Below are 56645 nucleotides of genomic sequence, written 5' to 3'. Positions count from 1 at the left end.
ACGCGTTCGTGAAGGACACGATGGCCTCGCGGCCCTTGACCTTGCGGGCCAGCTTCAGCGCGGACTCCACCGCGTTGGTGCCCGTCGGACCCGGGAACATGACCTTGTAGGGGAGGTCGCGCGGGCGCAGGATCAGGTTCTGGAAGGACTCCAGGAAGGCGCGCTTGGCGGTCGTCGACATGTCGAGACCGTGGGTGACGCCGTCGCGCTCCAGGTAGTCGATGAGGGCGCGTTTGAGCACCGGGTTGTTGTGGCCGTAGTTGAGCGACCCGGCACCCGCGAAGAAGTCGAGGTACTCGTGGCCGTCCTCGTCGTACATGCGGCTGCCGAGGGCCCGGTCGAAGACGGTGGGCCAGCCGCGGCAGTAGCTGCGGACCTCCGACTCCACGGTTTCGAAGACGCTCAGGTCGGGCTGGGTGATGGTCACAGCGAATCTCCTCCTGGGAGATGAAGTCGTGGGGGGATGCGGGAGAGGGAAGGCCGGATCAGAGGGACAGCGGTCCGATGCGGTGCAGCACCTCGGGGTCGTGCGGCCCGTCGGGGAACTGCCCCGTGCCGAACAGGACCTCGCGCTCCAGGGCCGCGCCGTGCCGTGCGGCGAACGAGGCGAACAGGCGCTCGGAGGCGGCGTTGCCCGGCGTGACGGTGGTCTCGACGAAGGCCGGCTTCCGCTCGCTCTCCTTCGCCGTTCGCGCCATCAGTCCGTCGAGCAGGGCGGCGGCGAGCCCGCGTCCGCGGTAGTCGCTGTCGACGGCCACCTGCCACACGAACAGCGTGTCCGGCTGCTCGGGGCGGACATAGCCGGTGACGAAACCGACGGGCTTCCCCTCCGTGTCCCGGGCCACCGCCGACGTACCGGCGAAGTCACGGCACCACAGGAGGTAGCTGTAGGAGGAGTTCAGGTCGAGGTTTCCGGAGTCCTTGGCGATGCGCCAGAGCGCGGCCCCGTCGGCCACCTCCGGACGGTCGATCCGGAGGCCCTCGGGCATTCCCAGGAATTCCGCTTGCAGGTCTGCTTGTGCGGCGGTCATGCCGATTGAATTTACCCAGGGAAAGTTGAAATTGCATCGTCGGTCGGGGTTACGTACGCGCCACTCGTGTGTTATCACGCGTGCGTGAGCGATCATGGCTGACCGGTAAGTTATGCGATGTCTTGCCCGGATATTGGGGGAGGAAACGGGCGCTCTGTGGAGTGCGTCACAGCCGTGTAACCCCGGCGGGACGTGCCCGAATTGCATCGGTCGGCGTTCGCAAAATCTTTGCGTTTAGCCGCAGGGAAAGCGGGCAGAAGAAGACGGGAAGCTACGCTGGATAATGCTAAGTGAATTAGTAGGGGAAAGCGCGTTGAATTCTTGCGGAAGCGGACTCTTTTGACATCCGCAAAAGGTGATCCGCCCCACGCGCGCGGCGTACCCGGAGTGCATGAGCCGCCTCACGCGCGCCCGGTGGCCGGGCATCCCCCGCGGCCTCACGCCCGGAAGCCGCAGCCGCATCCGCAGTCGGGACCGCACCCCCGGCGGCGGCAGCCGCAGTCGGCCGGCGGGCGCGGGCAGCACGGAGCTCCCCGACCGCCGAGGGCGGGCGGGGAGCAGGGTCCGGCCGGGCGGCCGGATCGGGTCACTCGTCCCGGGGTGTCCGCGGACGCGGGCCGCCGAGCGGGGCCGGGCTCACGCCCAGGCGTCCTCCACCGCGCGGCCCGCCGCCTCCGTGTCCGCCGCGCCGCCCAGCTCGCCCAGGGCGGAGCCCAGCGCGGTCAGGCACGCCCGCACGGCCTCGCGGGTCGCGTCCGGGCCGTAGTGGTTGACCCGGATCATCTCCTTGGCGAGAGCGCCCCCTCCCGCGGCCAGCGGAAGCGCCGGACCGGCGGCCAGGGCGCGCGCGACCAGTTCGGAGGCGTCCACTCCCGACGGTGCGCGCAGCGTGGTCGCCACGGGAGCCGCGTCCCGCACCTCGTACACGTACGGCTCGATCCCGCCACCCAGTGCGAGCGCCCCCGCCCGGGTGGCGGCCGCGGCCGAGGCGTGGCGGGCCATCACCGCGGACGCCCCCTCGGCCTCGATGCGCTCGACGCACGCCTCCAGTGCCAGCATCTCCAGCTGCGCCGGCGCGTGCAGGAGGGCCTTGCGGCCGCCGTCGATCCACCGCTGCTTCCAGTCCAGCAGGGAGAGGTAGGACCGGCGCGGGGCCGCGGGGTTCGCCGCCATCCGCGCCCAGGCGCGCTCGCTCACGGACACCGCCGACACGCCCGCGGGGCCGCCCATCGCCTTCTGCGCGCCGATCACGCACAGGTCCACGCCCCACGCGTCCGGCAGCACCGGCTCGGCGCCGATCGAGGCGACGGCGTCCAGGTAGAACAGCGCGCCGTGCTCCCGCACCACCTCGCCGATCTCCCCGACCGGGTTGCTGTTGCCGGTGGCCGCCTCGGCGTGCACCAGGGAGACGAAGTCGATCTCCGGGTGCTCGGCGAACGCCGCGCGGACCTGCTCGGCCCGGACCGCGGCGTGGAACGGCACCGCGAGGTCGATCACCGTCGCCCCGCAGTCCCGCAGCCAGTCGCCGAAGGTCTGTCCGTAGGGCCCGGTGATGATGTTGAGAGCGGTCGTCCCCGGTGCCGCCGTGGCGCGGATGGCGCCCTCCAGCGGGAGCAGCGCCTCGCCCTGCATGATCACGACGTCCTGCTCGGTGGAGAGCAGCCGCGCCACGCGGTCCTCGATCGACGCGAAGCGCGCCGCGCTCAAGGGGGGCAGGTCAAGGAAGGGGTGGGTCACGGCGACGCTCTCTTCACTCACGGGTTCCCGTACGCGGATTCCAGTACGCGGATACGCGCTACGAGCGTAACCGGCACCTCCGCGGGACCCCCGCGGAGGTGCCGACGGCCGGAAGCGGTGGTGTCCGGCACCCGGTCGAGGGTCAAGATCTGAGGCCGGACGGCCCAGCGACCATCGGATTGATTTGAGCAACCCAAACCTTTCCTTATAATCGGAACCCTCAGTTCCCCCACAGGAGGTCCTCGTGAACTCGGTCCCCGGACGCCGGACCCGCATTCTGGCCGCCACCACCGCGACGGCCGGGCTGCTGCTCGTGGCAGGCTGCTCCTCGGACGACGGCGGGAGCAAGAAGACCGCGGGCGGGGTCACCGTGGTCAAGAGCGGTCAGCTCACCACCTGCACCCACCTCCCGTACCCGCCCTTCCAGTCGGAGATCGACGGCAAGGTGCAGGGCTTCGACGTCTCCCTGATCGACCTGGTCGCCAAGGACCTCGGCGTGAAGCAGGACATCGTCGACACGCCGTTCGAGAACTTCAAGACCGGCGCCTTCCTCAACTCCGGCCAGTGCGACCTCGCCGCGGCCGGCATGACCATCACCGACGAGCGCAAGAAGAACGTCGACTTCTCCGACCCGTACTTCGACGCGACGCAGGCCGTCCTCGTCGACAAGAAGAGCGGCGTCAACTCCCTGGCGGACGTGAAGTCCAAGGGCAAGAAGCTCGGCGCCCAGGCGCAGACGACGGGCGAGGACTACGCGAAGAAGCAGGGCTTCGACCCGGTCTCCTTCGAGTCCTCCGACGCGGTCCTCAACGGTCTGCGCACCGGCCAGGTCCAGGCCGTCATCATCGACTACCCCGTCGTCCAGGGCTGGCTCAAGGACAAGGCCAACGCCGACGCCTTCAAGGTGGTGGACAACCTCAACACCGGTGAGCAGTACGGCTTCACGGTGAAGAAGGGCAACACCGAGCTGGTCGCCGCGATCAACAAGGCGATCAAGGACGCCAAGGCCGACGGCACGTACAAGAAGCTGTACGAGAAGTGGATCGGCCCGTACGACGAGTCCGCGGCGACCGCCTCCCCGTCCGCCTCATGAGTGAGGCCGACACAACCGTCCAGCCCCGCAGGTCCGGCCTGACCCGGCGGCAGAAGCGCGCGATCTCGCGCGGGGTCCAGTACGTCGTGTTCGTCGCCGCCGTGATCGCCTTCGCGCTCACGGCGGACTGGGGCCGGCTGAAGAACCAGTTCGCGCAGTGGGACCTGGTCCAGCAGATGTTCCCGGACGTCATCACGCTGGCCCTGAAGAACACCGTGCTGTACACGATGTCGGGCTTCGTCTTCGGCCTGGTGCTCGGCATGGTCGTCGCCCTGATGCGGCTGTCGCCGGTCGGGCCCTACCGCTGGCTCGCCGGCATCTACATCGAGGTCTTCCGCGGCCTGCCGGCCCTGCTGATCTTCGTCTTCGTGGGCGTCGCCGTACCGCTGGCCTTCCCCGGCACGGAGATCCCCGGCGGCACCTACGGCAAGGTGGCCCTCGCGCTCGGCCTGGTCTCCGCCGCCTACATGGCGGAGACGATCCGCGCCGGCATCCAGGCGGTGCCCAAGGGGCAGATGGAGGCGGCCCGTTCGCTGGGCTTCTCGCACGCCCGGGCCATGGTCTCCATCGTCATCCCGCAGGCGTTCCGCATCGTGATCCCGCCGCTCACCAACGAACTCGTCCTGCTCTTCAAGGACTCCTCGCTGGTGCTGTTCCTCGGCGTCACGCTGGAGGAGCGCGAACTCACCAAGTTCGGCCGCGACCTGGCGAGCCAGACCGCCAACTCCACGCCGATCCTGGTGGCGGGCCTGTGCTACCTGCTCGTGACCGTGCCGCTCGGCTTCGTCGTGCGGCGCCTGGAGGCCAAGGCCGGGGAGGCCACCAAGTGAGCACGTCCAAGACGCCGGAGATCAAGGTCGAGGGGCTGCACAAGTCCTTCGGCGACAACGAGGTGCTGCGCGGCATCGACCTGGAGATCGGCTCCGGCGAGGTCGTCTGCGTGATCGGCCCGTCCGGCTCCGGCAAGTCGACCCTGCTGCGCTGCGTGAACCTCCTGGAGGAGCCCACCAGGGGACAGGTCTTCGTCGGCGGCACCGAGGTCACGCACCCCGATGTCGACATCGACGCCGTCCGCCGCCGCATCGGCATGGTCTTCCAGCAGTTCAACCTCTTCCCGCACCTGACGGTGACCGAGAACCTGGCGCTCCCGCAGCGCCGGGTCCTTCGTCGCGACAAGGCGCAGGCGGCCCGGGTGGCCGCCGAGAACCTGCGGTGGGTGGGCCTGTCCGAGAAGGCCGACGCGTACCCGGCCTCGCTCTCCGGCGGCCAGCAGCAGCGCGTGGCGATCGCCCGGGCGCTGGCGATGGGCCCCGAGGTGATGCTCTTCGACGAGCCGACCTCGGCCCTCGACCCCGAGCTGGTCGGGGACGTGCTCGCCGTCATGCGGATGCTGGCCGACGAGGGCATGACCATGATGGTCGTCACCCATGAGATGAGCTTCGCGCGCGAGGTGGCCGACCGGGTCGTCTTCATGGACGGCGGAGTGGTCGTCGAGGAGGGCGCCCCCGCGCAGGTCATCGGCAACCCGGGCCACGAGCGCACCCGGCACTTCCTGTCCCGGCTGCTCGACCCCGCCATGGCGGACGTGGAGGAGGGCACCGCCGAGCCGGACGGTACGGGAAAGAGCCTCTAGCCAGGGCACCCGGGCCAGGAACTAGGGTGCGGGCATGAGCGATCGCACGGTGCTGCACGTGAAGGGGCGGGTGCTCGTCGGGCCCGACGACGTCCGGGACGACCTCTGGGTCGTCGGCGGGAGGATCTCGTACGAGCGCCCCGCCGGTGCCCGTGACGTCCGCACCGTGCAGGGCTGGGCGCTGCCCGGTCTGGTCGACGCGCACTGCCACGTCGGACTCGGCGCCCACGGGCCGGTGCCCGAGGACGTCGCGGAGAAGCAGGCGCTGACCGACCGGGAGGCCGGCACCCTGCTGATCCGGGACGCCGGCTCGCCCTCCGACACCCGCTGGATCGACGACCGCGAGGACCTCCCGAAGATCATCCGCGCGGGCCGGCACATCGCCCGCACGCGCCGTTACATGCGCGGCTTCGCCCACGAGATCGAACCCGGGGACCTCGTCGCGTACGTGGCCCGGGAGGCCCGCCGCGGCGACGGCTGGGTGAAGCTGGTGGGCGACTGGATCGACCGCGGGACGGGCGACCTGAGCGCCTGCTGGCCGCGGGAGGCCGTCGAGGCGGCGATCGCCGAGGCCCACCGGCTCGGCGCCCGTGTCACCGCCCACTGCTTCGCCGAGGACTCGCTGCGGGACCTGGTCGAGGCGGGCATCGACTGCATCGAGCACGCGACCGGCCTCACCGAGGACACCATCCCGCTCTTCGCGGAGCGGGGCGTCGCCATCGTCCCCACCCTCGTGAACATCGCGACCTTCCCGCAGCTCGCGGCGGGCGGCGAGGCCAAGTACCCCGACTGGTCCGCGCACATGCGACGGCTGCACGAACGGCGCTACGACACGGTGCGCGCCGCGTACGACGCGGGAATCCCGGTCTTCGTCGGCACCGACGCGGGCGGCTCGCTCGCCCACGGTCTGGTCGCGGGCGAGGTGGCCGAACTCGTGACCGCCGGCCTCCCCCCGGTGCAGGCGCTGTCCGCCACCACGTGGGGTGCCCGACGCTGGCTCGGGCGGCCGGGGCTCGACGAGGGAGCGCCCGCCGACCTGGTGGTCTACGACGAGGACCCCCGCGCGGACGTCCGCGTGCTCGCCGCCCCGCGCCGGGTGGTTCTGAACGGCCGGGTGGTCGGCTGACCCCGCACGCGGTGCCCGGTTGACGCGGCGTGACCCTCGCGCCGGCCGGCTCGTTGTGCACCCGTTTCGCACTCCGGAGGACAACCGGCGCACTCGTACACGGGCCGGTGTGCGGGGGACTGCTGGGAACAACCGTGCCGGGAGATTCGAAAAGGCGCACGGAAACCCCACGATGGAGTGAAGTGACGCCAGGTCGCTGACTGTTCACTCTCGGTGCGTAATTCTTGCCGGGTCCCAAGTCTGTTCTCCCCTGGGGGTCCCACCACCTTGAACGGCAACCAGTTCCGCATGCCCGCACGCCGTCTCGCCGCGACCGCGGCGGCCACCGCCCTGGCCGCGGGACCCGCGGTCCTCGCCGGGGCGGGCTCCGCCCACGCCACCGCCGAGCACGGCCGCGCGAGCGCCGTCGTGCTCCGCACCGGGCTCGACGTCTCCCTGCTCGACAAGTCCGTGAACCTCCCGCTCGCGGTCTCCCTGAACGAGGTCCGTGCGCCGCACAGCGCGCAGAAGACCGCGCTCACCGCCCGGTTGGACGGCGTCCAGGGCGGACGCCCGTTCAGCGTGCTGCGCGCGGACGTCGCCACGGCGGAGGCGACCGTGTCCGCCACGAAGGCCGAGGGCCGCACGAACCTCGCGCACGCCCGGCTCCACGTCCCGGGTCTGCCGCTGCTCTCCCTCATCGAGGTCGAACAGGTCACCTCCAGAGCCACCTGCGAGGCCGGCAGGAAGCCCGTGGCCACCGCGAACCTGCTCGGCGCGGTCACCGTCCTCGGCAAGAAGGTGACGCTGTCGACCGGCGGCCCCACGGAGGTCAAGGTGCCCGGCGTCGGGGAGGTCCGCCTCGACCTGTCCAGGACGCGGACCACGTCCCGTACGGCCGCCGCCTCCGCCCTCGAACTCAAGGTCTCCGTCAACCCGTTGAAGCTGAACGTCGCCGCGGTCGAGGGCACGCTGACCCTGGCGGGCGCCACCTGCGAGGCGCCGGCCGCGCCGGAGGAGGCGGCCCCGGCCCCCGACCCGGTGTCCGACGTGAAGCCGCAGGGAGCGCCGGCGGAGGCCAACCTGGCCGAGACGGGAGGCAGTTCGGTCACCCCGTACCTCGCGGGCGGCGCCGCGGTGCTGCTGGCGGCCGGGGGCGGAGGCGTGCTCCTGGCCCGGCGCGGGCGGCGCTGATGCCCGCCGGTCCCGGCCGGCGGGCGGCCCCTCACCCCCCGGCCAGCGTCACCGCCCGGTCCAGCGCCTGAAGGAAACGATTCACCGTCGCCCGGTCCCGCACCGCGAGCCGCAGCCACTCCTCGCCCAGTCCCGGGAAGGTGTCGCCGCGGCGCACGGCGAAGCCCAGGTCCCGCAGGTGACGGCGTACGGCCTCCGCCCGGGGCAGCCGCACGAGCACGAAGGAACCCTCCGCGGGCTCCACCACCCGCAGGCCGTCGGACGCGAACTCCCTGAGGCCGGCGACCAGATGGGCCCGGTCCGCGGCGATGCGATGCGCCGCGTGACCGGCCTCCGCGAGGGCCTGGGCGGACACGCACGCCTCCGCCGCCGCGAGGGCGGGTGTGGAGACCGGCCACAGCGGCTGGGCCCGCTCGAGGTCCGCGATCGTCTCCGGACCGGACAGCACGTACCCGATGCGCAGCCCCGCCAGGCCCCACGTCTTGGTGAGGCTGCGCAGCACCACGAGCCCGGGCACGTCCGTCCGCCCGGCGAGGGCCTCGCGCTCGCCGGGCACCGCGTCCATGAACGCCTCGTCGACGACCAGGGTCCGCCCCGGACGGGCCAGCCCGGCGAGGAGAGCGGCCGGATGCAGCACGGACGTCGGGTTGGTCGGATTGCCGATCACGACGAGGTCCGCGCTGTGCGGGACGGCCTCCGGATCCAGCCGGAAGCCGTCCCGCTCGCGCAGCAGGACCCGCTCGACCGTGTGCCCGGCGTCCCGGAGTGCCGCCTCCGGCTCGGTGAACTGCGGGTGCACCACCACCGGGTGACGCACTTTCAGGGCACGCGCGAGCAGCACGAAGGCCTCCGCCGCCCCGGCGGTGAGCAGCACGTGCTCGACGGGGACCCCGTGCCGCGCGGCCACCGCGGCCCGCGCGGCCCGCCCGTCCGGATAGGCGGCGAGCCCGCTGAGGGACGCGGCGATCCGCTCCCGCAGCCACCCCGGCGGGGTGTCCGCACGGACGTTCACGGCGAGATCGGTGAGGGCGGAGCCGTCGTCACGGACCTCGGCGTCCCCGTGATGGCGCAGGTCGTGCCCCGCCCCCGCCGAAGGGGCGGCACCGGGCCCGGACGCGTCCTCAGTGGGCATGGGAGTGCGAGTGCGCGTGGTCTCCGTGGTGATGGTGACCGTCGTCGTCCGGGTGGAAGTGCGGCTGCTGCGCCATGCCGACCTTGTCCTCGAAGCCGGGCAGGGCGATGCGGTAGACGCAGGAGTCGCAGTTCATCCGCAGGTCGCCCTGCACCGCCTCCCGGTAGCGCTCCATGACCAGGTCGAGCAGCTCCGGCTCGGGGCCGATGACGTCCGCCGAGCGGACCTCGACCTCGGGGTGCGCGGCCGCCCAGCCCTCGGTCTGCTGCCGCACCCGGTCCGGGAGGATCCCCGTGAACAGGAAGTACGGCAGCACGACGATCCGGCGCGCGCCCAGCTTCGCGCAGCGGTCCAGCCCGGACGGCACGTCGGGCGCCGCGAGCGACACGAACGCCGTCTCCACCCCGGCGTACCCGCGGCCCTCCCAGAGCAGCCGCGCCGCCTTGTGCACCTCCGCGTTGGCGTCCGGATCGGTCGAGCCGCGCCCGACGAGCAGCACCGTCACGTCGGCCCGGTCCTCGGGCGTACGCGTCGAGCCGTCGCCCAGCGCCTCGTCGAGCCGCCGCTCCAGCACGGCCAGCAGCGAGGGGTGCGGCCCGAGCGGCCGCCCGTACGTGTACGAGATCCCGGGGTGCCGCTCCTTCTCGCGGTTCAGGGCCGCCGGGATGTCGCCCTTGGCGTGCCCGGCGGACACCAGCATCAGCGGGACGGCGGCGAAACGGCGTACCCCTTGCTCCACGAGCTCGCCCACCGCCTCCGTGAGCGGGGGCGGCGACAGCTCGATGAAGCCGCCGGCGACGGGCAGTTCGGGATGGCGGCGCCCCAGCTCCCGCACGAAGGCACGGAAGGCCTCGGCGCCGGCCGCGTCCCGGGTGCCGTGTCCGGCGATGAGCAGGGCGGGGGGAGGGGTGGTCACGATGTCTCCTTAGCGGCCTGGACGGCCTCGGCGGTCCGAGCGGCCTCGGCGGCCGGTGGAACGGGGTGGTACAGCAGGGCGTTCAGGGCGGCCGCGGCGACCGCGGAACCGCCCTTCTCGGACACGTTGCTGACAGCGGGCAGCCCGCTCTCGCGCAACGCGGCCTTGGACTCGGCGGCGCCGACGAAACCGACGGGCAGACCGATGACGAGCGCGGGATCGGCGGGCAGCGTGAGCAGCTCCTCCAGGGCGGTCGGCGCACAGCCGACGACCCAGATCGCGCCGGGGCCGACCTCCTCCAGGGCGAGGCGTATCGCATGCGCCGAACGGGTCAGCCCGGGACCGGACGTGGCGTCCTTCAGCCGGCACACGGTGTCGCGCCGGGTGATCCCCGCCGCGACCATCTCCACGTCCACGACGACGGGGGCACCGGCGTGCAGCGCCGCGTGCGCCCTCCGCAGGACGTGCTCGTCCATGACGAGATCGTCCGCGTAGTCGAGGTCGGCCGCGGAGTGGATCACGCGCTCCACGACCGCGCGCGTCAGCGGCGGGAAGCCCGAGGTGTCCAGCCGGGCGCGCAGCCGCCGGAAGGACTCCTGCTCGATGGGGTGGACCACCCGGCTCGCGGGCGGCACCTGGCCGTTCCGGCTCACTTGGGCTCCTCCTGCCAGCGGTAGCCGCGCGGTGTCACCATGCGCCCGGCGATCTCACGCGTCGCCGTGTTGCCCACGGTCACCACGGTCATCATGTCCACCACGGCCGGGTCGAGTTCCGCGAGCGTGGTCAGACGGCTGCTCCCGTCCGGGCGTGAGGCGTTCCGTACGACACCCACCGGCGTCGACGGGTCCCGGTGCTCCGCCAGGATCGCGAGCGCCTTCGGCAACTGCCAGTCCCGGCCCCGGCTGCGGGGGTTGTAGAAGGTCACCACGATGTCGGCCTCGGCGGCGGCGCGTACCCGGCGCTCGATGACCTCCCACGGCGTGTGCAGGTCGGACAGGCTGATCGACACGTGGTCGTGCCCGAGGGGCGCGCCCAGGATCGCGGCGGCCGCGAGCGCGGCGGTCACGCCGGGCACCCCGACCACGTCGATGTCGTCGGACGCCTCGGCCAGCGCGGGCGACGCCATCGCGTACACCCCCGCGTCCCCGCTGCCGATCAGGGCGACGGTCTGCCCGCGGCGGGCCTCCGCCACCGCGGTGCGCGCCCGCTCCTCCTCGGCGCCGAGTCCCGACTCCAGGATCCGGGTGCCGGGCCGCAGCAGGTCCCGGATCTGGTCGACGTACTGGTCGAGCCCCACGAGCACGGCGGCGCCGCGCAGTTCCTCCTTCGCCCGCGGGGTGAGCAGGTCGCGCGCGCCCGGGCCGAGCCCCACCACGGCGAGACGGCCGCGTGCCACCCGGCGGGCCACGGCGCAGGTCGCCATCGCGGGCCGGCCGTCCGCCCGGACCGACTTCCGCTTGGGCACCAGGAGTTCACCCCCGCCCAGCAGGGCCGCGGCCTCCGCGACGGACGGCGTGCCGACGGCGGCGAGCGGCGCGTCGGACGGGTTCGGCACCTCGACCCCGGCCAACTCCCCGGCGTCGTACGTCACCACGGGCACCCCGAGCCGTGCGGCGGCGCCCACGATGCCGGGCTCCTCGGCCTTGGCGTCGACGGTGGCGATCTCCGCGACGGACTGCACGGACAGCCCGGCCTCGCGCAGGGTGTCCTCGACCAGGGCGAGCACCTCGTCCACGGGGGCGCCCCGGGAGGCGCCGACGCCGACGACCAGCGAAGGCGGGCGCAGGATCACCTCGTGCTCGGCGGGCCCGGCGGCGCGGTCGGTGACGCGGACCGTGTACGCGCCGTGCGTCCCCACCGGCAGCGGCGGGAGCGGCCAGGCGACCTCCGCCTCCAGCGCGACGGGCTCCCCGTCGAGCAGGGCCCGCGACACCGCCGCCACGTCGCCCTCCACCGGGAAGCCGAGCGTGTCGAGGCCGGGCAGGCCCACGGCGTCCGTCGCGGTGGTCACCACCGGTTCCGCACCCAGCAACTCGCCCACCTCGCGGGCGAGTTCGTTGGCGCCTCCGCCGTGGCCGCCGACGAGGGACACGGCGAACCGGCCCGCCTCGTCGACGCACACGATCCCCGGGTCGGACGCCTTGTCGCCCAGCAGCGGCGCGACGAGCCGCACCACCGCGCCCGTGGCCAGGAAGCACACCAGCCGGTCGCACTCCGCGAAGGCCAGCCGCACGGCGTCCCCGACGGAGCCGCCGGACCCGTCGTAGACCCGGGTACGGCCGGGCCAGGCCGCGGCGAGCCGGTCACGGGCAGCCGCCCCCGCCGCCGTCGCGGAAATCAGGCCGATCACTGAGGGACTCCTTCGGTACGGGCCGGAGGCCTGACGCCCCACAGCAGAAATACGGGATTGGTCGCGGCGAGCCGGGTGACGTCCCCGGGCAGCGGCGCGAGCCGGGAGGACTGCAGCAGGACGCCCTCGCAGTCGAACCCGGCCGCGGTGAGCGCGGCACGGACCGCCGGCACCCGGTCGAGCGCGGCCACGGCGACCACGACCGCCCGCCGGGCCCGCCGCGCGCACGCGGTGACGATGGCGGGCAGTTCGCGGCCGCCGCCCCCGACGAAGACGGCGTCCGGGTCCTCCAGGTCGGACAGCACCGTGGGCGCGGCCCCGTGCACGACCTGCACGTCCACGCCGTGCGCCGCCGCGTTGGCGCGGATGCGTTCCACCCCGTCCCGCGTCTTCTCTATCGCGGTGACGGCGGCACCGAACCGCGCGCACTCGACGGCGACCGAGCCGGACCCGGACCCCACGTCCCAGACGAGGTCGCCCAGCCGGGGGCCGAGCCGGGCCAGCGCCAGGGCCCGCACCTCGAACTTGGTGATCATCGAGTCGCGGTGCGCGAAGTCGCCCTCGGCCAGGGCCCACCCGTCGGGTCCGGCGGGCGGGCCCGCCACCGTGCGGACGGGGGCCGGGGCACGCGACTCGTCCAGGCACACGACGACGCTCACCACCGTGCCCCAGTCGCGGGCCGCGGCCTCGGCCGGCGTGACCCGCTCCACCCGCTCGTGCTCGGGATCGCCGAGACTGCTCGCCACGACCAGGACGCGCTCGCCCGAGCGGTAGGCCAGCGCGGCGCCCAGCTCGGCGGGGCCCGCGCCGGGCCCGGTCAGCACCGCCACCTTGGGCTGCGCGCGGCAGACGTTGACGGCGGTGCGCAGGTCACGCCCGTGGGCGCTCACCACCACCGCGTCGTCCCAGGTCAGCCCGAGCCGCGCGAAGGCGGTGGCGACGGACGAGACGCCCGGACCGACCGCCAGGTTCGCCGGCCCGAACCGCTCGGCCAGGACCCGCACGATCCCGAAGAACCCCGGGTCGCCCGAGGCGAGCACCACCACGGGCTGCTCGTCCCCGTACTTGTCCAGGTGCCGCTCGATCGCGTCCAGGGCGGGCGCCAGGGGCCCGAGCACGATCTGTTCCGCCGTGGCGGGCGGCCGGGCGGCCGCCAGATGCCGGCGGGCGCCCACCACGAGCCCCGCCCCGGCGAGGGCCGCCCCGGCGTCCGCGGAGAGGGCCGCTCCCGTCCCCGTACCGACGACGGTGATCACGTCGTCGCACCTCGCGCGCGCAGCGCCCGACGGGCCTCCGGGTCGGCCTTGCGGAAGCCGTGGAAGTGCCCCGGGTGGTACAGGTGCGAGCGGGTGCCGCTCGCGTCGAGCGCCGGCCCGACCAGGAAGAGCGTGTGCTTCCAGAGCTTGTGCTCCTTGACGGTCTCCTCCAGCGTGCCGATCGTGCACTTCACGACGAGCTCCTCCGGCCACGTCGCCTGGTACGCGACGACCACCGGGGTCGACGTCGGATAGCCGCCCTCCAGCAGCTCCCTCACCAGCTGCCCGCTGCGGGCGGCCGACAGGAACAGCGCCATCGTGGTCCCGTGCCGCGCGAACTCCCGCACCTCCTCGCCGGGCGGCATCGGCGTCTTGCCGCCGCCGAGCCGGGTGAGGATCACGGACTGCGCGACCTCGGGGATCGTCAGCTCACGCTGCGCGAGCGCGGCGACGGCGGAGAACGAGGAGACGCCCGGGACGATCTCCGTCTCGACCCCCAGCTCCGCGCACCGGTCCACCTGCTCCTGCGTCCCGCCCCACAGCGCCGGGTCGCCGGAGTGGATCCGCGCCACCCTCAGGCCCTCGCGGACGGCCCGCTCGTACACCGCGACGACGTCCTCCAGGGACATCGTCGCCGAGTCGAGGATCTCGGCGCCGTCGCGTGCGTGGTCGAGGACCTCCGCCTGCACCAGGCTGGCCGCCCAGATCACGATGTCCGCGTCCGCGATGGCGCGTGCGGCACGGAACGTCAACAGGTCGGCGGCGCCGGGGCCGGCACCGACGAAGGTCACCTTGCCGGTGGGGGCATCGGCCATGGGAATCGGTCCTCTCCTACAGGTGCGAGTGCTGCCGGTCTACTGCGAAAGCGGGGACGGGGGCAGCCGTCGGATGTGCGTGAACGGGGGTTGATCGGATAGCAAGGGCGTATGGCGGTCTTCGTCGCGCTCGGCGCGTTCCTGATGACGCTGGCCGGCGGCTGGACGGCACAGCGCGTGACCGACCGCCGTCACCTGGTGCTGGGCCTGGCCGGCGGCCTGATGCTCGGGGTCGTCGGCCTGGACCTGCTGCCCGAGGCGCTGGAGGCGGCGGGCGACGAGGTGTTCGGCGTGCCGGCCGCGCTGCTGCTGTTCGTGGCCGGGTTCCTGCTGGCCCATCTGGGGGAACGGCTGCTCGCGACCCGCCGGGCCGCGCACGGCGGCGAGGAACGCGACCCCCGGGCGCCCGAGGTCGGACTGACCGCGGCGGCGGCGATGGTCGCGCACAGCGCCATGGACGGCGTGGCGATCGGCGCCGCGTTCCAGGTGGGCGGCGGGATGGGGCTCGCGGTGGCGCTGGCCGTCATCGCCCACGACTTCGCGGACGGCTTCAACACGTACACGATCACGAGCTTGTACGGGAACGCCCGCCGCAAGGCGATCGCCATGCTCGTCGCGGACGCGGTGGCTCCCGTGGTCGGGGCCGCCTCGACGCTGTTCCTGACCATCCCGGAACGGGCGCTCGGCTGCTATCTCGGCCTCTTCGGCGGTGTCCTGCTCTATCTCGCCGCCGCCGAGATCCTGCCCGAGGCGCACCACGAGCATCCGGCCCGCTCGACCCTGCTGTGCACGGTGGCGGGCGCGGCCTTCATCTGGCTCGTGGTGGGCATCGCCGACTGACGGCTCGGGACGGGCCGGCCGGACCTGCCGAGGTCTCTCGCCGCGCTTCACAGCTTCCCGCCCCGTCCGCCCTCGCGCCGGGCGGGCGCGATCAGCGTGGAGAGGTACGGCAGGGCTCCGCCGTCGAGTTCGGCGGCCGGCCGGATGGACTCCTCGGGCAGCCCGAGCGCCGACCCCCACACCGCGTCGTCGAGGCGCCCGGTCTCGCGCAGCGCCGCCATGACCTCCTGAGCCTGCCGCCCGAACTTGTACGCCACGACCGTGCCGGGCCCGTGCAGCGCGTCCTTGAGGACGGCCGCCCCCGCGGTCACCGGGACCAGGGTCAGCGGCTCGGTGCCCTCGGTGAGGACGGCTCCCGAGCGGGCGGCGAGGTCCTGCATGGCGGTGATGCCGGGCACGGTCTCGACGGCCGTCCCCGGCAGCGCCTGAACGATGGTCTGCGCGAGATAGGTGAAGGTCGAGTACACGTTGGGGTCGCCGATGGTGGCGAAGGCGACGGTGCCGTGCCGCTCCAGCAACCCCGCGACCCGCTCGCCCGCCGCGTCCCAGGCGGCCTCGCGGCGTCCCCGGTCGGTCCGCTCGTTCAGCGCGAAGACGACCCGGACGACCTTCTCCTCGGGCACGTAGTGCAGGACGGTCGCCTCGGCGCGCCCCCGCTCGCCGGTGTCGAGCACGGGCACGACGACGACCTCCGCCGTCCGCAGCGCGTTGACGCCCTTGACGGTCACCAGTTCCGGGTCGCCGGGACCGACCCCGACCCCGATCAGCTTGCTGCTCATGACGCCAGGCACCTCTCCACGAACCGACGGGCGACACCGGGCTCGGACGCCCAGTGCGTGTGCAGATAACTCGCGTGCACACCTCGTTGTACGAAACCTTCGACCCGCCGTGCGGGGGCGTGCACGCCCCATGCGGGAGCCGTGCCGGCGCCGGGCTCGACGACGGTCCGGTGGAACTCGTGCCCGCGCATCCGGGTGCCGGCCGCGGCGAGCACGCTGTCGGACAGGGCGACGGCGTCCCGGTAGCCCAGGGTGAGCCGCTCGCTCATCCGGGCCGTGGCGTCCAGCACCCCGCACATGGGCTGCCCGTCCAGCTCACGGCAGAGGTACAGCAGCCCGGCGCACTCGGCGGCGACCGGCGCCCCGGCGAGCGCCAGCTCCGCGACGGCCTTGCGCAGCGGCTCGTTGGCGGACAGCTCCGGCGCGAACACCTCGGGGAAGCCCCCGCCTATCACCAACCCGCCCGTTCCCTCGGGCAGTTGCTCGTCCCGCAGCGGGTCGAAGACGACGACCTCGGCACCGGCGGCGGCCAGCAGCTCGGCGTGCTCGGCATAGGAGAAGGTGAAGGCGGGCCCACCGGCGACGGCGACCGTGCTCCTCAACCCCGGCCGGGCCGGGTCCAGTTCGTCGGGCGTTCGAGGACGAGGCCGTCCAGGAAGCGGGGGTGCGGGGGCGGCGGCATCGGTGGACGGAACGGGAAGGGGCGGAGGGGGCGAGGCAGCGAGGGCCTCGGCCGCATTCCAAGCCACCCCGGTCAACGTGGGCGCACTGCGCGCCAGCGCGAACAGGGCATCCAGGTCGCAGCCCCGGCGCACCTGCGCGGCCATCGCGGCGACCGCCTCCACCGCCCCCTCCCGCCGCTCGGCGACGGGTACCAGCCCCAGGTGCCGCGACGGCGTGTCCACCTGCGGCGTCCGCCGCAGCACCCCGAGCACGGGCACCCCGGACTCCTCCAGGGCCTCCCGGAGCAGCGCCTCGTGCCGGTCGGACCCCACCTTGTTGAGGATCACCCCGGCCAACCGGACCTCGGGATCCCAGGAGGCGAACCCGTGCACCAGCGCGGCCACCGAACGCGACTGCGACGACGCGTCGACGACCAGGACGACCGGCGCCCGCAGCAGCTTCGCGACATGGGCGGTGGACGCCAGTTCACCCTGGCCCGCCGCCCCGTCGTACAGCCCCATCACTCCCTCGACGACGGCGAGATCACAGCCGCGCGCACCGTGCGCGAAGAGCGGCGCGACCAGCTCAGCCCCGCACAGATACGCGTCGAGGTTCCGCCCCACGCGCCCGGTGGCGAGCGCGTGGTACCCGGGGTCGATGTAGTCGGGCCCCACCTTGTGCGGGGACACGGCGAGCCCCCGCGAGGCGAAGGCCGCCATCAGCCCCGTGGCCACGGTGGTCTTGCCGCTGCCCGAGGCGGGCGCGGCGACGACCAGCCGGGGGACGGACGTCACCACTCGATGCCCCTCTGACCCTTCTGGCCGGCGTCCATCGGATGCTTGACCTTGGACATGTCGGTCACGAGGTCGGCGACCTCCACCAGCTTCTCCGGGGCGTTGCGCCCGGTGATCACCACGTGCTGGGTGCCCGGCCGGTCCCGCAGCACGGAGACGACCTCGTCGGTGTCGATCCAGCCCCAGTGCATCGGGTACGCGAACTCGTCGAGGACGTACAGCCGGTAGGTCTCGGCGGCCAGGTCCCGCTTGACCTGCTCCCAGCCCTCGCGGGCCTTGTCCTCGTTGTCCATCTGAGCGTCGCGCTGGACCCAGGACCAGCCCTCGCCCATCTTGTGCCAGGCGACCGTGCCGCCCTCGCCGCTGGCGCCCAGCACCCGCAGCGCGTTCTCCTCGCCGACCTTCCACTTCGCCGACTTCACGAACTGGAACACCCCGATCGGCCAGCCCTGGTTCCAGGCCCGCAGCGCGAGCCCGAAGGCGGCCGTGGACTTGCCCTTGCCGATCCCGGTGTGCACCACGACCAGCGGACGGTTCCGTCGCTGACGGGTCGTCAGTCCGTCGTCCGGCACGACGCTCGGCTGTCCCTGCGGCATTACGCGGCCCTCCTGTTGCTTCCCTGCACGTCCCGTACGAGCCCGGCGATCGAGTCGGCCCTCAACTCGTCCAACGTCACGGCGGTGCCCTCCAGTTCACGCGCGAGCTGCCCCGCGAGTCCGAGCCGCACCGGCCCCGTCTCGCAGTCGACGACCACGCTGGCGACGGCGTCGGCCGCGAACAGCCGGGCGGCCCGCCCGGCCAGCGCCACCGGCTCGGGACCACCGGTCGCCCGGCCGTCCGTCACCACCACGACCAGCGGGCGGCGCGCCGCGTCCCGCAGCCGCTCGACCCGCAGCACGTCGTGCGCCTTGAGCAGACCGGCCGCCAGCGGTGTCCGGCCCCCCGTGGGGAGCGACTCAAGCCGCGCCGCCGCCGCGTCCACCGAGGAGGTGGGCGGCAGCGCCACGTCGGCCGCCGAACCGCGGAAGGTCACCAGCCCCACCTTGTCCCGGCGCTGGTAGGCGTCGAGCAGCAGTGACAGCACCGCGCCCTTCACGGCGCTCATCCGCTGCCGCGCCGCCATCGACCCGGAGGCGTCCACCACGAACAGGACGAGGTTGCCCTCGCGCCCCTCGCGGGTGGCCTGGCGCAGATCGTCCCGCCGTACGACGAGACCGCGCCCCGAGCGGCCGCGCGCCTTCTGGTGCGGCGCCGCCGCCTGCACGGTCGCCGCCAGATGCAGCTTGGTCAGCGTCCCCCGGGGCCGCCGCGACCCGGTCGTCCGGCCGTGCTCGGTCCGCGCCCGGGACCGCCGCCCGGCGGCGCCCTCGCCCAGCCCCGGCACGCTCAGCACCTTGGTGCGGAACGGCTCCGCGGCCCGTACGGGCTGCTGCTCCCCGGCACCGGAGGACCCCGGCTGCCCGCTCTCGCCCGCCTCCGGACGCGCGGCCCCGTCACCGCCGGCCTCCGGGCTGTCGGCCCCGTCCCGCGCCTCGTCCGGCCCGTTCTGAGGGCCGTCCTGCGGTCCGTCCTGCGGCGGACGCCCGCCGCCGGGCCCGTCCGGATCCGGATCGTCGTCGCCGTCCGTGCCGTCCCCGCCGCCGAACTCCTCCAGCGTCTCGTCGAGCTTGTCCTCGTCGAGGCCGGGGGCGTCGAACGGATTGCGCCGGCGCCGGTGCGGCAGCGCGAGCAGCGCCGCCTGCCGCACGTCCTCGGCGAGCACCTCGGTCCGGCCGGCCCACGCCGCGAGTGCGGTCGCCGTCCGCGCCATCACGATGTCGGCCCGCATCCCGTCGACCTCGAAGGCCGCGCAGGTCGCCGCGATCTGCCGCAGCGCCCCGTCACCGAGCCGGACGGACGGCAGCAGGTCACGGGCGGCCACGATCCGGGTCCGGACGGCCGACTCCTCCGCGGCCCAGCGCGCGGCGAACCCCTCGGGATCGTCGTCGTAGGCCAGCCGCCTGCGCACGACCTCCACCCGCTGGTCCGGCTCACGGGACGCGGCGACCTCGACGGTCAGCCCGAACCGGTCGAGCAACTGGGGCCGCAGTTCGCCCTCTTCGGGGTTCATGGTGCCGACGAGCAGGAAGCGGGCGGCGTGCCGCACCGAGACGCCCTCGCGCTCCACGTACGAGGCGCCCATCGCCGCCGCGTCCAGCAACAGGTCGACCAGGTGGTCGTGCAGGAGGTTGACCTCGTCGACGTACAGGATGCCTCGGTGCGCGTCGGCGAGCAGACCTGGCTCGAAGGCCTTCACGCCCTCGGACAGGGCACGCTCGATGTCCAGCGCGCCCACCAGCCGGTCCTCGGAGGCCCCGACGGGCAGTTCGACCATGCGGGCCGGCCGCGACACCCCGGGGCCCACCTCGTGCGGTCCGTCCGGGCAGGCCGGGTCGGGCGCGCCGGGCGCACACGAGAAACGGCACCCGGCGACGACGTCGACCTCCGGCATCAGGGCCGAAAGGGCGCGCACGGCGGTCGACTTGGCGGTGCCCTTCTCGCCGCGCACCAGCACGCCGCCCACCGCCGGCGAGACGGCGTTCAGCAGCAGCGCGAGCCGCAGGTCGTCCTGACCGACGACGGCCGTGAACGGGAACGGGGTACTCACTGGTCGTCGCCCTCCAGATCGCCTTCGAGCTCCAGGTAGGTGGCGCGCAGCCGCTCCAGCGTCTCCGCGTCCGGTTCGGCCCACAGGCCGCGCTCGGCCGCCTCCAGCAGCCGCTCCGTGATCCCGCGCAGGGCCCACGGGTTGGACTTCTTCATGAAGTCGCGGTTCTCCGCGTCGAAGACGTACTCCGCGCTGAGCTTCTCGTACATCCAGTCGTCGACCACCCCGGCCGTCGCGTCGTACCCGAAGAGGTAGTCGACGGTCGCCGCCATCTCGAAGGCGCCCTTGTAGCCGTGCCGCCGCATCGCCGCCATCCAGCGCGGGTTGACCACCCGGGCGCGGAACACCCGGTGCGTCTCCTCGCCGAGGGTGCGCGTCTTCACCTGGTCCGGGGTGGCGGAGTCGCCGACGTACGCCTCGGGGCTGGTCCCCGTCAGATGGCGCACCATGGCGACCATCCCGCCGTGGTACTGGAAGTAGTCGTCGGCGTCCACGAGGTCGTGCTCGCGGGTGTCGACGTTCTTCGCCGCCACGGCGATGCGCCGGAACGCGGTCTCCATGTCGCCGCGCGCCGCCCGCCCGTCCAGCCCGCGCCCGTACGCGTAGCCGCCCCACACCGCGTACACCTCGGCGAGGTCCGCGTCGGAGCGCCAGTTGCGGGCGTCGATGAGCGGCAGCAGCCCGGCACCGTACGCGCCCGGCTTGGAGCCGAAGATACGGGCCGTGGCGCGCCGCCGGTCCCCGTGCTCGGCGGTGTCCTCGTCGGCGTGCCTGCGCACGTAGTTGGCGTCCCCGGGCTCGTCCAGCTCGGCCACCGCCCGCACCGCGTCGTCGAGGAGACCGACCACGTGCGGGAACGCGTCCCGGAAGAAGCCGGAGATCCGGACGGTGACGTCGATGCGCGGCCGGCCCAGCTCGGCGAGCGGGACGATCTCGAAGCCGGTCACCCGGCGGGAGGCGTCGTCCCAGACCGGACGGCAGCCGAGCAGCGCGAGGATCTCCGCGATGTCGTCGCCCTGGGTGCGCATCGCGGACGTGCCCCAGACGGTCAGCCCGACGGACGTCGGGTACGCGCCGGTGTCCTGCAGATAGCGGGCCACCAGCGAGTCGGCGAGCGCCTGCCCGACCTCCCAGGAGAGCCGGGACGGAATCGCCTTGGGGTCGACGGAGTAGAAGTTGCGGCCGGTCGGCAGGACGTTCACCAGGCCGCGGGTCGGCGAACCCGACGGGCCCGCCGGGACGTAACCGCCGCGCAGCGCCTTGAGGATGTGCGTGATCTCGTCCGTCGTCCGGGCCAGCCGCGGCACGACCTCACGGCAGGCGAACTCCACCACCGCGACGGCGTCCGGGAGTTCGGCGCCCAGGACCTCCCGCACGAGAGGGGCGGCCTCGGACGTCACCCAGCCGCGCTCCTCCATGCCCAGCGCGATCCGGCGGCACAGCTGCTCCAGCAGGTCGACCGCGTCGGCGCCGGTCCGCGCCGGCCCCTCGACCAGGTCGGTGAGCTCGACCGGCACCTTCACCGGCGCCCCCGGTTCGGCCAGCAACTCCTTCTCGGACAGCCCGAAATGGTCCGCGAGGGACGCCCGCAGGCCCGGCAGGGCGTTGGCCTGGCCGCCCCACACCTGCGAGGCGCGCAGCACGGCGAGCACGAGGTTGACCCGCGGCTCGGCCTCCGGCCCGCCGCCCAGGATGTGCAGTCCGTCGCGGATCTGCACGTCCTTGATCTCGCACAGATAGCCGTCGATGTGCATGACGAACTCGTCGAAGGTCTCGTCGTCCGGCTGCTCGTCGACGTGCAGGTCGTGATGGAGCTCGGCGGCCTTGACCAGGGTCCAGATCTGGGCGCGCACCGCGGGCGCCTTCGTCGGGTCCAGATCGGACACCAGGGCGTACTCGTCGAGGAGTTGCTCCAGCTTCGCCAGGTCGCCGTAGGTGTCCGCGCGGGCCATCGGCGGCACCAGGTGGTCGACCACGGTGGCGTGCCCGCGCCGCTTGGCCTGCGTGCCCTCACCGGGGTCGTTGACGATGAACGGGTAGACCAGCGGGAGTTCGCCGAGCACGGCGTCGGGCGCGCAGCCGCCACTGAGCCCGAGTCCCTTGCCCGGCAGCCACTCCATCGTGCCGTGCTTGCCCATGTGCACGACCGCGTCGGCGCCGAAGGAGTTCTCCAGCCACCGGTAGGCCGCCATGTAGTGGTGCGAGGGCGGCATGTCGGGGTCGTGGTAGATCGCGATCGGGTTCTCGCCGAAGCCGCGCGGCGGCTGGATCATCACGACGACGTTCCCGAACTGCAGGCAGGCCAGCACGATGTCGTCCCCGTCGACGTACAGCGACCCCGGCGGCTCGCCCCACGCCTCCAGCATGCCCTCCCGCAGGGCGGGGTCGAGCGTGTCGAACCACGCCCGGTAGTCGGCGAGCGGCACTCGGGCGGGCGCGGCCGCCAGCTGCTCCTCGGTCAGCCACTCGACGTCGTGACCGCCGGCCTCGATGAGCCGGTGGATCAACTCGTCGCCGTTGTCCGGGTATTCGGTCAGCGCGTAACCGGCGTCCCGCAGCGCGTCGAGGACGCGGACGGCGGAGGCGGGGGTGTCGAGACCGACCGCGTTGCCGACCCGGGAGTGCTTGGTCGGGTAGGCGGTGAAGACCAGCGCGAGCTTCTTCTCCGCGTTCGGCTTGTGCTTCAGCAGCGCGTGCCGTACGGCGATCCCGGCCACCCGCGCGGCCCGCTCGGGGTCGGCGACGTACACCGGCACGTCGTCCGGGCCCTGTTCCTTGAACGAGAACGGCACGGTGATGAGCCGCCCGTCGAACTCCGGGATCGCGACCTGCATCGCCGCGTCCATGGGGGACAGGGCGGCGTCCGACGCGTCCCAGGCGGCGTGCGAGGAGGTGAGGCAGAGCCCCTGGAGCACCGGGATGTCGAGGTCGGCGAGCGCCCCGATGTCCCAGGCCTCCTCGTCACCGCCCGCCGAGGCCTCGGAGGCGTGCGCGCCGCCCGCCGCCAGCACGGTCGCGACCAGCGCGTCGGCCTTCCCGAGGATCTCGTACAGCCCCGGGTCCGCACCGCGCAGCGAACCGCAGAACACCGGAAGGGCGTTGGCGCCACGCGCCTCGATCGCGTCGCAGAGGGTGTCGACGAAGGCCGTGTTCCCGGACAGCTCGTGCGCCCGGTAGAAGAGCACACCCACCGTGGGGCGGCCGTCGGTGAGCTCCCGCTCGCCGTGCACGCCGTACTCGGCCGTCTTCCGCGGCTCCTCGAACCCCTCACCCGTGAGCAGCACGGTGTCGGAGAGGAACCGGGTGAGTTCGGTCAGGTTCTCCGGGCCGCCCTCGACGAGATAGCGCAGCGCCTCCGCGACGACACCGGCCGGCACGGACGACTCGGCCATCAACTCCGCGTCGGGCACGCTCTCCCCGCCGAGCAGCACGGTCGGGATGCCCGACGCCCGCAGCGCGGCGAGCCCCTCCTCCCAGGCCCGCTTGCCGCCCAGCAGGCGTACGACGGCGATGTCCGCGCCCGCGACGAGCACGGGCAGCTCCTCGGCGACGTCGACCCGGTTCGGATTGCCGATCCGGTACGAAGCACCGGAGGCGCGCGCCGCCAGCAGATCCGTGTCGGCGGTCGACAACAACAACACTGTGCTCATGCGGGTGCTCCCGGTGGGATGAAAGGCAGTCCTGTCGGAGCGCCCGACTCGATGAGCCGCCACAGCGCGTCCGTGTCCGCGTGTTCTTCGATCAGATCGCCGAGCAGGTCCAGCTGCTCCTCGCGCAGCGTGGCGAACGACGTGTCGTCGGCCGGCACGAAGCGGCGGCCCGCGGCGGCCGCCACCTCCCGCAGGAAGGCCCGCCGGAACCCGTCCGACTCCAGGGAGCCGTGCCAGTGCGTGCCCCAGACGGAGCCGACCCGGCAGCCGTCCAGGAAGGGGTCGCCGCCGGTGACCTCGGCGACGCCGTGGTGGATCTCGTAGCCCTCGACGGGTTCGCCGAGCGCTTCGCCGACGGGCCGCGTCAGGGTCTTCTCGCGCGCGAACCGCACGCGTACGGGCAGCAGTCCGAGCCCGTCGACATGACCGGCCCGCGACTCGACGTCGTCCTCGATGTGCTCCCCGAGCACCTGGAAACCGCCGCAGATCCCCAGCACGGGCCGGCCCTCGGCGGCCCGCCGGGCGATCGCGTCCGCCAGCCCCCGCTCCCGCAGCCACTCCAGGGCCTTCACCGTGCCCCGGGTGCCCGGTACGACGACCAGGTCCGCGTCGGCGAGCTCCTCGGCCCGGTCCACGAACCGCACGACGACCCCCGGTTCGGCGGCGAGGGCGTCGACGTCCGTGAAGTTGGACATCAGCGGGACGGCGCACACGGCCACCCGCAGGACGTCCTCGCCGACCGGCGGCGCCACCGCGGACTCCCTGACGGTCCCGCGCAGGGAGACCCGCAGCCCGTCCTCCTCGTCGATGCCGAGGCCGTGCCGGAAGGGCAGGACGCCGTACGAGGGCCGGCCGGTGAGGCCGTGCAGCATGTCGAGCCCCGGCTCCAGCAGGGAGACGTCGCCGCGGAACTTGTTCACCAGGAAGCCGGCGACGAGTTCCTGGTCCTCGGGCGACAGCAGGGCCACCGTTCCGAAGAAGGAGGCGAACACGCCCCCGCGGTCGATGTCGCCGACGACCAGCACCGGGAGCCGGGCGTTCCTGGCGATGCCCATGTTCACGATGTCGGTGCGCCGCAGATTGATCTCGGCAGGACTGCCGGCCCCCTCACAGATCACCGCGTCATACGTGCCCCGCAATGCGGCCAGGCACTCCAGCACGGTCCCGAGCAGCGACTCCTGACGGCCCCCGTGGTAGCCGCGCGCACTCATCTCGCCCACCGGCTTCCCCATGAGCACGACCTGACTGCTGCGGTCGCTGCCGGGCTTGAGCAGCACCGGGTTCATGAGCGCGGTCGGCTCGACGCGGGCCGCCTGCGCCTGCATGGCCTGCGCCCGCCCGATCTCGGCTCCCTCGCGCGTGACGAACGAATTGAGGGACATGTTCTGCGCCTTGAACGGCGCGACCTTCACACCCTGGCGCACCAGCCACCGGCAGATCCCGGCGGTCACGACGCTCTTGCCCGCGTCGGAGGTGGTGCCCGCGATCAGCAGTCCGCCACTCATGCCCCGGCCCCCCTTGTCCCGGCCTTCCCGATGAGCAGCCGCCCGGCGACGCAGACGCCCAGCGCGAGCCCGCTCACGCGTCGCGACAGCCGTACGGCCCGTTCGATGTCGTGGACCCGGACGGCGCGCCCCGCGCCGTTCAGCACGGGCCGGTGCTCGACCCTGCCGCCGTACGAGAGCGTGCCGCCCAGCCGGACCCCCAGAGCCCCCGCGAACGAGGCCTCCACGGGACCGGCGTTGGGGCTCGGGTGCCGGCCGGCGTCGGCGCGCCAGGCCCGTACCGCACCGCGCGGGTCACCCCCGGCGACGGCCGCGAGCGCGGCGGTCAGCCGGGCCCCCGGCCAGCCCGCGACGTCGTCGAGCCGGGCCGAGGCCCACCCGTAGCGGCGGTGGCGGGCGGACTTGTGCCCGACCATGGCGTCCAGCGTGTTCACGGCCCGGAACGCGACGAGGCCGGGCACGCCGCCGACGGCGCCCCAGACGAGGGCGCCCACGACGGCGTCGGAGGTGTTCTCGGCGACGGACTCGACCACGGCCCGGGCGATCCCGTCGGCGTCCAGCGCCTGCGGGTCCCGCCCGCACAGGTGGGGCAGCCGCTCGCGGGCGACGTCGACGTCCCCGGCCGCCAGCGCACCGCCGACGGCCCGGGCCTCCCGGCCCAGGGAGGTGCCCCCGACGACGGCCCAGGTGGCCGCGGCGGTCAGGGCGACGGAGGCGGTGGGGGAGGAGCGCACGCGGCGGCTCGCCAGCGCGGCGAGTCCGGCGGCACCGCCCGCGCAGACGGCGGTGTGCAGCGCGCCCCACCCGCGGTGGTCCCGCCACAGCACGCGTTCCACGGCGCCCGCGGCCCGGCCGAACGCGGCGACCGGGTGCCCGCGGCGGGGGTCGCCGAGGAGCAGGTCGCCGAGGAGGCCGGCGGCGGCGCCGTACGCGAAGACGCGATCGGCACGCACGGGGTCAGCCCGCCGTGGAGTGAAGTAGAACCCTCGTACCCAACAGGACCCGCAACGGGCAGCCGCGCATGGCGATATGTCCTCACTCAGGGTGTCCGCGCCCTGGTTCGAAGAGACCGGCGGTGAGAGTTCCTGGCTCCCGGGGACTTCCTTCCCCGGTCACAGTGGCGGGACCGCGCCGGATTCGCACCGGCTTCCTCTCCTTGCCGCCGTACTTGGCTCCGGCAGTCCACCACGGCCTCAGAACAGCCGTCAACTTGCTGTTGACCTGCGGAGGGAGAGTGTGCGAAGGCCCACACACGCGTGGGGTGCGGGACGGTGATCCGTCCCGCACCCCACGTGAAGTGATGCCGTGTTGTTCGGTGTTTGCCGGTTCTGTCCGACCGTCAGGCGACGATCAGGTAGATCCCGTACGCCACCGCCGCTGCGCAGGCGGCGAAGCAGGCGTACGCGCCGGTGACCGCCAGGGCGGCGGAACCGCCCTGCGCCGTTGCCGACTCGCGCTTGGAGAGGCCGACGATGCCCAGGGTGAAGAGGCCGACGAGGGCCACGGTGACCACGAGGCTGACTCCGAAGACGGAGCCGAGGGCTGCCCAGTCGATGTGCATGCTGTTCGTTCCTTAGACCGTGGCCGGGCGGGTGGGCTCGGTGGAGGGGCCGGGGTCCGGGGCCGGGATGGTGGCCGCCAGAGCGAGGTCGGCCGTGGCGACCGGACCGGCCGGCGGCGGGGTGACCGCGGCGATCGCGGTGGTCACGACGCCCGCGGGCTCGGCGTCGGCCTCGTTCACGTTGTCCATGGTGACCGGCTGGCGGCGGGAGAGCGTCCAGATGACACCCGCGCCGGCGACGAGCAGCACGCCCGTCGCGACGATGCCCCAGGTGCCCTGCTGGGTGAGGAACTCGGCGCCGGCGCCGACGAGGCCGGCGGCCGGCAGGGTCAGGCCCCAGGCGACGAACATCCGGGTCGCGGTCGACCAGCGGACGACTCCGCCCTTGCGGCCGAGGCCCGAGCCCATGACCGCGCCGGAGCAGGACTGGGTGGTGGAGAGCGAGAAGCCCAGGTGCGAGGAGGCCAGGATGACCGTGGCGGCGCTGGTCTGGGCGGCGAAGCCCTGCGGCGGCGCGAGGTCGGTGAGGCCCTTGCCCATGGTGCGGATGATGCGCCAGCCGCCCAGGTAGGTGCCGAGCGCGATGGCCATGCCGGCCGACACGATGACCCAGGTGGGAGGGTTGGAACCCGGCGCGAGCACGCCGCCGGTGACCAGGGCGAGGGTGATGATGCCCATCGTCTTCTGCGCGTCGTTCGTGCCGTGGGCGAGCGAGACCAGGCCAGCCGAGGCGATCTGGCCGGCGCGGTAGCCCTTGGCCGTCGCCTTCTCGTCGGCGCGGTTGCCGATCTTGTACGTCAGGCGGGTCGCCAGCATCGCGGCGAGACCGGCCACGATCGGCGCGGCGACCGCGGGGATGAGGACCTTGGTGACGACGGTCGAGCCGTTCACCGACGACCAGCCGGCCGACATGACCGCGGCGCCGATGAGGCCGCCGAAGAGTGCGTGGGAGGAGCTGGAGGGCAGACCCAGGAGCCAGGTCAGCAGATTCCACAGGATGGCGCCGACGAGCGCCGCGAATATGACCTCGGTGCGGATGCCCTCTTCGTTGATGATGCCGCCGGAGATCGTCTTGGCGACCTCCACCGAGAGGAAGGCGCCGACGAGGTTCAGCGCGGCGGACATCGCCACCGCCGTCTTGGGCTTCAGAGCGCCGGTCGAGATGGTCGTCGCCATCGCGTTGGCAGTGTCGTGGAAACCGTTCGTGAAATCGAACACGAGAGCGGTAACGATCACGATCCCGAGGAGAAGCGTGATGTGTTCCATTTACCCAGGCTTCTGTTGGACGTCAGTGGCAAGTGGAAGGTAGGCAACCAGGGTGAACGGAAGATGAACTGGGGCGGGCGGAGCGGTGACCCGATCGGCGTGCCGCCCTTCCGCTTGTGTGGAAGTGGCGTGCGCGAGGCCGGAACGGAGGCGGAATCCCGGGCTTCGCTAGCCCCTCGCGAACGCCCGCAGACCGCCCGGGGAGCCGTTGAAGAGATTCTGGTCACCCGGCAGCCCGCCGCCGTTGTCGTACTGCCAGAACATCCAGTGGCGCCAGCCGGCCGGCAGCGGGCCCGGGTCCGCCGCGTCGTAGCGCGCGATCCACAGCGGGTGATCGGCGGCGAAGGCCGCGCTGGACCCGGTGCAGTGGTTCCACCAGTGGGTGGTCGTGTAGATCACCGGTCGGCGCCCGGTCTCCCGCCGAACCGTGTCGCTGAACGCCCTGAGCCACGTCACCATCCCGGACGGGCTCAGGCCGTAGCACCGCTGCCCGTACGGGTTGTACTCGATGTCGAGCGCGGGCGGCAGCGTCCGGCCGTCCGCGCGCCAGGCGCCGCCGCTGCGCACGAAGAACGCCGCCTGCTGCGCTCCGGAGGACCTGTCCGGCAGCGCGAAGTGGTAGGCGCCGCGGAGCAGTCCCGCGGCCCGCGAGCCGTTGTACTGGCTGCCGAAGTACGGGTTCCGGTACGTGGTCGACTCCGTCGCCTTCACGTAGACGAACCTGGCGCCCTCGGTCCGCGCGGCCGGCCAGTCGACGTTCTTCTGGTGCGAGGAGACGTCGTGCCCCCGTGGCCGGGCCGCGGCCGAGACCGGCGCCCCGGCGGCCAGGGCCGCGGCGACGGCGAGCGCCGCCACGGACACCGCGACGGCGCGTGCGCGGCGACCGTGCGGCGGGCGAACACGGGCCATGCTTCTCCCGAGCGGCTGCGCACACGACAAATCTCCGAGAGGCTACTGCAATTTCACCGCCGCTTTGACCACTCGTGTCCGGTTCGCGACAGTGCGTGATGCGCGCAGGCCCGCCCGCCTGCTTCCGACGCGGGCCGCGTCGGGCCCCGGACCGCCGCCGCCCGTTGCGCCGCCGAGAGCGCCCCGCCTGGCAGGATCACGCCATGGCTGAGCAGCGGTGGGACACAGCGGACGACCGGTCGGGACGCGACGAGGGGACGGGCGCGGAACTGGGGGAGGCCTGGAGCGAGCTCGTGGCGACGGCCCGACGCACCGTGGCCGACGGCCTGGTGGTCGGCACGTCGGGCAACGTGTCGGTGCGCGTCGGAGACATCGTCCTCGTCACTCCCACGGGGGTGCCTTACGAGAGGCTGACGCCCGCCGACCTCGTCGGTGTCGATCTCGACGGGCGCCGGGTGCGCGGGGCGCTGCGGCCGACGAGCGAGCTGCCGATGCATCTCGCGATCTACCGCACCACCGACGCGCGCGCCGTCGTGCACACCCACGCGGTGCACGCGACGGCCGTCTCGACGCTCGTCCGAGAACTGCCGCTGATCCACTACATGTCCGGCGCGCTCGGCGGACCCGTCCGGGTCGCCCCGTACGCCACGTACGGCACCGAGGATCTGGCCCGGAACATGCTCCACGCCCTCGCCGACCGCTCGGCCTGCCTCCTGCAGAACCACGGCACGGTCGCGTACGGCGCCGATCTCGCCCAGGCCTACGACCGCACCGCCCAGCTGGAGTGGATGTGCCGCGTCTGGCTCACGGCGTCCTCCGTCCCCGGCCGCACCCCCACGCTCCTCACCCCCGCCCAGGCCGCCGAAGCCACCACCCGCCTCTCCCACTACGGCCAACCCCACTGAGCCCCCCCGGGGGGCCACGCCTCACCCGAGGTGCCGAACCGCCCTCCGCCGGGCCGGGGCAGCAGGCGCGGCCCCGGTGCGGCGGGGTCTCCCTCGTCCGCCGCACAGGGCCTGTGCGGCGGGGTCTTCTTTTCCGCCGCAGCGGCGCCTGGCCGAAGCGAACCCACCCGGCGGTGCCGAACCGCCCTCCGGTGGAGGTCCCATCCAGGGCGGCAAACACCCCCCGGCGCGGCGGGGTTTTCCTTTCCGCCGCAGCGGCGCCCGGCCGAGGCGAACCCACCCGGCGGTGCCGAACCGCCCTCCGGCAGAGGTCCCGTCCAGGGCGGCAAACACCCCCCGGCGCGGCGGGGTCTTCTTTTCCGCCGCAGCGGCGCCCGGCCGAGGCGAACCTTCCCGGCGGTGCCGAACCGCCCTCCGGCGGGGCCCCGTGCCGGGACTGTCCGCCCGGGCAGGGCGGCAGGGCAGACCCCGTGCGGCGGGGTCTTGTTTTCCGCCGCAGCGGCGCCCGGCCGAGGCGAACCTTCCCGGCGGTGCCGAACCGCCCCCGGGGCGGACGCTCAGCCCCGAGGAGCGGGAACCTTCCGCCCCGGGGAACGGGACCCTCCGGCCGCGCAGCACGGCACGTGCCCCCGACGGCGACGGGAAACGCCGCCCCCGCCCGCTGGCCGAGAGCGGGCTCCCCCGGGAGACTGGACCGGTGCGCACTGTCAAAGCGACGGCCGCCGCCGTCACCGTTGCCCTCGCCGCCGGCGCGGCCTCCGTCGCCGCCGGCCGGTTCGCCAGCGATGCCGCGCTGAAGGCCCCGCCGGGCCGGCCCCTGCCCTCCGAACCCCGCCTCACCGTGCACTCCACGGCCGCGGGCCAGATCGCCCTCACCCGGGCCTTCGCCTCGCTGCGGCCGGGCACGTACGGGCTCAGCGGCGACGGCTCCCACGCGGTCGTCGGCCCCGTCCTGGACTCCGCCCCGCACCCCGCCGACACGGTCGTACGCCGGCTGGAACGCGTCACCCACGGCTCCCTGGAGCCCGGCGACAAGGTGTGGCTGACCCCGAACATCCACGTGGGCGACCCGGGCGGCGCGCTCGGCCTGGAGCTCGCCGACGTCGACATCCCCGGCGAGCTCGGCGCACTGCCCGCCTGGTTCCTGCCCGGCGCCCGCGAGACATGGGTGATCACCGTCCACGGCCTGGGCACCACCCGCGAACACCCGATGAACGTCATGCCGTTCCTGCAGCGCCAGCTCTTCCCGGTGCTCGACCTCGCCTACCGCGGCGACCTCGGCGCACCCCGGCCGCAGGACGGGCTGAACCACCTCGGCGAGACCGAGTGGCGCGATCTGGACGCCGCGATCCGCTACGCCGTGCGCTACGGGGCCGAACACGTCGTCCTGTACGGCTGGTCGACGGGTGCCACCATGGCCCTGCACGCGGCAGCGCACTCCGCGCTGCGCGACCGCATCTCCGGTCTGATCCTGGACTCGCCGGTGCTCGACTGGGAGACGACGCTGCGCGCCCTGGCCACGGCCCGGCGCACGCCGGCCGCCCTGCTGCCCCTCGCGGTCCGCGCCGCCCAGGGACGCACGAGCCTGCACGGCGACCGCATCCGCGAGGTCGCCGACCCCGATCGGCTCAAGGTCCCGGTCCTGCTGCTGCACGGCCCCGACGACGTCATCGCCCCCTGGGGACCCTCCCGCCGGTTCGCACAGCGCCGGCCCGGCCTGGTCACCCTGCACACCGTCCGGCACGCCCCGCACGGCGCCATGTGGAACGCCGACCCGGCCGACTACGAGGAGGCGCTCCGCCGCTTCCTCACGCCCCTGATGTAGCGCGGCCCGCCGGGGGAGCCCCCTGAGGCAGGCCGCATCCCCCGGCAGGAAAACCGTGCGGCACGGCTCCGCACCCTTCCGTTTGGCCCCGTGCAACAGTCCGCGCACGGGTCCCGCGCACTCCCCGGAGCCCCACGCGGTGACCTCCCCGAAAGCCCGCCGGGGCATTCCGTTTGGGTTTTCGGACTGTCAACCGGAAGACTGCACCTGTGACGTCCCGTAACCCGCGCGACTCCAGGCTCCGACTCGTCCGCCCGCGGCCCCTCGCCGCCGCCCCCCGAGCGGTGAACCAGCGCCGCTCACGCCGCCCCGCACCCCGGCCGCCCGAGGGCACGCCGGCGCCCGCGGAACTCGCCCGTATGGCGCGTGCCGGCCTGGCCGGCGCGGCCCGCGTCGCCCGCTGGGCCGACGCCGCGCTCCATCCCGGACGCGACGGCGCCACCCCCGACGGCAAGGGCACCCTCTCCGAGGCCACCGCGGAACGGGCCGCGGCCGAGCTGGGACTGACCCCGGCTCAGGTCCGGGCCGACTGGGACACCGCACGCCTCGCGGGCCTTGTCGAGGTGCACGGCAACAGCGCGCGCCCCGGCTGGCGCCTGCGTGCCTGGAACCGCGACGACAGCGCCGTTCTGCGCGGCTGGGTCGCCCTCTTCGACGCCTGGTCGCTGGCGTACCCGGAACCGGCGAACCGGGAGCCGGCCGCCGTCGCCGAAGTCGTCTCCGCGATGCCCCAGGTGCTCTCCTTCCTCCAGCTCTCCGCCGGACCCGTCGACGTGGCGCAGCTCCTGGACCTGCTCGAACAGCGCGTCACCGAACTGCGCACCGAGCGCTGCGAGATCCCGTACGGCCCCCGGCCCGAACCGGTGGCGGAGACCGAGATCGCGGACACCCCGCTGGCGCCCCTCCTCGACTGGGCCCTGCACGCGCTCGCCTCCGTGGGAGCGCTCACCTGCGCCGACGGGCAGGCCACGCTCACCCCGCTCGGCAGCTGGGCGGTCTGGGTCAAGCTGGAGCAGATCTGCGTGGCCGCGCAGAGCCCGGCGGGGAACATCGAGCAGTCCGCCGAGGACATGCTCCGCGGCTGCGCCCAGCTGCGCCCCAACGCGGCCCGCGCCGAGTACCGCGCCTGGCTCGCCGCCCGCCCCGTCGGCAGCGCCGTCACCGAGCTCCTCGACGCCGCCCGCGGTGAGGACGCCCTGCTGCGCGGTCTCGCCTTCGAGGCCCTGCGGGTGGTCGGCGCCCCGGCGGAGCCCGACGTCCGCGCCGTCGCCGACGAGACGCCGCTGCGGCCCTACGCCCTGCTGTGGCTCGCCGAGCACGACGGCCACGACCCCGAGGACGCCCACGAGGTGCTCACCCGCGAGGAGGCCACCTGGCTGTGGGTGGACACGGCCGCCGCCGTCGCCGACCACGGTGAAGCCCCGCTCCTGGTACGGCACTTGGAGTCCGCCGTACAGCCCACCGTGCCGGCGCTGCTCGACGAGGTGCGCGCGGTCGGGCACCCCCGCACCGTGCAGGTGCTGGTCGCGCTCGCCGCGGCGCACCCGGACCCCGCGCTCGCCAAGGCCGTCCGCCGGGCAGCCTTCCAGGTGCACACCGGCGGAAGCTGACGGGAGCTACGCCCCGGTCTCCGGCGCGTACGTTCCGAAGCTCCAGATGTTGCCCTCCAGGTCACGGGCCATGTAGTCGCGGGACCCGTAGTCCTGATCGGTCGGGGGCATCAGGATCTCCGCGCCGTGGTCCAGGGCCTGCTGGTGGTGGGCGTCGACGTCGTCCACCACCACGTACACCCCCGCCGGGCCGGCGCCCTTCATGGCCGTGTCGAAGACGCCGCCGCGGCCCTTGGAACCGAGCATCACCGCGCCGTTGCCCTGGACCAGCTCGGCGTGCATCACCGCGCCGTCCTCGCCCTCGTACACCGACAGCTCGGTGAAGCCGAAGGCCTCCGTCAGCTGCCTGATCGCCGCCTTCGCGTCCGCGTACAGCAGGGTCGGGTAGATGCTCGGGCGACCGTCGTCGGTGCCTGCCATGCCGACCACTCCCTCTCGTCTCGGGGCCGTATGTGACCTGTCCCACAGTGTGGCACCGCCCACCGACAACGCCCCGCCGAGCCGCGCCGCCCCCGGCACTCCGGGCGTCTCAGCGGAACGTGTCGCACCGTGCCATGTCGCCGGTGCGGTAGCCCTGCCGGAACCACTGCTGGCGCTGCTCCGCCGAGCCGTGGGTCCACGACTCCGGGCTCACCCGGCCCTGGAACCTCTCCTGGATCCGGTCGTCGCCGACGGCCGCCGCCGCGTCCAGCCCGTCGCGGATGTCCTCGGCGGTCAACCGGGTGATCAGCGGCCGTCCCGTCGACTCGTCCTCGGCGGTGGTCGCGTGGTGCGCCCACACGCCGGCGTAGCAGTCGGCCTGCAGCTCCACCCGTACCGCGTTGCTGTTCGCACCGGTGCGTCCGTCCTGCGACCGTTCCAGCGTGCCCGTCAGGTCCTGCACGTGATGCCCGTACTCGTGGGCCACCACGTACGCCTGCGCGAACGGTCCGCCGCCGGCGCCGAACCGCGTCCGCAGGTCCCCGAAGAAGTCCAGGTCCAGGTAGACCTTGCGGTCGCCGGGGCAGTAGAAGGGCCCGACCGCGGAGGTCGCGGTCCCGCACGCCGTGCCGACCCGCTCGCTGAAGACCATCGTCGGCGCCGAGGTGTACCTGCCGCCGCGGCGCTCGAACTCCTGCTCCCAGTAGTCCTGGACGCTGTTGACGACCGCGACCACGCGGCAGTCCTCCCTGGCGTTCGCGTCCCGTCCCGTGCGGCAGTTCTCGCGGACCTGGGAGAGCGAGGACGCGGTCGCCGTCGGCGTGTCACCGTCCGAGGAGAGCCCCAGCTGGTCCGGCCCCACCCCGAAGAACAGCCCCAGCAGGAGCACGACCAGGCCGGCGACGCCGCCCCCGACGGTCGCCCGGCCACCGGGGATCCGACTCCCGCGCACGTCCTGCACCTCGGACGTGTCCAGGCCGGCGTCGTCGTCGAACTGCATGGGCGCTCCACCCTCTGCGTACGTCGTTCCGTGGCAGCCATCCTTCGACGGCACCCTGTCCACAGCGCCGGACGGACGTCCGAACGGGCGACCCCCGCCCACCCGTCCGCCGTGTCCCGGCGCCGCCCCACCCGGTCCCGCCTACGCTCTGCGCCTGATCCGTGGGCCGGGGCGATCGCAGGGGGACAAGGGTGGTCGTACTGCCGACCGGGCACGCCGGGCCGGATCCGGCGGCCCCGTGCGCGGGGCCCGCCACCGTTCCCGCCCGGGCGACCGAGACGGCCCGTCCCCGGTACCCCGGACGGGTTCCCCGAACCCTCCGCCGCTTCCTACCGGCCGCCCTCGCCCTCCTGCTGGCGGCCCCGCTCCTGGCCGCGGTCCACCGGGTCCGCCCGGCCCCCTACGGGGACCACCTCACCCGCCACGCGCGCGTGGCGGACCCGGCACGGATCCGGCTGCGGACCGGCGGTCACGCCGTCGAGGCCTACGACGCGCGGACCCGCCGCCCCCTCTGGAGCCACACCCGGGACGGGCGGCGTCCGCTGGCCGTGCTCCACGCGCGTGTGCACGCGCTCGCCCTCTGGGACGACGGGCTGGTCACCGACACGATGCCCGGCGGCGGCAGGGTCCGCTGGCACCGGGCCCTGCCCGGGGCCGCCCGCTGGCTCGCCGCGCACGGGGGAGGGGGCGTGCTGGAAACACTCGACCCGGGAGCCCGCATGCTCGCCGTGATCACCCCCGACCGCATCGCCGCCTACCGCACCGCAGACGGCGATCTGCGCTGGACGCTGCCCGCCCGGCCGGGCTGCGCCTTCGCACCCGGGCGGGCCGCCCACCGCGGCGGAACGCTCCTGCTCGCGCAGCCGTGCGGCTCGGACAGCGCCTGGACCGCCCAGATCGTCGCCGTGGACGACCTCGGCCGGGTCACCCCCGCCAGGACGCCGCTGGGCAACGGGCGCCTGGGCGCCGCGCACCCGCACCCGGAGAGCGCCGCGCACCCGCACACAGAAAAAGTGGTTGCACGGTCCCGTTAGACTTGGCCCATGGCCATTCTCCTCGCGCATTAGACGGCGGGAACGTCATCAGCCGTCCAGTCCGTCACCCACCCCGCCCAGGAGTCTGTCCGTGATCTCCGCCTCCGGTATCGAGCTGCGCGCCGGCGCCCGTGTCCTCATCGAGTCCGCCACCTTCCGCATCACCAAGGGCGACCGCATCGGCCTGGTCGGCCGCAACGGCGCGGGCAAGACCACCCTCACCAAGGTCCTCGCGGGACAGGGCGTCCCCGCCGCGGGCACCGTCACCCGCTCCGGCGAGGTCGGCTATCTCCCGCAGGACCCGCGCACCGGCGACCTCGACGTGCTCGCGCGCGACCGGGTCCTCTCCGCCCGCGGCCTGGACACCCTGATCCGCAAGATGCGGGAGAACGAACAGCGCATCGCCAACGGCTCGGGTGCCACCCGCGAGAAGGCCCTGCGGCAGTACGAGCGCCAGGAGACGGAGTTCCTCACCAAGGGCGGGTACTCCGCCGAGGCCGAGGCCGCCACCATCGCCGCCGCGCTGAATCTGCCCGACCGCGTGCTCGGCCAGCCCCTGCACACGCTCTCCGGTGGTCAGCGCCGCCGTATCGAACTGGCCCGCATCCTGTTCTCGGACGCGGACACGCTGCTCCTCGACGAGCCGACGAACCACCTCGACGCCGACTCCATCGTCTGGCTGCGCGACTACCTGAAGACGTACCGCGGCGGCTTCATCGTGATCTCCCACGACGTCGACCTCGTCGAGACCGTCGTCAACAAGGTGTTCTACCTGGACGCCAACCGCGCCCAGATCGACGTCTACAACATGGGCTGGAAGCTCTACCAGCAGCAGCGCGAGGCCGACGAGAAGCGCCGCAAGCGGGAGCGGCAGAACGCCGAGAAGAAGGCGTCCGCGCTGCACTCGCAGGCCGACAAGATGCGCGCCAAGGCGACCAAGACGGTGGCCGCGCAGAACATGGCCCGCCGTGCCGACAAGCTGCTCGCGGGCCTGGAGGCCGAGCGTAAGTCCGACAAGGTCGCCAAGCTCCGCTTCCCGGAGCCGGCGCCCTGCGGCAAGACCCCGCTGATGGCCGAGGGCCTGTCGAAGTCCTACGGATCGCTGGAGATCTTCACCGACGTCGACCTCGCCATCGACAAGGGCTCGCGGGTGGTCATCCTCGGTCTGAACGGTGCCGGCAAGACGACGCTCCTGCGGCTCCTGGGGGGCGCCGAGAAGCCCGACACCGGCCAGGTCATAGAGGGCCACGGCCTCAAGCTCGGCTACTACGCGCAGGAGCACGAGACCCTCGACCCCGAGCGCACGGTCCTGGAGAACATGCGCTCCGCCGCCCCCGACCTCGACCTGGTCGAGGTCCGCAAGACCCTCGGCTCGTTCCTGTTCTCCGGTGACGACGTCGACAAGCCGGCCGGCGTGCTCTCCGGCGGCGAGAAGACCCGTCTTGCGCTGGCCACCCTGGTGGTCTCCTCCGCGAACGTCCTCCTCCTGGACGAGCCGACGAACAACCTCGACCCGGCCAGCCGCGAGGAGATCCTCGGCGCGCTGCGCACGTACAAGGGCGCCGTGGTCCTCGTCACCCACGACGAGGGTGCCGTCGAGGCGCTGCAGCCGGAGCGGATCATCCTGCTCCCGGACGGGGTCGAGGACCTGTGGGGCGCCGACTACGCGGATCTGGTCGCCCTGGCATAACGCCCGGCCCGGGCGCCGGAGGGCGCCGGCCGAGCTTGATCGAATGACTGATCCACAGCGTCTGGATCATTCGGCCGATCCGTGATCCATCATCTGTGTGAGATCTCCTCATACCGAGGTGTGTCCTACATCGATTTCACGGCCGAGCCCCCGGTACCCGGGGGCTCGGCCGTCTCGCGTCGCTGACCTGCTGCTTCGTCGATGAACCCGTTCGGCGGCAGGGAACCGAACGGGCGGAAGCCTGAATTCCACTCGTGGGGACCGGCTCCTGTCGTCAAAACCTTGTCTTACGGACCTTGCCGAATGGGTGGCCATGAAGCCCGGAAGGGGTGATCATGAGAAGTCCAGAGCGCACTTCCCATGAGGAGGCACGGGTGGCCGAGACTCTGAAGAAGGGCAGCCGGGTGACCGGCGCCGCGCGCGACAAGCTCGCGGCAGACCTGAAGAAGAAGTACGACTCCGGTGCGAGCATCCGAGCGCTGGCCGAAGAAACCGGTCGGTCGTATGGGTTCGTGCACCGGATGCTCAGCGAGTCGGGCGTCACGCTCCGCGGACGTGGCGGTGCGACGCGGGGCAAGAAGGCCGCTTCGGCCTGAGGCCGGGCGTCCCCATCGGCTTCGGTGGTGGCCACCCGGTCGGTCGGTTGATCGACCGGGTGGTTACTGTGCAGTCACTTAAGGATGCCGTCGTATGGCATCCTCTGTGACCGCACTCATCGGAGGCTCGCCATGGCTTCGCTCGACCCGGTACTCGACAAGGACGGCGTACGGCTCACCGTCGACGAGGCAGTCGCCACGGTGACGCTGACCAATCCGGCCAAGCGCAACGCCCAGAGTCCTGCGCTGTGGCGGGCGTTGACGCAGGCCGGCAGGTCGCTGCCGGGCACCGTCCGTGTCGTCGTGCTGCGCGCCGAGGGCAAGTCCTTCTCCGCGGGGCTCGACCGACAGGCGTTCACGCCCGAGGGCTTCGACGGCGAGCCGTCGTTCATCGACCTCGCGCGGGGATCCGATGCCGAGCTCGACGCGACCATCGCCGAGTACCAGGAGGCGTTCACCTGGTGGCGGCGCAGCGACCTCGTGTCCATCGCCGCCGTGCAGGGGCACGCCATCGGTGCGGGCTTCCAGCTTGCCCTCGCCTGTGACCTGCGCGTCGTCGCCGACGACGTGCAGTTCGCCATGCGCGAGACCAGCCTGGGACTTGTGCCGGACCTCACGGGGACCCACCCGCTGGTCAGCCTCGTGGGCTACGCCCGCGCGCTCGAGATCTGCGCCACCGGTCGCTTCGTGTCGGCCGAGGAGGCCGAGCGCACCGGTCTCGCCAACCTCTCGGTGCCCGCCGAGCAGCTCGACGCCGCGGTCCAGGACCTGGCCGGCGCACTGCTGGCGGCGCCGCGCGACGCCGTGGTGGAGACCAAGGCACTGCTGCGCGGAGCGCAGGACCGCTCCTACGAGGAGCAGCGCACCGCCGAGCGCGCGGCGCAGGCCCGCCGGCTGCGGGACCTCGCCGGAGTGGGCGACTAGCACCCGTCCGTCCGTCCGGACGGGACGGGCCGTCGTCCCCGGCCCGTCGACGCGGCGAGCGTTTCAGTCCGCCGCCGTGACCAGCACCGCCACCGAAGGGCGGTCGGGCAGGGCCTCCGTCACCGCGGCGCGCACGGCGCGGGCGGTGTCGAGGGCCCGCGCGTCCGCCGTCACCGCGATCTCGACCCGGGCATGGCGCCGCGGCAGGGCGGCGCCCCCGCCCCCGACGTCACCCGTTCGGTCCTCGATGTGCACCGGACGGCCCAGGACGTCCGTCAGCCGGGACACTCCCGGGACGGCGAGCGCGGCGGCCGCGGCCCGGGACTCCTCCTCGCCCCCGGCCGGCTCGGCCGGGGGCCGCCCGTCGTCGGCACGCGCGGAGGGCGGCTCCCCGTCCGCCAGCAGTCCCGTCACCCGCAGGTCCACCTCGGCGACCCGCAGGCCCAGCCGTTCCGTCGCCGCCGCCAGCAGGGCCGCCCGGAGCCGGGCCGCCGTGGTCGGGAGGGGCTCGGCCCCGGGCGCCGTGGGGTCCGCCGAAGCCAGGAACTCCGCGTCCACGCGGAGCGGCCCGGGCGGCAGGGCACTGGGCGGCGCCGGCACGGCGGCCTCGTACTCCCGCTCCGGGTCGGCGAGCGCGATCCGGAGCGAGCCCAGGCGGATGCCTCCGACCGGGAGCGCCGCCCGCCGCAGCACCGACTCGGCCGCCGCCTCCGTGATCCAGGCTCCGTCGCGCGCGCTGCCCAGCGGCAGCAGCCGACCGAGCCGGAGCTGATTCCGTACCGCCTGCGTCCATCGGTCAGCCGTCATTGCTCCAGCCTGCCGCATCCCTGGCGCGAGATGGCGCAACCCCGCTTACCGTGGGTGAAGAAGGACGAACGAAAGGGACAAAGGGCGATGACCGACATGACCGAGCGGAACCGGCCGGACAGCCCCGAGAGCGAGCGGGAGTCCGCAGGCGGCGCGCAGACGCGCAAGACGAGTGTGACCAAGCGGGGCGGCGGGGACCCGGGGGGCCGGGGCCGCACCACCATCGCCGACGGTGTGGTGGAGAAGATCGCCGGGATGGCCGCGCGTGACGTGCTCGGCGTGCACGCCATGGGCAGCGGGATGAGCCGGACCTTCGGTGCCATGCGTGACCGGGTGCCCGGCGGCGGCCAGAAGTCCGTGACACGCGGCGTCAAGGCCGAGGTCGGCGAGGTGCAGACGGCGCTCGACCTGGAGATCGTGGTCGAGTACGGCGTGTCGATCGCGGACGTGGCGCGCGACGTACGGGAGAACGTGGTCGCGGCCGTCGAGCGCATGACCGGGCTTGAGGTCGTCGAGGTCAACATCGCCGTCAGCGACGTGAAACTGCCGGACGAGGAGGACGAGGAGCCGGAGTCACGGCTGCAGTGACCACCGGCCGGCCGGACTGTTGAGGAGCGCACATGAGCTTGGCCGTGATCGGCATGATCGCCGGCATGGCGCTGGGCTTCGCCGGGTACTTCGGCGGGTTCGGAGCCTTTCTCCTGGTGGCGGCCCTGGGGGCCGTCGGATTCGTCGTCGGGAGGTTCCTGGAGGGCGACCTCGACATGAGTGACTTCTTCCGCAGCCGCGACGACCGGCGGCGGTGACGCGTGCCGCCTCAGCCTGACCGGAGTGGTGAGACACGGCAGTCCGTGCGGACCGTGGCGGCGGCCGAACGGGGCGCCACCAGGATCGCCGACCGAGTCGTCGCGAAGATCGCCTCACAGGCGGCCCGGGAAGCGCTCGACGCCCCGACCGCCGACGCCGGACACCCGCACGCCTCGGTCGCCGTGCACCACGGGGCCGCCCGCGTCAGCCTCAGCCTCGAACTCGACTACCCCTCCGACATCGGCGGCCGGTGCCGGGAGGTGCGTCGTCATGTCGCCCAGCGGGTAAAGGAATTGGCGGGACTGGAGGTGCCGGAGGTGGCCGTACACGTGGAGCGGCTGCACCTGGCGCAGGCGCACCGAGCGGCACAGGGGAGGACGCAGTGAGCGAACCCCGGCACGACGAGGACTCCTCCGGCGGCAGCACCCGACGGCTGCCCGTCCTGGAAAAGGGGACCGAGGAGGGCGGGGACGGCGGACTCGGCCAGTCCTCCTCCGCGGCCGCCTACGAACCACTGCCCGCCGTCGACGACGGGGGCGCCCGGGCCGGCCGTTTCTGGTCCGCCCGCCGGGTGCCCGCCGCGATCGTCGCGCTGCTCGTGTTCGCCGGCGCGGGCCTGCTCCTCTACGACGTGGTGGCCGTCCGCGCCGACCGCCCGGCCATGCAGTGGCGCAAGACCCTGGCCCGCGAGCTCGCCGAACGGCCCCTCGACGACACCTGGGTGCTCGTGGGCGCCGGGGTCGCCGCGGCCCTCGGGCTCTGGCTGCTCCTGCTCGCCCTGACCCCGGGGCTGCGCGACGTGCTGCCGATGCGGCGCACCCACGCCGACGTCCGGGCCGGGCTGCACCGGGACGCCGCCGCCATGGTGCTGCGGGACCGGGCCATGGAGGTGGCCGGCGTGCGCTCGGCCAAGGTGCGGGTCAAGCGCCGCAAGGTCGACGTCCGGGCGGTCTGCCACTTCCGTGAACTCGACGACGTACGCGCCGACTTGGACGCCACGCTGACCGACGGGATCCGGGGGCTCGGGCTCGCCCGTCGGCCCTCGCTGTCGGTGCACGTCGGGCGCCCCGGCCGGAAGGGATAGGTGGCACGGTGCTCAGGACCGTCAACCGTGTACTGCTGGGGATCGCCGGGCTGGTGCTCCTCGTCCTCGGCGGTTCCGTGCTCGCCGTCGGGCTGGGGGTCGACCCGCCCTCCTGGTGGATCCACGAGGGGCGGCACGACGTGCTGCTCAGCGCCGCCGACCGGACCCGCTGGCGCGACGAGGGCTGGTGGTGGCCGGCCGTCATCGCCGCGCTGGCCGTCCTGGTGCTGCTGGCCCTGTGGTGGCTGGCGGCGGTGCTGCGGCGCCGCAGGCTCGCCGAGGTGCTCGTCGACACCGGCGACGGCGAGGGCGCGCTGCTGCGCGGGCGCGCCGTCGAGGGAGTACTGGCCGGCGAGGCGGGGGAGCTGGACGGCGTCCAGCGGACGCAGGTGCGGCTGACCGGACGCCGCACCGCCCCGCAGACCCGGGTGCAGCTCGTCCTGGAGCCGTACGCGGATCCCGGGAACACGCTGAACCTGCTGACGACGGAGGCACTCGCGCACGCCCGCGACTCGGCGGGCCTGGCCGCGCTGCCCTCGGAGGTGCGCCTCCGCGCGGCCAAGCACCGGGCCGAACGCGTCACGTGAGCGCGCGCCCCGCCGCACCCCGGCGGGCGCCGTCACGAGCCCCGGTCAGACCTAGAACCCGTGCCGCATACCGCCGTCGACCGGCAGCATGATGCCCGTCAGGTACGAGGCCGCGGGCGACAGCAGGAACGCGGCGGCGCGGCCGAACTCCTCCGGGCGGCCGTAGCGGCGCAGCGGAATGCGGGACTCGTTCGCCGCGCGGGTGGCCTCCGGGTCGGCGGAGAGGGCGTCGAGCTCCCGGACGCGGTCCGTGTCGATCCGGGCGGGCAGGAGGCCGACGACGCGGATCCCGCGCGGACCCAGTTCGTCCGCGAGGGACTTGGCGAAGCCCGCCAGCCCCGGGCGCAGACCGTTGGAGATGGTCAGCCCCGGAATCGGTTCGTGCACCGAGCCGGAGAGCACGAATCCGATGACGCCGCCCTCGCCGAGCTCCGCGGCGGCCGCGCGGGCCAGCCGGACCGCGCCCAGGAAGACGGACTCGAAGGCCGCCGTCCACTGCTCGTCCGTGTTGTCGGCGACGAACCCCGGCGCCGGGCCGCCGACGCTGATCAGCACGCCGTCGAAGCGCCCGAAGTGCTCACGGGCCGCCTCGACGAGCCGGGCCGCGGTGCCCGGGTCGGCGTTGTCGGCGGCGACCCCGACGGCCTGCGGGCCGAGCGCCTCGGCGGCCTCGGCGGCGCTCTTCCCGTCGCGCCCCGTGATGATCACCTTCGCTCCGTCGGCGACCAGCTCGCGCGCGGCGGCGCTGCCCAGGCCCCGGGTGGCTCCCGTGACGACGTACACACGGTCCTTCAGTCCAAGATCCATGGCCCCTATCCTGCCCTCTCGCCCTCGTACAGGGCGAGGGCGGTGCTCACCAGGCCGATGTGACTGAACGCCTGCGGGAAGTTCCCCAGCTGGCGGCCCGCGACGGGGTCGTACTCCTCGGCCAGCAGACCGACGTCGTTCGCCAGGCCCACCAGCCGTTCGAACATCTGACGCGCCTCCGGCCTGCGGCCGATCAGATGCAGGGCGTCCGCGAGCCAGAAGGAGCAGACGAGGAACGTGCCCTCGTCGCCCGGCAGTCCGTCGACGAGCGTCTCGTCCGTGCTGTAGCGGCGCACGAAGCCGCTGTGGCCGAGCTCGCGGGAGATCGCCTCGACGGTCCCGACCACCCGCGGGTCGTCCGGCGGCAGGAAGCCCAGCCGCGGGATGAGCAGCGTCGAGGCGTCCAGCTCCCGTGAGCCGTAGGACTGCGTGAAGCTGTTCCGTTCCGGGTCGTAGCCCCGTTCGCACACCTCGCGGTGCACCTCCTCGCGCATCGCGCGCCAGCCCTCCAGGTCGCCGCTGAGCTGCGGGTCGTGCTCCAGCGCGCGGACCGCGCGGTCGGCGGCCACCCACGCCATCACCTTGGAGTGCACGAAGTGCCGGCGGGGCCCCCGCACCTCCCACAGCCCCTCGTCCGGCTGCCGCCACGCCGTCCGCAGGAACTCCATCAGCGCGACCTGCACCCGCCACATGTGCGGCTTCATCGGCAGGCCCGACAGCCGGGCCAGCGAGAGCGAGTCGATGACCTCGCCGTACACGTCCAGCTGCAGCTGCCGTACGGCGTCGTTGCCGACCCGGACCGGTGCGGAGTTCGCGAAGCCGGGCAGCCACGGCACCTCGAACTCGGTCAGGCGGCGCTCGCCGGACAGGCCGTACATGATCTGCAGGTCCGCCGGGTTGCCCGCGACCGCCCGGAGCAGCCAGTCGCGCCAGGCCTCGGCCTCCTCGTGGTACCCGGCCGCCAGCAGCGCGCCCAGGGTGAGCGTGGAGTCGCGCAGCCAGCAGTAGCGGTAGTCCCAGTTGCGGATGCCGCCCAGTTCCTCGGGGAGCGAGGTGGTGGGTGCGGCCACGATGCCACCGGTCGGCGCGTAGGTGAGGGCCTTCAGGGTGATCAGGGACCGCACGACCATGTTCCGGTGCGGCCCGTCGTACCGGCAGCGCGCCGCCCAGCGCTGCCAGTCGTCGAGACTGCAGCGCAGGGCCTCGTACGGGTCCACGAGCGCCGGACGCGGCTGGTGCGAGGGGTGCCAGGTGAGCACGAAGGCGACCCGCTCGCCCTCCTCGACCGTGAACTCGGAGTACGTGCGGAAGTCCTTGCCCCAGGTGCGCACGGGCGGCACGCTGCGCAGCCACACCGCGTCCGGGCCCGCGACGGCCACCCGGTGCCCGTCCTCCCGGCGCATCCACGGCACGACCGAGCCGTAGTCGAAGCGCAGCCGCAGGGTGCTGCGGACCGTCACCCGGCCGCTCAGCCCCTCGATGACACGGACCACGTCCGGTGCCTGCTCGCGCTGCGGCATCAGGTCGGTGATGCGGATCGCGCCCTCCTCCGTCTCCCATTCGGTGTCGAGCACCAGGGAGTCCGGCCGGTACGCGCGGCGGGTGCAGGGGCCCGCTCCCTTGGGAGCGATGCGCCAGTAGCCGTGGTTCTCGTCGCCCAGCAGTGCCGCGAAGCAGGCCGGTGAGTCGAAGCGCGGCAGGCACAGCCAGTCGATGGAGCCGTCCCGCCCCACCAGAGCGGCCGTCTGTTCGTCCCCGATGAGCGCGTAGTCCTCGATGCGTCGTTGCACGCAGGACGGATTCCCGAGTGCGGCGACCGCCAATCGGGCCGCCGGAGTGGCCGCGTCCGGAAGGCCGCGGCAACGGACCTAGACGCCCGCCGGAGCCGCCTCCGGGGCGGACTCCTCCGCGGCGGCCTCCGCCCGGTCCCGGCGCTCGCGGCGGACCAGGACGAACCAGCCCACGGGGACACCGGCGGCGAACAGCCACCACTGCACGGCGTACGCCATGTGCGGACCGATGTCGCCGTGCTCGGGGTCGGCGATCGGTTCGGGGGAGCCGTCCCGGGGCGCGGGCGAGGTCTGCTCGACATAGCCGCCGAGGACCGGCCGGCCGAGCCGCTCCGCCTGCTGCGCGCTGTTGATCAGCATGACCTGGCGGTCCGGCAGTCCCCGCACGTTCTTGATGCCGCTGTCGGCGGTCGTCTGGTCGGCCATCAGCCGCCCGGTGACGGTGATCTCGCCCCGCGCGGGCGCCGGGACCTTCGGGAACTCGGTCTGTACGCCGTTCGCGGGGATCCAGCCCCGGTTCACCAGCAGTACCCGGCCGTCGTCCAGGACGAACGGCGTGAGCACGTGGAAGCCGACCTCGCCGTCGGAGTTCGTGCGCCGGCGGACCACGACCTCGTGGGCGGTGTCGAAGGTGCCCTTCGCGGTCACCCGGCGGTAGAGGTCGTCGTGGGCGACGGTGCGGCCGGGAGCGGTGAGCGACTCGGCGGGCACCGGCTTCGCGGCCAACGACGCGGCGATCACCGTGTTCAGCGCCACCTTGTGCTCATGGCGGTGCAGCTGCCAGAAGCCCAGCTCGATCATGGTGGGGATGAGCGCGAGCGTCAGGAGGGTGAGGATCACCCACTGCCGGGACAACAGGAAGCGGTACACCCCACTGACGGTACCCCGCACGCACCGGCCCCCGCCGGGAGGGTCCCGGCGGGGGCCGTCGCCCGGGTCCGGCCGGGCTCAGACCTTGTCGATGATCCCCGCCCTCCCCTCCGCGCGGGCGCAGTGGGCGCCGCAGTACCAGTGCCCCTCGACCTCGACTCCCTGGCCGATGATCTGGACGCGACAGTGCTCGCAGATGGGGGCCATCCGGTGGATCGCGCAGGAGAAGCAGTCGAAGACGTGCACCGCGCCCTGCGCGTGCACCTCGAACGTCATGCCGTAGTCGTTGCCACAGACTTCACATCTCGCCATGCGCCACAGGGTGGAGCGCCGACGCGGCGCGGGCGAGCGGGCGGCGGGCGAGTCGCCCGGCAATCACCCGTCTGACGTCGGCCCGCGCCCGCCCCGTCACCCCTCGGACGCCGGCTCCACGTCCCGCAGCAGCTGTCCGAACGCGGCCTCGTCGATCACCGGCGTGCCGAACTGCCGGGCCTTGACCACCTTGGACGTGCCCGACCCCGGATCGTTCGTGACGAGCAGGCTGGTGAGCCGGGACAGACTCGTCGCGATGTGCAAACCGGCCTCGACGGCGCGGTCCTCCAGCAGCTCCCGGTCGACCGACGTGTCCCCCGAGAAGGCGACACGCATGCCTTGCTTGAGTGGTTTGCCCGCTTCGTACCGGCCCGGGTTGGGATACGGGCATACGGGGCGTTTGCGGGACGGCCGCCAACTGCCCGGCCGGTACCCGTCGGAGGAGTACCCGCCGGAGGGCTGCCGGCCGATCCGCGGTGCGGCGGACCACTCGGTGAGCGGCAGGCACTCCAGCAGGGGCAGCCGGATGCCGCCCCGCGCCGCCGCCCGCAGGCTCGGCCGGAACGCCTCGGCCAGCACCCGCGCGTCGTCCAGTGCATGGTGCGCCCGCTGCTGCACGACGCCGAAGTGGGCGGCCAGCGACTCCAGCTTGTGGTTGGGCAGCGGCAGGCCCAGCTCCTTGGAGAGGGCGATGGTGCACAGCCGCTGACGCACCGGCGCCTGGCGCTCGGCGCGCGCGTACTCGCGGGCGATCATCGACCAGTCGAAGACCGCGTTGTGCGCGACCAGCACGCGGTCCGCGAGGCGGGCGGCGAACTCCTCGGCGATCTCGGGGAAGAGGGGCGCGCCTTCGAGCATCTCGCTCGTCAGTCCGTGGATCCACACCGGGCCGGGATCCCGCTCCGGGTTGACCGTCGTGTACCAGTGGTCCTCGACCTCGCCGCGCGCGTCCAGCCGGTAGACGGCGGCCGAGATTATCCGGTCGTCCCGGGCCAGGCCGGTGGTCTCCACGTCAACGACCGCGTATCCCTTCGGATACGCGGCCGGCCAGGCGGCTGGGGACGCTGCGGTCGCGAGGTCTTCGAGCATGGTCCATGAGGATACGGGGCGACGCCGACAGTGGCGGTCCGGGCCGCCGCCCGCCGGGCGCCCGCGGGCGGTGTCCCGACGTGGCACGGGGCGCGGCCTTCTGATGGACTCTCAGGGCATTTGCTGTGAAACCGGACGACCCGCTCTCCGGGGCGAGGGTCGCCCGCGCGGCCGACGGCCGGGGTGGGCGGGCAGGAGGCGACCGGCGTCCGGGAGGCGGGGGAGCCGGCGCCCAGGGGGCGGAGCGGCCGGTCTTCGGGGGAGCGGCCCGCTGCCGTCCGGTCGGCGTGCGGCTCGTCCGCATCCTGCACCCCGCCGCCCCCGGCCGTCAGGAGGCCGTCGACAGGAGCCCGTCGACCAGAGCGCGTACCGACGCGGTGAAGAGCCGTTCGGGGTCGGCCGGGCGGGCCAGGGCCCGCGCCAGCGCCCCGTCCCCCTCCGCGGTCCCGGAGTCCCACAGCTCCGGCTCGCCGGGCCGCTGGACGGGCGCGCGCTCGCGGGCGCGCTCCACGAGCACGTGCCCCACCACCTGGAAGAGCACGGCGCGGACGATCGCCGCGGCCCGCGCGCCGCGCAGCCCCGCCGCGTGCACCTCGTGCACCAGGGCCTGCTGTGCGGGCAGGAACATCCGCTCCGTCAGGCCCCGTTCGTGCACCATCGCGACCAGGTGCGGATGGTCGCGCAGCATGCGGCGCAGGGCGCGGGCCACGGATACGATCCGCCGGGCCGGGGTGCGCCCGACCGGCCGGATCCCGCCGAGGTCGGCGACGGTCCGCTCCACGAGCGCGTCGAGCAGCGACTCGCGGTTCCCGACGTGCCAGTAGATCGACGTGACGGCCGTGCCCAGCTCGGCGGCGAGCTTGCGCATGGTGAGCGCCGCCGGCCCGTGCTGCTTCACGAGCCCGGCGGCGGCCTCCAGGACCTCGTCACGGGTGAGTGCCGGTCTTCCCATACCGCTCCCAAGTACGTCTCGTGCACGCGTATTTACCCTTCGCGAGGTCTGCTGTAACTGTGTTACAGACACAGCTGACGGACCATCACCAACCTTCGGCGAAGGGCGGTACGCCATGGCACGAGTGCGGTACGGGGCGCGGACCGTGGCGGAGATCACCGCCGCGCGCACCGCGAACTCCAGGCTCCCCGACATCTGGTCCACCGGCGTGGTGGCCCGCTGGGAGAGCGATCCGGACGCCGTCGCGGCGGTCCTGCCCCCTCCCCTCAAACCGACCGGACGACCGCTGGTCCGGGTGAGCATCAGCCGCGTCGACCTCCCCGGATACCCGCTGGGCGCCGGCTCGTTCGCGGTCGCGGCCCGGCACGACGACATCGAGGGCTGGTATCCGCTGGTCATGCCGATGACCCACGAACGCGCCCTGACCGGCGGCCGCGAGGTCTTCGGGGAACCCAAGAAGCTCGGGGAGGTGAGTGTCGAACGCGAGGGGCTCGTCGTACGGGCCCGGCTGGCCCGGCACGGCATCGCGTTCGTCGAGGTGCGCGGCGCCGTCAGCGGCCCGCTGCCCCTGCCCGATCCCGCCCCGAAGACGGACTTCTACTTCAAGTTCCTTCCCGCCGTGGACGGTTCGGGCTTCGAGGACGATCCGGTCCTCGTGCACTGCGTGCGCAACGAGAAGGTGCGCAGGCTGGAGCGCGTCACCGGCGACGTCGTGCTGCGCGAGTCGATGTACGACCCGGTCGCCGACCTCCCCGTGCGCGAACTGCTCGACATCACCGTCGGGGAGAAGACCACCGACCAGCGCGGCCGGGCCGTGGAGCGCGTCAGCGCGCAGGCACTGCTCCCGTACATCCACCAGCGTTACGACGATCCGCGGCAGGTCCTCGACGGACCTCCCGCCGGGAGTGCCTGATGGAGCTCCGGGAGGGGCAGGTCGCCGTCGTCACGGGCGCGGCGAGCGGCATCGGCCTCGCGATGGCCCGGCGCTTCGCGGCCGACGGCCTGAAAGTGGTCCTCGCCGACGTGGAGGAGGGCGCCCTGGAGAAGGCGGCCGCCGGGCTGCGGCAGGACGGGGCCGAGGTGCACGCGTGCCTGACGGACGTCGGCGAGCGCGACCAGGTCGTGGCGCTGGCCGACGCGGCGTACGACACGTACGGCGCGGTGCACGTGCTGTGCAACAACGCGGGCGTCGGATCGGGCGCCGAGGGCCGGATGTGGGAACACGACCCGAACGACTGGAAGTGGGCCTTCGCCGTCAACGTCTGGGGCGTCTTCCACGGGGTGCAGGCGTTCCTGCCGCGGATGCTCGCCGCGGGGGAGCCGGGCCACGTGGTCAACACGTCGTCCGGCGACGGCGGGATCGCCCCACTGCCCACCGCCTCCGTGTACGCCGTCACGAAGGCCGCCGTGGTGACCATGACCGAGTCGCTGTACGCCCACCTGAAGGCGGAGCACGCGCGCGTGGGTGCCTCCGTGCTGTTCCCGGGGCCCCACATGCTCCGTACCGGACTGTGGGAGTCGCACCGCAACCGCCCCGAGCGGTACGCCAAGCGGCGCCCCCGCCGCACCCCGTACCGCAGCCTCGGCCAGTGGGAGGCCGCCATGAGGGAGTCGGGCCACGAGATCCGCTTCACGCCGGTCGAGGAGGTGGCCGACCTCGTCGTCTCGGGCATCCGTGAGGGCCGCTTCTGGCTGCTGCCCGCGAGCGAGCACAGCGACCGGCAGATCCGGGCCAGGTCGCAGTCGATGCTCGACCGGTCCGACCCGTCCTACCTGGAGAACTTCATCCTCGACTGAGGGGTGTGCGATGACCGAATCCGACCGTGGGGCGCAGGCCGGCCCGGGGCGCCCGGAACAGCGGCCCGCCCCGGCCGACCGCGACCCCTATCTGATCGTCTCCTCCGACTGCCACGCCGGACTGCCCACCGAGGAGTACCGGCCCTACCTGGAGACGCGTTTTCACCGGGAGTTCGATGAGTTCCTCGCGGGACGCGACCGGCGCCGCGCGGAGATGACCCGGCTGGGCATCCGCAACGAGGCGTTCGCGAACAAGTGGTTCCAGGACAACGAGGAAGGCCTCCGCGGTGGTTGGGACCCCGCGCAGCGCCTCAAGGAGCTCGACGGCGACGGGGTGGCGGCCGAGGTCGTCTTCCCGGACGCCGACGCCGTGGACAGCGGCACCGCCGCACCCTTCGGCGTGGGCCTCGGGCTCTCCGGCGACCAGGACCCCGACCTCGGCATGGCCGGCGCGCAGGCCCACAACCGCTGGCTCGCGGAGTTCGTCGGCGAGAACCCCGAACGGCACTGCGGCGTCGCCCTGTTGCCCGTCACGGGTGAGATCGCACGCGTGGTCGCCGAGGTGCACCGAGCGAAGGAATCGGGTCTCGGCGCCCTGATGATCCCCGCCATGTGGGTCGACAAGGCGCCCTACCACGACCGCCGTTACGACCCGGTGTGGGCCGCCGCCGCGGAGTGCGGGATGCCGGTGCTCACCCACTCCGGAGCGGCGCCGCGCCACGAGTACGGCGACCATCTGGGGATCTACGTCTCCGAGGTCACCTGGTGGCCCGCCCGCCCCCTGTGGTTCCTGCTCTGGTCGGGTGTCTTCGAGCGGCACCCGGGCCTGCGGTTCGGAGTGGCGGAGTCGGGCTGCTGGTGGCTGCCCAACCTCCTGTGGTTCATGGACCGCCTCTATCTCGGCGCGCACGGCGGCAAGAAGCTCTCGCCCTTCGCGGAACTGCGGCGGCCCCCGCACGAGTACCTCGACCGGCAGGTGTTCATCTGCGCGACGAACACCAAACGCCGCGAGCTGGCCCAGCGCTACGAGATCGGCGTCGACAACATCCTCTGGGGCAGCGACTTCCCGCACCCCGAGGGGACCTGGCCCGACACGCGCGCGTGGTTGTCACGCACCTTCCACGACATCCCCGTCGCGGAGACGCGCCGCATGCTGGGCCTCGCGGCAGCGGAGGTCTTCGGCTTCGACACCGGCCGTCTGGCCCCGCTGGCCCGGCGCATCGGCCCCACCCCGGACGATCTCGGCCAGAGCACGGACCAAGCGGCCGTGGAGGCGTCCTGGGCGCGCTCGCGCGAGGTGGGCCGCCACTGGCTGACGGACCACGACTTCCCGGTGCTGGGGGCCACGCCATGAGCGGTGACCGGTACACGGTGATCTCCGCGGACTGCCATGCGGGGGCGGATCTGCCGGACTACCGGCCCTATCTGGAGTCGAGGTACCACGACGAGTTCGACGCCTGGGCGGCTACGTACGTCAACCCGTACGAGGACCTGCTGGCCGACACCGCCGACCGGAACTGGAACTCCGAGCGCCGGCTGGCCGAGCTGGAGGAGGACGGGATCGTCGCGGAAGTGGTCTTCCCGAACACCATCCCGCCGTTCTTCCCCTCCGCCTCGCTGATGGCCCCGGCGCCGACCGCCGAGGAGTTCGAGCGGCGCTGGGCGGGGCTGCGGGCCCACAACCGCTGGCTGGCGGACTTCTGCGCGGCCGCCCCGGGCCGGCGGGCGGGCGTCTTCCAGATCCTCCTGAACGACGTCGAGGAGGCGGTGAAGGAGATCCGCAGGGCCACGGGTGCGGGGCTGCGGGGCGGCCTGCTCCTGCCGGGCGCGCCACCGGGCTCGGGTCTGCCGGAGCTGTACTCCTCGGCGTACGACCCGATCTGGGCCGTCTGCGAGGAACTGGGGGTGCCGGTGAACCACCACGCCGGCTCGGCGTCCCCGCCGCTGGGCGACGAACCGGCCGCGCGGGCGGTGTTCATGGTGGAGACGACCTGGTTCTCCCACCGGGCGCTGTGGCACCTGGTGTTCGGCGGCGCCTTCCGCCGTCACCCGGGCCTGCGGCTGGTGCTCACCGAACAGGGCTCGGGCTGGATCCCCGGGGTGCTGGACATGCTGGACTACTACCACGGGCGCCTGGTGGCGGCCGCGGCGAGGTCGTCCGCGTCGTCCACCGCGGAGTCCAAGTTCGGCGCCGGTCTTGCCGCCGCCATGGGCAAGGGGCCGTCCGAGGTGTGGCGCGACAACTGCTTCGTCGGCGCCAGCTTCATGCGCCCGCACGAGGTGCCGCTGCGGGACCGGATCGGCCTCGACAAGATCATGTGGGGCAGCGACTACCCGCACGACGAGGGCACGCACCCGTACTCGCGGGAGGGCCTGCGCATCGCGTACGCGGGCCTGCCGAGGGAGGAGATCGCGGCGATGACGGGCGGCAACGCCGCCCGGGTGTACGGCTTCGACCTGGACCTCCTGGACCCGATCGCCGCGAAGGTCGGCCCCACCGTCGAGGAACTCGCCCGGCCGCTGACCGAGCCCCCGCCGGACGCGACGAGCCCGGTCTTCGCACGCGGAGGGTCGGTACGGGTCTGGTGACGCCGGGCGGCCCCGCGGGGCGGTGAGCCCGGGTACGGGGTCGGCGTGGTCCGGGGCGGGCCCGGGCACGGGATGGGATCCTCCCCGTGTGACCGAAACCGTGCACGACGAGGCCCACGGCGGCGCCCTGGGGTCCCGGCTGAACTGGCTGCGGGCCGCTGTCCTCGGGGCCAACGACGGCATCGTCTCCACGGCGGGCATCGTCGTCGGGGTGGCCGGTGCCACGGACGACCGCTCGGCGCTGCTCACGGCAGGACTGGCGGGACTGCTGGCCGGCTCGCTCTCGATGGCGGCCGGCGAGTACGTCTCCGTGTCCACGCAGCTCGACTCGGAGAAGGCCGCGCTGGCGCTGGAGCGGCGCGAGCTGCGGGAGCAGCCCGAGGCCGAACTGGAGGAACTCACCGAGCTGTTGGAGGAGCGCGGACTCACCCGCGAGGTGGCCCGCGAGGCCGCCGTGCAGCTCACGGAACGCGACGCCCTGCGTGCCCACGCGCGCGTGGAGCTCGGCATCGACCCCGACGACCTCACCAACCCCTGGCACGCGGCCTGGGCCAGCTTCCTCGCGTTCACGGCCGGCGCCCTGCTGCCCCTGCTCGCGATCGTGCTCCCGCCGAGCGGCTGGCGGCTGCCGGTCACCGTGGTCTCCGTCCTCGCGGCCCTCACCTTCACCGGCTGGTCGAGCGCCCGCCTCGGAGCGGCCGACCCCCGCCGGGCGATGCTCCGCAACGTCTGCGGCGGCGCCCTGGCGATGGCGGTCACGTACGGGGCGGGGGCGTTGCTGGGGGCGGCGGGGGTGTGAGGGGCGGCGACGAGGGCGCTCGTAGGTGGAGATCGCCGAGCGGGGGGCGTCCGCCGGGCGGAATACCTGTCGATAACGACGGACGCCCCTGCGCGTGCCCGTCCTGTGGTGGACCGCCCCGCCGACGCTGCTCGCGCAGGACTTCTTCTCCTACTGGTCGCACCGAGGGCACCACGTCATCCGCATCCTCCGGGCCTGCCATGTGGTCCACCACTCCAGTCGGAGGTTCAACCTCTCCACCGCCCTGCGCCGGCCCTGGACCTCCCTCACCGTCCGGCCCTGCTACGTCCCGCTGGTCGCCCTCGGGGTGCACCCGGCCGCGCTCGCGTTCTGCTCCTCGGTGAGTCTCGTGTACCAGTGTCCGGATCCAGACCGAGCGCATCGACAAGCTGCCCCGCCCCTTCGAGTTCGTCCTCGACACGCCCTCGCGCCACGGCGTCCACCACGCCTCCCAGGGCGGCTACCCGGACCGGGACTTCGGCGGCATCCTCATCGTCCGGGACCGGCTCTTCGGCTCCTTCGTGCCCGAGACCGACCGGCCCGTCTACGGCCTCACCAAGAACATCGACACCTACAACCCGCCGCGGGTCGCCACCCACGAGTACGTCGCCATCGCCAGGGACCTGAGGGCGGCACGCACGTGGCGCGAGCGGGCGGGGCGGACCTTCGGCGGGCCCGGCAGGCAGCCCGCGCGGACCCCCGGCTCCACCGGGACCGCGGCACCGGTCACCGGGCCCGCCGCGTGAGCCGCACGCTTCGGGGCTTCGCCGAGTAGCCGAAGCGCCGCAGCCGGTGCTGCCACGACGGCCGCTGCCCGCGCACGGCCCCACGCGCTCGGCCCCGAGCCCGCGGCGCCCCGTCCGCCGGGCCCGCGGCGTGCCCGGCACCCTCGGCGAGCGACCCGCGGCGGCCCCGGCGTACGGTGAGGTGCGCTCGACACCCCTGAGCGCACCACCGCCGATCAGCCGAGAAGGACCCTCGCATGCGCGCCACCACCATCCACGCCCCGTTCGACATGCGGGTGGAGGACGTTCCCGATCCCGTGGCGCAGCTGCCCACCGACGCGGTCGTGCGGGTGCTGCGGTCCTGCATCTGCGGCAGCGACCTGTGGGCGTACCGCGGGGAGGCGGCACGGCAGCCGGGGCAGCGGATCGGGCACGAGTTCCTCGGCGTCGTCGAGGAGACCGGCTCCGAGGTGACCGGAGTGCGCCGCGGCGACCTCGTCGTCGCCCCCTTCATGTGGTCCGACGGTGCCTGCGACTACTGCCGGGAGGGCCTCACCACGTCGTGCGAGCACGGCGGTTTCTGGGGCTCCGTCGGCTACGACGGCGGGCAGGGCGAGGCCGTGCGGGTGCCGTTCGCCGACGGCACCCTCGTCCGGCTGCCGAAGGAGGCGGCCTCCGACGACCGTCTGCTCGCGGCCCTGCTCACCCTCTCGGACGTGATGGGAACCGGACACCACGCCGCCCTCGGCGCCGGAGCGCGGCCCGGTGCGACGGTGGCGGTCGTCGGGGACGGCGCCGTCGGCCTGTGCGCCGTGCTCGCCGCCCGCCGACTGGGCGCCGAGCGGATCATCGCGCTGGGACGCCACGAGGTACGGACGGACATCGCCCGCCGCTTCGGAGCCACCGACGTCGTCGCCGAGCGCGGGGAAGCCGCCGTGGCGGCCGTCCGTGAGCTGACCCGCGGACAGGGCGCGCACTGCGTCGTCGAGGCGGTCGGCACCGAGCAGTCCATGAGCACCGCGGTGAACATCACCCGGGACGGTGGCGCCATCGGCTTCGTGGGGGTGCCCCACGGCAGCGGCACCGGGCTCGACCTGAGCGTCATGTTCGACCGGAACATCGCCCTGCGCGGTGGCGTCGCCCCCGTCCGCGCCTACATCCCGGAACTGCTGCCCGACGTCCTCGACGGCACCATCGACCCGTCGCCCGTCTTCGACCGGACCGTCGGCCTGGAGGACGTACCGGAGGGCTACCGGGCGATGGACCAGCGGACCGCACTGAAGGTCATGGTCGCCGGCTGACGGGTCGTGGTCGCCGGCTGACGCCGTCCCCGGCGGGCCGGGAGGCCGCCGTTGCAAGGGGTGCCCGGCGGCAGGGACCCGGTTCGCGTCGCCCGCCGCCGGGGCCGCCTCACCTGCCGCCCGGTTCGCGTGGCCCGCCGCCGGGGTCGCGCCTCACCCGCCACCCGGCAGCGGCAGCGCCGTCAGCAGCGCCGAGGCGGCGACGACCGCGCCCAGCGCCACCACCTCGACGCGCGCGGGCGCACAGGCGCTGAGTGAGCCGCCCGCCCGCCCCATCCGCAAGCGCGCGCACAGCGCGAGGAGGGCCACGACGGCCACGAGGAGAAGCTTGGCGACGAGGGCACGTCCGTACGCGGTCGTCGTCAGCTGGTCCAGGACCGTGCCCGGCGGCATGCGGCGCAGCGTGCTGCACACGCCGGTGGCCGTGATCGCCGCGAACAGGACGGCCGCCACGCGCGCGTAGCGGGCGAGCAGTGCGGCGCCCTGCTCAGGGGCGCGCCAGGCGCGCAGCGTCCGCAGCACGTACAGCAGCCCGCCCGCCCACAGCGCCGTGCACGTCAGGTGGACGAGCGTCAGGCCCGAGCCGATGAGCGCGAGGTGCTCCGTCGCGGGGTGGGCCCGCAGTGCCTCCGCCACGACGACCGCGGCCGACGGCCACATCTGGAGGCCGGGACGGCCGGTCAGCGTGCACAGCCAGGACGCTCCGAACGCGTTGACCTCCATGAGTGCCAGCGCGCCGGCCCGGGCCCCGTGGAGCCCGCCCGGGTGCAGGAGGGCCAGACCGTGCGGCATCAGGTCCCCGGCGGCGGCCACGGAGGCGAGGCCGAGCGCGGCGGCGCAGCCGGCGGCCGCCGCGAGGGGCGCCCGGCTGCGGGGGAGCCGGCCGAGGGGCGCACCGGGCACCCGGCGGGCCAGCCCCACGGCGAACAGCTCGCCCACCGGGACGCACACCGCCGCGAACAGGACGGTCCGCAGCAGAGCGGTGCCGGCGACGCCCGGCGCGGCGGCCTCGCCGGTGCCGTGCAGTGCGGCGGAGGGGCCGAGCAGGGGGATCAGCGAGGCCAGAGCGGCCAGCCCGAGTACGGCGGCGGCCCGGGCGGCGGTGGACCGTGCGGGGCCGCGCGCGCCGGCGGGCTCGGCCGTCTGTCCTGTCGAACTCACCTCACGATCTTGAGCAGGGCTCCCGGAACGGGGCAACTCGGAAGGGGCGAAGGGTGGACGGCGGACCCCGGGACCCGCTCGGCGCGGAGAGGCTCGGCCCGGGGACGCGGAGGAGGCCGCAAGAGGACGTGCGAAGGGGGCGCCGGAGGGGGCGCCCGCGGACGGCGGAGGGGGGGGGGGGGGGGGGGGGGGGGGGGGGGGCGGGCGGGGGGGGGGGGGGGGGGGGGGAGGGGGGGAGGGGGGGGGGGGGGGGGGGGGGAGGGAAAGAAGAGGGAAGGCGGCGGGGTG

53 protein-coding genes, 1 pseudogene and 1 riboswitch (1 of these 55 running past the window's edge) are annotated in these 56645 nt (G+C 73.7%); of the genes and pseudogenes, 25 read left to right on the top strand and 29 right to left on the bottom strand.

Annotation, left to right across the window (positions count from 1 at the left end):
- The 3 genes from ectB to ACZ4NT_RS23430 all read right to left on the bottom strand — a co-directional run.
- A protein-coding gene (ectB, locus tag ACZ4NT_RS23440; protein WP_121403769.1) for a diaminobutyrate--2-oxoglutarate transaminase crosses the window boundary here: on the bottom strand, positions 1–427 show its 5' portion. Its footprint begins 848 nt before the window's first position; the window shows 427 of its 1275 coding nt (coding positions 1–427); it begins with the start codon at positions 425–427; its stop codon lies beyond the left edge, outside the window.
- A gap of 58 nt (positions 428–485) precedes the next feature.
- Complete coding sequence (gene ectA, locus ACZ4NT_RS23435; protein ID WP_467727374.1) at positions 486–1031, bottom strand: diaminobutyrate acetyltransferase; 546 nt, start codon at positions 1029–1031, stop codon at positions 486–488.
- Positions 1032–1667: 636 nt separating this feature from the next.
- Positions 1668–2768, bottom strand: a complete 1101-nt coding sequence (locus ACZ4NT_RS23430; protein WP_467727515.1) for a pyridoxal-phosphate-dependent aminotransferase family protein — start codon at positions 2766–2768, stop codon at positions 1668–1670.
- 244 nt (positions 2769–3012) lie between these two features.
- Between ACZ4NT_RS23430 and ACZ4NT_RS23425 the strand changes: the two genes are divergently transcribed.
- The 5 genes from ACZ4NT_RS23425 (at position 3013) to ACZ4NT_RS23405 (ending at position 7793) form a co-directional block, all read left to right on the top strand.
- Complete coding sequence (locus tag ACZ4NT_RS23425; protein WP_121403771.1) at positions 3013–3861, top strand: transporter substrate-binding domain-containing protein; 849 nt, start codon at positions 3013–3015, stop codon at positions 3859–3861.
- The gene (locus ACZ4NT_RS23420; RefSeq protein WP_121403772.1) at positions 3858–4691 is read left to right on the top strand and encodes an amino acid ABC transporter permease; all 834 of its coding nucleotides are present in this window, start codon (positions 3858–3860) and stop codon (positions 4689–4691) included. Before ACZ4NT_RS23425 ends, ACZ4NT_RS23420 begins: the two co-directional genes overlap by 4 nt.
- On the top strand, positions 4688–5494 hold the full coding sequence (locus ACZ4NT_RS23415) for an amino acid ABC transporter ATP-binding protein (protein ID WP_467727371.1): 807 nt from the start codon (positions 4688–4690) through the stop codon (positions 5492–5494). The genes ACZ4NT_RS23420 and ACZ4NT_RS23415 overlap by 4 nt, the downstream gene beginning before the upstream one ends.
- 34 nt (positions 5495–5528) lie before the next feature.
- A complete protein-coding gene (locus tag ACZ4NT_RS23410) occupies positions 5529–6620 on the top strand; it encodes an amidohydrolase family protein (RefSeq protein ID WP_467727369.1) in 1092 nt (363 codons plus the stop codon).
- A gap of 267 nt (positions 6621–6887) precedes the next feature.
- A complete protein-coding gene (locus ACZ4NT_RS23405) occupies positions 6888–7793 on the top strand; it encodes an SCO1860 family LAETG-anchored protein (protein ID WP_467727366.1) in 906 nt (301 codons plus the stop codon).
- A gap of 31 nt (positions 7794–7824) precedes the next feature.
- Here ACZ4NT_RS23405 and cobC read toward each other — a convergent pair whose 3' ends face one another.
- Genes cobC through cobM form a run of 6 tightly spaced genes read right to left on the bottom strand, consistent with a single transcriptional unit; the run spans position 7825 to position 14262 of the window.
- Positions 7825–8925, bottom strand: a complete 1101-nt coding sequence (gene cobC, locus ACZ4NT_RS23400) for an Rv2231c family pyridoxal phosphate-dependent protein CobC (RefSeq protein WP_467727364.1) — start codon at positions 8923–8925, stop codon at positions 7825–7827.
- Positions 8915–9841: a sirohydrochlorin chelatase gene (locus ACZ4NT_RS23395; protein ID WP_467727362.1), complete on the bottom strand. Its 927-nt coding sequence runs from the start codon at positions 9839–9841 to the stop codon at positions 8915–8917. Before ACZ4NT_RS23395 ends, cobC begins: the two co-directional genes overlap by 11 nt.
- Positions 9838–10494: a precorrin-8X methylmutase gene (locus ACZ4NT_RS23390; RefSeq protein WP_467727360.1), complete on the bottom strand. Its 657-nt coding sequence runs from the start codon at positions 10492–10494 to the stop codon at positions 9838–9840. The genes ACZ4NT_RS23395 and ACZ4NT_RS23390 overlap by 4 nt, the downstream gene beginning before the upstream one ends.
- Positions 10491–12191 (bottom strand): precorrin-3B C(17)-methyltransferase, encoded by a 1701-nt coding sequence (cobJ, locus tag ACZ4NT_RS23385; RefSeq protein ID WP_467727359.1) that lies wholly within the window; start codon positions 12189–12191, stop codon positions 10491–10493. The genes ACZ4NT_RS23390 and cobJ overlap by 4 nt, the downstream gene beginning before the upstream one ends.
- Positions 12188–13447, bottom strand: a complete 1260-nt coding sequence (cbiE, locus tag ACZ4NT_RS23380; RefSeq protein ID WP_121403779.1) for a precorrin-6y C5,15-methyltransferase (decarboxylating) subunit CbiE — start codon at positions 13445–13447, stop codon at positions 12188–12190. Before cbiE ends, cobJ begins: the two co-directional genes overlap by 4 nt.
- Positions 13444–14262, bottom strand: coding sequence for a precorrin-4 C(11)-methyltransferase (gene cobM, locus ACZ4NT_RS23375; protein WP_121403780.1), 819 nt, complete (start codon positions 14260–14262; stop codon positions 13444–13446). Before cobM ends, cbiE begins: the two co-directional genes overlap by 4 nt.
- A 111-nt stretch (positions 14263–14373) precedes the next feature.
- Between cobM and ACZ4NT_RS23370 the strand changes: the two genes are divergently transcribed.
- Positions 14374–15102, top strand: a complete 729-nt coding sequence (locus ACZ4NT_RS23370; RefSeq protein ID WP_121403781.1) for a ZIP family metal transporter — start codon at positions 14374–14376, stop codon at positions 15100–15102.
- A 47-nt stretch (positions 15103–15149) separates the two neighbouring features.
- Here ACZ4NT_RS23370 and cobI read toward each other — a convergent pair whose 3' ends face one another.
- From cobI to ACZ4NT_RS23320, 10 genes are all read right to left on the bottom strand, one after another.
- On the bottom strand, positions 15150–15881 hold the full coding sequence (gene cobI / locus ACZ4NT_RS23365; RefSeq protein WP_121403782.1) for a precorrin-2 C(20)-methyltransferase: 732 nt from the start codon (positions 15879–15881) through the stop codon (positions 15150–15152).
- Entirely contained in the window at positions 15878–17341 is a 1464-nt protein-coding gene (locus ACZ4NT_RS23360) for a cobyrinate a,c-diamide synthase (protein ID WP_467727356.1), read from the bottom strand. The genes cobI and ACZ4NT_RS23360 overlap by 4 nt, the downstream gene beginning before the upstream one ends.
- Positions 17335–17934, bottom strand: coding sequence for a cob(I)yrinic acid a,c-diamide adenosyltransferase (cobO, locus tag ACZ4NT_RS23355; protein ID WP_121403784.1), 600 nt, complete (start codon positions 17932–17934; stop codon positions 17335–17337). Before cobO ends, ACZ4NT_RS23360 begins: the two co-directional genes overlap by 7 nt.
- Complete coding sequence (locus ACZ4NT_RS23350) at positions 17934–19985, bottom strand: putative cobaltochelatase (RefSeq protein WP_121403785.1); 2052 nt, start codon at positions 19983–19985, stop codon at positions 17934–17936. Before ACZ4NT_RS23350 ends, cobO begins: the two co-directional genes overlap by 1 nt.
- The gene (gene cobN / locus ACZ4NT_RS23345) at positions 19982–23635 is read right to left on the bottom strand and encodes a cobaltochelatase subunit CobN (RefSeq protein WP_467727353.1); all 3654 of its coding nucleotides are present in this window, start codon (positions 23633–23635) and stop codon (positions 19982–19984) included. Before cobN ends, ACZ4NT_RS23350 begins: the two co-directional genes overlap by 4 nt.
- On the bottom strand, positions 23632–25140 hold the full coding sequence (locus ACZ4NT_RS23340) for a cobyric acid synthase (RefSeq protein WP_467727352.1): 1509 nt from the start codon (positions 25138–25140) through the stop codon (positions 23632–23634). The genes cobN and ACZ4NT_RS23340 overlap by 4 nt, the downstream gene beginning before the upstream one ends.
- Positions 25137–26093, bottom strand: a complete 957-nt coding sequence (locus ACZ4NT_RS23335) for a cobalamin biosynthesis protein (RefSeq protein WP_467727350.1) — start codon at positions 26091–26093, stop codon at positions 25137–25139. The genes ACZ4NT_RS23340 and ACZ4NT_RS23335 overlap by 4 nt, the downstream gene beginning before the upstream one ends.
- Before the next feature lie 107 nt (positions 26094–26200).
- A riboswitch (cobalamin riboswitch) is annotated at positions 26201–26342 on the bottom strand.
- Positions 26343–26479: 137 nt separating this feature from the next.
- Complete coding sequence (locus tag ACZ4NT_RS23330; protein WP_121403789.1) at positions 26480–26701, bottom strand: hypothetical protein; 222 nt, start codon at positions 26699–26701, stop codon at positions 26480–26482.
- A 12-nt stretch (positions 26702–26713) separates the two neighbouring features.
- Positions 26714–27967 carry an inorganic phosphate transporter gene (locus ACZ4NT_RS23325; RefSeq protein ID WP_121403790.1) on the bottom strand — a complete coding sequence of 418 codons (1254 nt, stop codon included), beginning with the start codon at positions 27965–27967 and terminating at the stop codon, positions 26714–26716.
- A 168-nt stretch (positions 27968–28135) separates the two neighbouring features.
- Complete coding sequence (locus ACZ4NT_RS23320; RefSeq protein WP_467727347.1) at positions 28136–28876, bottom strand: lysozyme; 741 nt, start codon at positions 28874–28876, stop codon at positions 28136–28138.
- A 203-nt stretch (positions 28877–29079) separates the two neighbouring features.
- Between ACZ4NT_RS23320 and ACZ4NT_RS23315 the strand changes: the two genes are divergently transcribed.
- From ACZ4NT_RS23315 to ACZ4NT_RS23305, 3 genes are all read left to right on the top strand, one after another.
- Positions 29080–29781, top strand: coding sequence for a class II aldolase/adducin family protein (locus tag ACZ4NT_RS23315; protein WP_467727345.1), 702 nt, complete (start codon positions 29080–29082; stop codon positions 29779–29781).
- A gap of 697 nt (positions 29782–30478) precedes the next feature.
- On the top strand, positions 30479–31606 hold the full coding sequence (locus ACZ4NT_RS23310) for an alpha/beta hydrolase family protein (protein WP_467727343.1): 1128 nt from the start codon (positions 30479–30481) through the stop codon (positions 31604–31606).
- A gap of 209 nt (positions 31607–31815) precedes the next feature.
- The gene (locus ACZ4NT_RS23305; protein ID WP_467727342.1) at positions 31816–33216 is read left to right on the top strand and encodes a hypothetical protein; all 1401 of its coding nucleotides are present in this window, start codon (positions 31816–31818) and stop codon (positions 33214–33216) included.
- A gap of 6 nt (positions 33217–33222) precedes the next feature.
- Here the strand turns inward: ACZ4NT_RS23305 and ACZ4NT_RS23300 are convergent, their stop codons facing one another.
- Positions 33223–33636 carry a VOC family protein gene (locus ACZ4NT_RS23300; protein ID WP_183116887.1) on the bottom strand — a complete coding sequence of 138 codons (414 nt, stop codon included), beginning with the start codon at positions 33634–33636 and terminating at the stop codon, positions 33223–33225.
- 109 nt (positions 33637–33745) lie between these two features.
- A complete protein-coding gene (ypfJ, locus tag ACZ4NT_RS23295; protein WP_121403796.1) occupies positions 33746–34636 on the bottom strand; it encodes a KPN_02809 family neutral zinc metallopeptidase in 891 nt (296 codons plus the stop codon).
- Positions 34637–34827: 191 nt separating this feature from the next.
- On the opposite strand from ypfJ, the gene ACZ4NT_RS23290 reads away from it, so the two are divergent.
- From ACZ4NT_RS23290 to ACZ4NT_RS23275, 4 genes are all read left to right on the top strand, one after another.
- Positions 34828–35670 carry a PQQ-binding-like beta-propeller repeat protein gene (locus tag ACZ4NT_RS23290; RefSeq protein ID WP_467727339.1) on the top strand — a complete coding sequence of 281 codons (843 nt, stop codon included), beginning with the start codon at positions 34828–34830 and terminating at the stop codon, positions 35668–35670.
- Positions 35671–35761: 91 nt separating this feature from the next.
- Positions 35762–37360 carry an ABC-F family ATP-binding cassette domain-containing protein gene (locus ACZ4NT_RS23285; protein WP_121403797.1) on the top strand — a complete coding sequence of 533 codons (1599 nt, stop codon included), beginning with the start codon at positions 35762–35764 and terminating at the stop codon, positions 37358–37360.
- A 374-nt stretch (positions 37361–37734) separates the two neighbouring features.
- Positions 37735–37956 carry a helix-turn-helix domain-containing protein gene (locus tag ACZ4NT_RS23280; RefSeq protein WP_006123601.1) on the top strand — a complete coding sequence of 74 codons (222 nt, stop codon included), beginning with the start codon at positions 37735–37737 and terminating at the stop codon, positions 37954–37956.
- 132 nt (positions 37957–38088) lie between these two features.
- A complete protein-coding gene (locus ACZ4NT_RS23275; RefSeq protein ID WP_467727336.1) occupies positions 38089–38880 on the top strand; it encodes an enoyl-CoA hydratase/isomerase family protein in 792 nt (263 codons plus the stop codon).
- 63 nt (positions 38881–38943) lie between these two features.
- On the opposite strand, the gene ACZ4NT_RS23270 is transcribed toward ACZ4NT_RS23275, so the two are convergent.
- Complete coding sequence (locus tag ACZ4NT_RS23270; RefSeq protein WP_467727334.1) at positions 38944–39687, bottom strand: nucleopolyhedrovirus P10 family protein; 744 nt, start codon at positions 39685–39687, stop codon at positions 38944–38946.
- Positions 39688–39774: 87 nt separating this feature from the next.
- Here ACZ4NT_RS23270 and ACZ4NT_RS23265 point away from each other — a divergent pair, with 87 nt between their 5' ends.
- The 5 genes from ACZ4NT_RS23265 to amaP are packed head-to-tail and all read left to right on the top strand — an operon-like array spanning position 39775 to position 42165.
- Positions 39775–40275, top strand: a complete 501-nt coding sequence (locus ACZ4NT_RS23265) for an Asp23/Gls24 family envelope stress response protein (protein ID WP_121403800.1) — start codon at positions 39775–39777, stop codon at positions 40273–40275.
- Positions 40276–40307: 32 nt separating this feature from the next.
- Positions 40308–40493, top strand: coding sequence for a hypothetical protein (locus ACZ4NT_RS23260; RefSeq protein WP_121403801.1), 186 nt, complete (start codon positions 40308–40310; stop codon positions 40491–40493).
- Positions 40494–40547: 54 nt separating this feature from the next.
- On the top strand, positions 40548–40880 hold the full coding sequence (locus ACZ4NT_RS23255; RefSeq protein ID WP_467727332.1) for an Asp23/Gls24 family envelope stress response protein: 333 nt from the start codon (positions 40548–40550) through the stop codon (positions 40878–40880).
- Positions 40877–41578, top strand: a complete 702-nt coding sequence (locus tag ACZ4NT_RS23250) for a DUF6286 domain-containing protein (RefSeq protein ID WP_121403803.1) — start codon at positions 40877–40879, stop codon at positions 41576–41578. Before ACZ4NT_RS23255 ends, ACZ4NT_RS23250 begins: the two co-directional genes overlap by 4 nt.
- Positions 41579–41586: 8 nt before the next feature.
- Positions 41587–42165: an alkaline shock response membrane anchor protein AmaP gene (amaP, locus tag ACZ4NT_RS23245; protein WP_121403804.1), complete on the top strand. Its 579-nt coding sequence runs from the start codon at positions 41587–41589 to the stop codon at positions 42163–42165.
- Between the two features lie 51 nt (positions 42166–42216).
- Here amaP and ACZ4NT_RS23240 read toward each other — a convergent pair whose 3' ends face one another.
- The 6 genes from ACZ4NT_RS23240 to ACZ4NT_RS23215 all read right to left on the bottom strand — a co-directional run bounded on the left by ACZ4NT_RS23240 (position 42217) and on the right by ACZ4NT_RS23215 (position 47985).
- Positions 42217–42972, bottom strand: a complete 756-nt coding sequence (locus ACZ4NT_RS23240; protein ID WP_121403805.1) for an SDR family oxidoreductase — start codon at positions 42970–42972, stop codon at positions 42217–42219.
- 5 nt (positions 42973–42977) lie between these two features.
- Positions 42978–44762 carry a glycoside hydrolase family 15 protein gene (locus ACZ4NT_RS23235; RefSeq protein ID WP_121403806.1) on the bottom strand — a complete coding sequence of 595 codons (1785 nt, stop codon included), beginning with the start codon at positions 44760–44762 and terminating at the stop codon, positions 42978–42980.
- Positions 44763–44840: 78 nt separating this feature from the next.
- Positions 44841–45632: an SURF1 family cytochrome oxidase biogenesis protein gene (locus ACZ4NT_RS23230; protein WP_467727328.1), complete on the bottom strand. Its 792-nt coding sequence runs from the start codon at positions 45630–45632 to the stop codon at positions 44841–44843.
- 78 nt (positions 45633–45710) lie between these two features.
- A complete protein-coding gene (locus tag ACZ4NT_RS23225; RefSeq protein WP_121403808.1) occupies positions 45711–45944 on the bottom strand; it encodes a hypothetical protein in 234 nt (77 codons plus the stop codon).
- Positions 45945–46040: 96 nt separating this feature from the next.
- Positions 46041–47033, bottom strand: coding sequence for a DEDDh family exonuclease (locus ACZ4NT_RS23220; protein WP_121403809.1), 993 nt, complete (start codon positions 47031–47033; stop codon positions 46041–46043).
- Positions 47034–47361: 328 nt separating this feature from the next.
- Positions 47362–47985 carry a TetR/AcrR family transcriptional regulator gene (locus ACZ4NT_RS23215; RefSeq protein ID WP_467727326.1) on the bottom strand — a complete coding sequence of 208 codons (624 nt, stop codon included), beginning with the start codon at positions 47983–47985 and terminating at the stop codon, positions 47362–47364.
- A gap of 115 nt (positions 47986–48100) precedes the next feature.
- Between ACZ4NT_RS23215 and ACZ4NT_RS23210 the strand changes: the two genes are divergently transcribed.
- From ACZ4NT_RS23210 to ACZ4NT_RS23180, 7 genes and pseudogenes are all read left to right on the top strand, one after another.
- Positions 48101–48898, top strand: a complete 798-nt coding sequence (locus tag ACZ4NT_RS23210; RefSeq protein ID WP_467727324.1) for an acetoacetate decarboxylase family protein — start codon at positions 48101–48103, stop codon at positions 48896–48898.
- Entirely contained in the window at positions 48898–49782 is an 885-nt protein-coding gene (locus ACZ4NT_RS23205; RefSeq protein ID WP_121403812.1) for an SDR family NAD(P)-dependent oxidoreductase, read from the top strand. The genes ACZ4NT_RS23210 and ACZ4NT_RS23205 overlap by 1 nt, the downstream gene beginning before the upstream one ends.
- Before the next feature lie 10 nt (positions 49783–49792).
- Positions 49793–51136 (top strand): amidohydrolase family protein, encoded by a 1344-nt coding sequence (locus ACZ4NT_RS23200; RefSeq protein WP_467727321.1) that lies wholly within the window; start codon positions 49793–49795, stop codon positions 51134–51136.
- Positions 51133–52371 carry an amidohydrolase family protein gene (locus ACZ4NT_RS23195; RefSeq protein ID WP_467727319.1) on the top strand — a complete coding sequence of 413 codons (1239 nt, stop codon included), beginning with the start codon at positions 51133–51135 and terminating at the stop codon, positions 52369–52371. Before ACZ4NT_RS23200 ends, ACZ4NT_RS23195 begins: the two co-directional genes overlap by 4 nt.
- Positions 52372–52459: 88 nt before the next feature.
- On the top strand, positions 52460–53170 hold the full coding sequence (locus ACZ4NT_RS23190; protein WP_121403814.1) for a VIT1/CCC1 transporter family protein: 711 nt from the start codon (positions 52460–52462) through the stop codon (positions 53168–53170).
- A gap of 82 nt (positions 53171–53252) precedes the next feature.
- A pseudogene (locus tag ACZ4NT_RS23185) lies at positions 53253–53916 on the top strand (sterol desaturase family protein); the annotation flags it as partial.
- 236 nt (positions 53917–54152) lie between these two features.
- Complete coding sequence (locus ACZ4NT_RS23180; RefSeq protein WP_121403815.1) at positions 54153–55196, top strand: zinc-dependent alcohol dehydrogenase family protein; 1044 nt, start codon at positions 54153–54155, stop codon at positions 55194–55196.
- Positions 55197–55349: 153 nt separating this feature from the next.
- Here the strand turns inward: ACZ4NT_RS23180 and ACZ4NT_RS23175 are convergent, their stop codons facing one another.
- Complete coding sequence (locus tag ACZ4NT_RS23175; RefSeq protein ID WP_467727317.1) at positions 55350–56357, bottom strand: CopD family protein; 1008 nt, start codon at positions 56355–56357, stop codon at positions 55350–55352.
- Positions 56358–56645 lie beyond the last annotated feature (288 nt).

The sequence above is a fragment of the Streptomyces sp. NPDC026417 genome, from assembly GCF_055567695.1.
This window is presented reverse-complemented; position numbering and strand designations above follow the sequence as displayed.

Coding starts and splice junctions, on each gene's coding strand:
- ectA (WP_467727374.1), bottom strand. CDS start 1,031: ATGACCGCCGCACAAGCAGACCTGCAAGCGGAATTCCTGGGAATGCCC.
- ACZ4NT_RS23420 (WP_121403772.1), top strand. CDS start 3,858: ATGAGTGAGGCCGACACAACCGTCCAGCCCCGCAGGTCCGGCCTGACC.
- ACZ4NT_RS23410 (WP_467727369.1), top strand. CDS start 5,529: ATGAGCGATCGCACGGTGCTGCACGTGAAGGGGCGGGTGCTCGTCGGG.
- cobC (WP_467727364.1), bottom strand. CDS start 8,925: ATGCCCACTGAGGACGCGTCCGGGCCCGGTGCCGCCCCTTCGGCGGGG.
- cobM (WP_121403780.1), bottom strand. CDS start 14,262: ATGGCCGATGCCCCCACCGGCAAGGTGACCTTCGTCGGTGCCGGCCCC.
- ACZ4NT_RS23370 (WP_121403781.1), top strand. CDS start 14,374: ATGGCGGTCTTCGTCGCGCTCGGCGCGTTCCTGATGACGCTGGCCGGC.
- cobI (WP_121403782.1), bottom strand. CDS start 15,881: ATGAGCAGCAAGCTGATCGGGGTCGGGGTCGGTCCCGGCGACCCGGAA.
- cobO (WP_121403784.1), bottom strand. CDS start 17,934: ATGCCGCAGGGACAGCCGAGCGTCGTGCCGGACGACGGACTGACGACC.
- cobN (WP_467727353.1), bottom strand. CDS start 23,635: ATGAGCACAGTGTTGTTGTTGTCGACCGCCGACACGGATCTGCTGGCG.
- ACZ4NT_RS23340 (WP_467727352.1), bottom strand. CDS start 25,140: ATGAGTGGCGGACTGCTGATCGCGGGCACCACCTCCGACGCGGGCAAG.
- ACZ4NT_RS23330 (WP_121403789.1), bottom strand. CDS start 26,701: ATGCACATCGACTGGGCAGCCCTCGGCTCCGTCTTCGGAGTCAGCCTC.
- ACZ4NT_RS23325 (WP_121403790.1), bottom strand. CDS start 27,967: ATGGAACACATCACGCTTCTCCTCGGGATCGTGATCGTTACCGCTCTC.
- ACZ4NT_RS23320 (WP_467727347.1), bottom strand. CDS start 28,876: ATGGCCCGTGTTCGCCCGCCGCACGGTCGCCGCGCACGCGCCGTCGCG.
- ACZ4NT_RS23315 (WP_467727345.1), top strand. CDS start 29,080: ATGGCTGAGCAGCGGTGGGACACAGCGGACGACCGGTCGGGACGCGAC.
- ACZ4NT_RS23300 (WP_183116887.1), bottom strand. CDS start 33,636: ATGGCAGGCACCGACGACGGTCGCCCGAGCATCTACCCGACCCTGCTG.
- ypfJ (WP_121403796.1), bottom strand. CDS start 34,636: ATGCAGTTCGACGACGACGCCGGCCTGGACACGTCCGAGGTGCAGGAC.
- ACZ4NT_RS23275 (WP_467727336.1), top strand. CDS start 38,089: ATGGCTTCGCTCGACCCGGTACTCGACAAGGACGGCGTACGGCTCACC.
- ACZ4NT_RS23270 (WP_467727334.1), bottom strand. CDS start 39,687: ATGACGGCTGACCGATGGACGCAGGCGGTACGGAATCAGCTCCGGCTC.
- ACZ4NT_RS23265 (WP_121403800.1), top strand. CDS start 39,775: ATGACCGACATGACCGAGCGGAACCGGCCGGACAGCCCCGAGAGCGAG.
- ACZ4NT_RS23260 (WP_121403801.1), top strand. CDS start 40,308: ATGAGCTTGGCCGTGATCGGCATGATCGCCGGCATGGCGCTGGGCTTC.
- ACZ4NT_RS23240 (WP_121403805.1), bottom strand. CDS start 42,972: ATGGATCTTGGACTGAAGGACCGTGTGTACGTCGTCACGGGAGCCACC.
- ACZ4NT_RS23225 (WP_121403808.1), bottom strand. CDS start 45,944: ATGGCGAGATGTGAAGTCTGTGGCAACGACTACGGCATGACGTTCGAG.
- ACZ4NT_RS23220 (WP_121403809.1), bottom strand. CDS start 47,033: ATGCTCGAAGACCTCGCGACCGCAGCGTCCCCAGCCGCCTGGCCGGCC.
- ACZ4NT_RS23215 (WP_467727326.1), bottom strand. CDS start 47,985: ATGGGAAGACCGGCACTCACCCGTGACGAGGTCCTGGAGGCCGCCGCC.
- ACZ4NT_RS23210 (WP_467727324.1), top strand. CDS start 48,101: ATGGCACGAGTGCGGTACGGGGCGCGGACCGTGGCGGAGATCACCGCC.
- ACZ4NT_RS23205 (WP_121403812.1), top strand. CDS start 48,898: ATGGAGCTCCGGGAGGGGCAGGTCGCCGTCGTCACGGGCGCGGCGAGC.
- ACZ4NT_RS23200 (WP_467727321.1), top strand. CDS start 49,793: ATGACCGAATCCGACCGTGGGGCGCAGGCCGGCCCGGGGCGCCCGGAA.
- ACZ4NT_RS23195 (WP_467727319.1), top strand. CDS start 51,133: ATGAGCGGTGACCGGTACACGGTGATCTCCGCGGACTGCCATGCGGGG.
- ACZ4NT_RS23180 (WP_121403815.1), top strand. CDS start 54,153: ATGCGCGCCACCACCATCCACGCCCCGTTCGACATGCGGGTGGAGGAC.